This window comes from Aeromicrobium halocynthiae (genome assembly GCF_039531385.1).
Classification (GTDB): domain Bacteria; phylum Actinomycetota; class Actinomycetes; order Propionibacteriales; family Nocardioidaceae; genus Aeromicrobium; species Aeromicrobium halocynthiae.
The window spans coordinates 169958-226770 of record NZ_BAAAPY010000001.1 but is presented as its reverse complement, the minus strand read 5'-3'; the positions used below and the strand labels follow the sequence as shown (position 1 = coordinate 226770).

Genomic DNA, 56813 nt, shown 5'->3' with positions numbered 1-56813 from the left:
GAGCTCCTCCAGTGCCGGCACGCCGAGCGTCCGGTAGGCGACGCCGGTCGCCAGCACCACGGTGCGGGCGCACAGCTGCACGTCCCCGACGTGCACGTGGTGGTGCTCGGGCTGGTCGGCCGGTCCTCGCTCGATCCGCGCGGCCGCCCGCCCGATGAACACCCGGGCGCCGAACCGCGACGCCTGCACGCGGGCGCGCTGCGCGAGCCGCATCCCCGAGACACCGCGCGGGAAGCCGAGGTAGTTGCGGATCATGGAGCTGGTCCCGGCCTGCCCGCCGACGGCGACGGACTCGATGACGACGGTGCTCAGCCCCTCGGACGCCGCGTACATGGCCGCGGCCAGACCCGCGGGTCCGGAGCCGACGACCACGACGTCGGCCACCGTGCCCTCGGGGATCGAGTCCGGGGTGCCGAACATCGCCTCGGTGATCGTGGCCGCGCTCGCACCCGACATGACGCGCCCGTCGGTCGAGCGCACCATCGGGTACCGCTCGTCGTCGCCGGCGAGCGCCCGGACCTGCTGGCCGACGGCGGAGTCGGGGGAGTGGGTCTCGCTCTGCAGCCCCATGCGTGCGCACACGTCGCGAAGCTCGGCCACCTGGCGCGTCTCGGCATCGGTGACGATGGTGACGGCCGCGACGACGGGCGCGGCGACGGAGGCGCCCCACTCCGACAGCAGCTCGGTGACCGCGACGTGGAACTCCTCGTCGCGCTCGCCGCGGGGGATGCCGAGGAAGGTGTCGAAGTCCCGTCGGGCGAGGGCCCGGCGCAGCGCCTCGATCCCGGAGCCGTCGGGCAGGTCGAGCTGGCTGGCGACGAGCGCGACGCCGGCCTCGGTCGAGGCGAGGCGCCGAAGGGTGACGTCCGCCGTCGCGACGTCCTCGACCACGTGGATCGCGTAGTCGCGGTCGTAGCGGCTGCGGAACTCCGCCTCCACCGCGACGCGCTGGTCGCCCGCGACGAGGACGATGGCCGGCTGCCCGCTCATGGACTCATCCTAGGAGGGCCCGGCGCTCCGTGGACCCGTCTCGATCCACCCTGTCAGTCGACGTCCTCGTCGACCCAGTCGAGGGTCTTGGTGACGGCCTTCTTCCAGGAGCGGTAGAACCGTTCACGCTCGTCCTCGCCCATCTGCGCGGTCCAGCGCTTGTCCTCGCCCCAGTTGGTGCGGATGTCGTCCTCGTTCTCCCAGTAGCCGACCGCGAGGCCGGCGGCGTAGGCCGCGCCGAGCGCGGTGGTCTCGGCGACCTTCGGCCGGACGACGTCGACGCCGAGGATGTCGGCCTGGAACTGCATGAGGGTCTCGTTGACGACCATGCCGCCGTCGACGCGCAGCTCGGTGAGCGGGACGCCGGAGTCGGCGTTCATGGCGTCGAGCACCTCCCGGGTCTGGAACGCGGTGGACTCCAGGACGGCCCGGGCGATGTGATGCCGGTTGACGTAGCGGGTCAGGCCGACCAGTGCGCCGCGCGCGTCGGGGCGCCAGTGCGGGGCGAACAGCCCCGAGAACGCCGGGACGAAGTACGCGCCGCCGTTGTCGTCGACCTCCTTGGCGAGGTCCTCGATCTCGGGGGCGCTGGAGATCAGGCCGAGGTTGTCACGGACCCACTGCACGAGAGATCCGGTCACGGCGATCGAGCCCTCGAGCGCGTACACCGTGGGCTCGTCGCCGATCTTGTAGCAGACGGTGGTGAGCAGCCCGTTCTGCGACGGGACCGCCTCGGTCCCGGTGTTGAGCAACATGAAGTTGCCGGTGCCGTAGGTGTTCTTCGCCTCACCCTTGGCCAGGCACGCCTGGCCGAACGTCGCCGCCTGCTGGTCACCGAGGATGCCGGCGACCGGCGTTCCGTTGAGGATCCCTGGCTTGCACTCGCCGTAGACCTCCGAGCTGGACCTGATCTGCGGCAGCATCGACAGCGGGATGCCCATGTCAGCGGCGATGCTCTCGTCCCACTGCAGCGTCTGCAGGTCCATCAGCAGGGTCCGGCTGGCGTTCGTGACGTCGGTGACGTGCACGCCGTCGTTCTCCGCCCCGCCGGTGAGGTTCCACAGGACCCACGTGTCCATGGTCCCGCAGAGCAGCTCGCCGGCCTCGGCCCGCTCCTGGGCTCCGTCGACGTTGTCCAGGATCCAGCGGATCTTCGGACCGGCGAAGTAGGTGGCCAGGGGGAGCCCGACGGTCTCCTTGTACCGGTCCAGACCCTCCTCGCCGGCCAGCGCGTCCACGATCTTCTGCGTCCTGGTGTCCTGCCAGACGATGGCGTGGTGGATCGGCCGGCCGTTCGACCTGTCCCACACCACAGCGGTCTCGCGCTGGTTGGTGATGCCGACGGCAGCGATGTTCCTGCTGTTGAAGTTGGCCTTGGCGAGAGCGCCGCCGACGACGTCACGCGTGTTCGTCCAGATCTCGAGCGCGTTGTGCTCGACCCACCCCGCACGCGGGAAGATCTGCTCGTGCTCGACCTGGTCGACCGCGACGACCGACCCGGAGTGGTCGAAGATCATCGCGCGGGTCGAGGTGGTGCCCTGGTCGATGGAAAGGACGTAGGTGTTCTCGGCCATTGCTTCGTCTCGATTCTGTGGGGGAGCGGTGGTCAGGTGTGGACGGTTCAGACGTAGTTGGCGGCGGCGGCGACCAGGCCACCGAGGATGCCACCGATCGTGGGTCCGACGACGGGGATCCACGAGTACGACCAGTTGCTGTCGCGCTTGCCCGCGATCGGCAGCACGAAGTGCGCGACGCGTGGGCCGAGGTCGCGAGCGGGATTGATGGCGTAGCCGGTCGGCCCGCCGAGGCTCGCGCCGATGCTGACGACCAGCAGGGCGACGGCGAGCGGGCCGAGCCCGCTCGGGGTGCGCCCGAACGCGATGATGACGAACACGAGCACGAAGGTCGCGACGACCTCCGTCAGCAGGTTGGATGACGTGCGGGCGATCTGTGGGCCGGTGGCGAAGACGGCGAGCTTGTCCTCGGCGTCGCTGTCGGGATGGTCGAGCTGGTCACGGTAGACCAGCCAGGCCAGGCAGGCCCCGACGAACGCCCCGAGGAGCTGGGCACTCACGTACACCGGGACCTTGAGCGCGGTGTCGCCACCGAGGTCGTCGCCGGACGCCACGAGACCCACCGTGACCGCCGGGTTGATGTGCGCGCCGGAGCGGTAGGCGACGTAGACGCCGGCGAAGACCGCCAGGCCCCATCCGAGGTTGATCATCAGCGGACCACCGCCCCCGCCGCTGGTCCTGGCGAGCAGGACGTTCGCCACCACCCCGCCGCCGAGCAGGAGGAGCACGGCCGTGCCCATCAGCTCGGGTAGGAAGATCTCGGTGAACACGGGCCCCCGGAAGCCGACCTGGGACTCGTCACCCGCGACGCGGATGTCCCCCGAGAACAGACGTCGGACCTCTTCGCGGAGTCTAACGTGACCCCGGTCACACGTCGCGGCCGGGTCCTCGATCAGGACGTCCTGCGGGGGTCCTCCATGCGCAGACCGTCGGAAGGGGGCGTGCTCTCTTCCCGTCGAGATCCTCAAGTTGACATAATGTGCATTATCGGATCAATGCTCTCGGACGTGGAGAGGGGCTGCTGAGGCCTCATCTGCCGCCGACGCTCACAGTCCGCGCTGCTGGCTCCAGTGGCGCAGCAGCTCCTCGAGGGCGACGCGACGGTCGGCGTCGAGGGCTCGCAGGAGTCGGTGCTCGTTCTCGACGTGTGCGGCGAAGGCGGCGTCGATCCGCTCGCGTCCTGCGTCCGTGAGCGTGATGACACGTCGTCGGCCGTCGTCGCTGCCGCGGCGGCGCTCGACCAGCCCGTCGGCCTCGAGACGATCGATGCGCTTGCTCGCGGCACCGCTCGTGACCATCGTGCACCGAGCGATCTCCCCGGGCGCCAGCTCGAACGGCTCACCCTGACGGCGCAGTGTCGCCAGGACGTCGAACTCACCCTCGCCGAGCCCGAAGTCGGCGTACGTCGCCACGAGCCGCTCGCGCAGGTCGTCGGCGAGGCGGTGCAGGCGAGCGATGGTGCCGAGCGGCGAGACGTCGAGGTCAGGCCGCTCTCGTCGCCACTGCTCCTGGATGCCCGCCACGTGGTCGACCATGGGACCCACCATACATTTTCCGTGGAAGGTAATGTATCTTCCATGGAAGTCACGTGGTGGCTGGTCGCCGCCGTCGCACTGGTCGCCCGGGGTGCGAACTACCTCGTCATCGCCCACCTGGTGCCGTCCGGTTCGCCCCAGTGGGGTGCTGCGCTCCGGACGACACCGGCGGCCGTCCTCCTCCTGCTGTGGTGCCGCTCGCTCCCCCGCGGCCGCTGGTGGTGGCGCTCGGCCGTGCTCGGTGGCCTCAACGTGGGCGCGTTCTTCCTGTGCATCCAGCTCGCCGGCGAGCACCTCCCCTCGTCTCTCGCGGCCTCCGTCATGGCGCTCGGTCCGCTCGTGCTCGGGGTGTTCGCCTGGTGGCTGCTGGCGCAACGTCCCACGCGAACCTGGTTCCTCGCCGTGCTCCTCGGCGTCGGCGGTGTCGTCACGATGCTGGGTCCTGACGTGTCGGACCTCTCCGCCCTCGGTCCTGCGGCCTCGGCGTCGGCCCTGGTGATGTTCGGCCTGGGAGGGGTGTTGTCACGACGCTGGGTGGACGAGCAGCCCCTTCTCGACGTGACGGCGTGGCAGCTGGCGATCGGGAGCCTGGTCCTCCTGCCCGTCGCTGCAGCGCTCGAGGGCGCTCCACCACGACTCGACGCTTCCGGTGTGCTCGGCGTCGGGTTGTCCTCCGTCGTTGCCACCGCGCTGGCCTACCTCTGCTGGTTCGGCGGGCTGCGCAGGCTCCCGGCCGGTGGTGTCGGCGTGGTCGGCCTGCTGAACCCCGGCACCGGGGTCGTCCTGGGCGTCGTGCTGGCCGGAGAGCGTCTCGGGCCGGTCCAGGTGATCGGGGCAGGCGTCGTCCTCGCTGCCGTCGCACTCCCAGCCAGGGGCGAGCGCGTACGCTCCGACGATGCGCACGATCGGACTGCTCGGCGGGATGAGCTGGGAGAGCTCGGCCCTGTACTACCGGCTGGTCAACGAAGGGGTGCGCGAGCGGCTCGGCGGCCTGCACTCGGCGCGGTGCGTCCTCGCGTCCCTCGACTTCGCGGTCATCGAAGGCCTGCAGGCCAGTGGCGACTGGGACCGGGCAGGCGAGCTCCTGGCCACGGAGGCGCGTGGTCTGGCGTCAGCGGGCGCGGACTGCATCGTGCTGTGCACCAACACGATGCACAAGGTCGCGCGGCACATCGAGGACGCCGTCGACATCCCGCTCCTGCACCTCGTGGACGTGACCGGCGACGCCGTCCGTGCAGCCGGTCTCGACCACGTCGCGCTGCTCGGCACGCGGTTCACGATGGAGGAGCCGTTCTACCGCGAGCGCATGGAGCTGCGGGGCGTCACGACCGTGGTGCCCGACGAGGCCGGCCGCGATCTCGTGCACCGGGTCATCTACGACGAGCTGATCCTCGGCAGGGTCCTCGAGGACTCGCGACGAGCGTTCCGGACCGTCATCGAGCGGCTCGCGTCCCGAGGCGCGCAAGGCGTCGTGCTCGGCTGCACCGAGATCGAGATGCTCGTGAGTCCGGAGGACTCCCCCCTGCCGGTCTTCGCCTCCACCCGCCTGCACGCGGCGTCGGCGGTCGCGTACTCCCTGGACGGCTAGCGCCGCGACTCGACGTCGTGCACGAACCGAGCGACGTCGTCGGTCCACCCGCGGACGTCATGGGGCTCGCTGGCGATGCGGGTCCGGACGTCGGGCAGGAGACGGGCGAGCGCGTCAGCGGTGTCCAGCGGATGGGCCGGGTCGTCGACCCAGGCGAGGACCAGGCAGGGCATGGAGAGCGCGGCGAGCCGTTCCGGGTCGGGCAGGTCGGAGGCGGCGGCGCCGCGCAGCACCGACGGCAGGATCGAGGCGAGGACGTCGGGCTCGGTCTCGGGGCGCCCTCGCACGGCGGGAGGTTCGGGGACGTCGCGTCCGGCATCCACCCACGCCTGGACCCCCTCGGTCTCGACCAGGACAGCGGCTGCCTCGTACTCCCCCGCCTTGGTGGCACGGGTGGTCCACGCCGTCGGCGGGAGCATCAGCGTGAGCGAGGCGAACCGCGAGGGCTGCCGGACGGCGGCGTGCAGCGCGGTCGCCGCACCCATCGACGAGCCGACGGCGTGGACCGGCTCGGACGGCGCGACGTCGTCGAGCAGGGACAGCAGGTCCTCGGCCAGCGCAGGCCACCGGTACGCGGCGGGGTCGTCGACGCCGGGGCTCCGGCCGTGACCGCGGGCGTCGTAGGCGACCCGACGCACGCCGGCCAGGCCCTCGGTGACGTCCAGGCGCATCAGGCGCTCCCGGCGCCGGCTCGACGTCAGCCCGTGCAGGGCCACCACCACGGGGCCCGAGTGACCGGTCCGCTCGTGGGCGAGGTCGGTGCCGACGCTCGTCCGCTCGCTCATCACGCCTCCTGTCGCCGCCCTGCTGGGTCTCCAGCCTAGGAGCCGACACGGGCCCGCGGGACCGTCGAGACGGCGATGCGGTGCACGTCACGCCTAGGGTGATCGGCATGCGGCTCACCCACGTGGCTCACCTGCGACTGCCGTTCGGCCGGGTGCTCGGCTACGAGCTCCAGGTCTCCTCGACCGCCGATGAGCTGCCCGTCTCCTTCGACCAGCGCCGTCACGTGGCTGCCGGCGAGCGTCCGGGCTCCTGGATGGCCATCACGCTGCGGTGGGACGTCGACGACCTCGACGCCCTCGCTACCGCGTGGCGTCGCGTCGTCGAGCGCCACGGGACGCTATGCAGCGTCTTCGAGCCCGCCGAGCAGCCGGGAACGGACCCTCGTCTGCGAGCCGTGACGCTCGGGCTCGGGCGATGGGTCGAGCACGAGACGGCGCCCGGGGCCCGGCTCAGCGACGCCGTGCGCTCCATCCTCGACACCCACTGCACCCCGTACTCGCGTCCCGCGCACCGGTTGTGCGTGGTCCAGGGGGCCGACGAGGCGACCGTCGTGATCGCCGCCGACCACTCCCACGTCGACATGTGGTCGCTCCTGGTCGTCGCCCGTGACCTCCGAGCAGCACTGGACGGGCGGCTCGACGAGCGTCCGGTGCCGGCCTTCGCCGACCACACGGTCGCGCTGCGGGAGCGACCCAGGGCACCCGAGGACGTCCGTGCACGCTGGCGGGAGGTCCTGCGCGACGCCGGTGACGTGATGCCGCGGTTCCCACTGCCGCTCGGCGACCTCGAGGACCCCGTGCCCGAACGGGTCGAGCTGCGTGACGTGCTCGACGTCGACGCGAGCGCCGCCCTCTCGCGTCGGGCCCGCGAGCTCGGCGTCTCCACCCTCGCGCTCACCACCTCGGTGATGACGGCCGCGACGGCCGACCTCGCCGGGACCGGGCTGCGGGCCGTCTTCCCGGTGCACAGCCGCTACGACGAGCGGTGGCACGACAGCGTCGGCTGGTTCATCACCAACAGCGTCGTCGACAGCGCCGACGCCTCCCCTGCGGCGTGCGCCGCCGCGATCAAGGAGGCCGTCCGGCTCGGTTCCTACCCGTTGGAGGACGTCCTCGCCCCCTGGGGCGGCATGCCGCAGGCGCCGGGGATGTTCGCGATCTCCTGGCTCGACCTGCGACGCCTGCCCGTCCGGATTGACCACCTCGGCATGCAGGCACAGTACGTCAGCGCCGCGGGTCGGACCGACGGCGTCATGGTGTGGTTCGTCCTCGACGAGGACGGCATGCGCCTGCGCTGCCGCTATCCCGACACCACCACGGCGAGAGCGTCGGTCCGTTCCTGGCTCGACGCCGTCGTGCACGGCCTGCGTCGACAGGCCCGCCGTGCCGGCGCCGAGATCACCGTCGCCGGGGTGGAGATGCTCGTGGACAGGGCGGAGCGGACCGACGTCGCCACGATCGCCCGTCTGCTCGCCGACGACCCGATCGGTGCCACGCGCGAGAGCCTCGACCTGCGTGACTACGAGGAGGCCTTCGACGCGATCAGTCGCGACTCCTCGCAGTTCCTCGCCGTCGTGCGCGATGGCGAGGAGGTCGTGGCGACCGCTCAGCTCAGCATCGTCCCTGGGCTCTCGCGCGGCGGCGCGACCCGGCTGCAGATCGAGGGTGTCCGCGTCGACCGCCACCGGCGGGGACGGGGCCTCGGGTCGGCGCTGCTCGAGTGGGCCCACGAGCACGGACGGGCCCGCGGGGCCCGGCTCGCGCAGCTCACGACCGACGTCGAGCGTCCCGAGGCGCGCCGCTTCTACGCCCGCCACGGGTACGAGGCGACGCACGTCGGGCTGAAGCGGACGCTCTGACCCGTCCCGCTGGTCACCGGCCGACGTACCGCGCGAGGTGCTGGCCGGTCAGCGTCGACGCCGACGCGACCAGGTCGGCCGGTGTGCCCTCGAAGACCACCCGGCCGCCCTCGTGCCCAGCTCCCGGGCCGAGGTCGATGATCCAGTCCGCGTGCGCCATGACGGCCTGGTGGTGCTCGATGACGAGGACCGTCACGCCGGAGTCGACGAGCCGGTCGAGCAGGGCGAGCAGGTTCTCGACGTCGGCGAGGTGCAAGCCGGTGGTGGGCTCGTCGAGGACGTAGACCTCGGCGTTCTCGCCCATCTGCGCGGCGAGCTTGAGCCGTTGGCGCTCCCCACCCGACAGCGACGTCAGCGGCTGACCGAGCGTGATGTAGCCCAGTCCCACGTCGACGAGCCGGTCCAGCACGCGCTGCGCCGCCGGGACGCGCGCCTCGTCGTCGGCGAAGAACGCGGCCGCCTCGGCGACGGACATCTCGAACACCTCGCTGATGTCCTTCCCGCCGAGCGTGTACTCCAGCACCGAGGCCTGGAACCGCCGTCCCTCGCACTCCTCGCAGGGGCTGGAGACGGTGTCCATGAAGCCGAGCTCGGTGAAGACGACGCCGTTGCCGCTGCACGTCGGGCAGGCGCCCTCGGAGTTCGCCGAGAACAGCCCGGGCTTGACGCCGTTGGCCTTGGCGAAAGCCTTGCGGACGGGTTCGAGGACGCCGGAGTAGGTGGCGGGATTGCTGCGGCGCGACCCCTTGATGGGCCCCTGGTCGATGGCGACGGTGTCGTCACGGCCGGCGACGGAGCCGTGGATCAGCGAGCTCTTGCCGGACCCGGCGACCCCGGTGACGACCGTCAGCACGCCCCGCGGGACGTCGACGTCGACGTCGTGCAGGTTGTGGGTGGTCGCTCCCCTGATCTCGATCACCCCGGTCGGCTCGCGGACCTCGTCCTTCAGCCGCGCCCGGTAGTGCAGGTGCCGACCGGTCAGCGTCTCGGCCGAGTGCAGCGCCTCGACGTCACCCTCGAACACCACCTCTCCCCCGGCCCCGCCGGCTCCTGGACCGAGGTCGACGACGTGGTCGGCGATCGCGATCGTCTCCGGCTTGTGCTCGACGACGAGCACGGTGTTGCCCTTGTCGCGCAGCCGCAGCAGCAGGGCGTTCATCCGCTCGATGTCGTGCGGGTGCAGGCCGATGGTCGGCTCGTCGAAGACGTAGGTGACGTCGGTGAGGGCCGAGCCGAGGTGGCGCAGCATCTTGATGCGCTGCGACTCCCCGCCCGAGAGCGTCCCCGACGCTCGGTCCAGGCTGAGGTAGCCCAGACCGAGCGAGACGAACGAGTCGAGCGTGTGCTGCAGCGTCTCGCGCAGCGGACCCACGCCCCTCAGGTCCAGGCCGCGTACCCAGTCGGCGAGGTCGGTGATCTGCAGGGCTGCGACCTCGGCGATGTTCCTGCCGTCGATCCGGCACGACAGTGCCGCCCGGGTCAGTCGCGTCCCGCCGCACTCGGGGCACGGGGTGAACGTGACGGCCCGCTCCACGAAGCGGCGCACGTGCGGCTGCATCGCCTCGAGGTCCTTGCTGAGCATCGACTTCTGGACCTTCGTCAGCACGCCCTCGTACGTCAGGTTGGTGCCGTCGACGTCGATCTTGCGCGGCTCGCCGCGCAGCAGCAGCTCTCTCTGCTCGTCGGTGAACTGCCCGACGGGCGTGGTCATCGGCAGTCCGGCACCGCTGAAGATGCGGCCGTACCAGCCGTCCATGCTGTAGCCGGGGACCAGCAGGGCGCCGTCGGCCAGGGACTTGTCGGCGTCGTAGATCGCCGTGAGGTCGAAGTCCTTGACCGTGCCTGTGCCCTCGCACCGAGGGCACATGCCGCCGAGGTAGACCTCCCCCTTGGCGACGCGCTTCTCGACGCGGCCGCCCTTCTCGGTCGTCATGACCCCACTGGCGCGGCGGGTGGGGACGTTGAAGGAGAACGCGGTCTGCGGGCCGACGTACGGCTCCCCGAGCCGGCTGAACAGGATCCGCAGCATCGCATAGGCGTCGGTGACGGTGCCGACGGTCGATCGTGGGTTGGCGCCGAGGCGTTCCTGGTCGACGACGATCGCCGTCGTCAGCCCCTCGAGCACGTCGACGTCGGGACGCGACGGAGAACCCATGAAGCCCTGCAGGAAGGCGCTGTAGGTCTCGTTGATGAGCCGCTGCGACTCCGCGGCGATCGTGCCGAACACGAGCGAGCTCTTGCCCGATCCCGAGACCCCCGTGAAGACGGTCAGCCGGCGCTTCGGCAGGTCGACGTCGACGTCGCGCAGGTTGTGCTCGCGCGCTCCGCGCACGCGGATCAGGTCGTGGTCGTCGGCATCGTGCGTCATGGGACGTGCCTCTCGCTCGCGACGGCCCGGCGGTCGTCGGGCCCATGCTGGCGGTCAACGGGGAGCGCTGTCCAGCGCCGGCGACCGATCCTCGCGCTCAGCCGTCGGCCGAGAGGAACACGCGCAACGCCGACACGAACGCCTCCGGCTTCTCGGAGTGGACCCAGTGGCCGGCACCCTTCACCGTGAGCAGGCGGGTGCGCGGGAAGAGACGGCGCATGCGGTCCTCGTCGGCCTCGCCCACGTAGTCCGAGTGCTCCCCCGCCATCCACAGCACGGGACGGTCGAAGACCTCGTCGGTCGCCGGCCAGTCACCGATGACGCCGAGGTCCCGGCGCAGGAGGTCGAGGTTGGCCTGCCACCGGTAGCCGTCGTCGCCCTGGCGGAGGTTCTGCAGCAGGAAGCCGCGCGTCGTCGGGTTGGGGATCTTCTCGACGAGCAGCTCGTCGGCCTCGCCACGGCGCGTCACGGCGGCGAGGTCGACGGACGCGAGGGCGCCGAGCAGGTGCTCGAACTCGCCGGTCCCGCGGCCGGTGTCGTCGCCGGAGTCGCGGGTGGGGGACGGCGAGATGTCGACGACGACCAGCCGGTCGACGAGGTCAGGGTGGCGCAAGGCCAGCACCATGGCGGTCTTGCCACCCATGGAGTGCCCGACCAGGTGCACGCGTCCGTCGGTGGCGTACGACGCCCGCACGGTCGCGGCGACCGCGTCGGCCGCCTCGGCGTAGTCGAACCGGTCCGTCCAGCCCGATCGGCCGTGGTTCGGCAGGTCGACCAGCAGGGACTGGAACTGCGGTTGCAGTGCCTTGGCAGCCTGCGTGAAGTTCTTGCCCTGACCGAACAGACCGTGCAGGAAGACCACGCGCTCGCCGTCGTCGCCGACCCGCGTCGTGTGCAGCCGCACGTCCTCCGCCATGGTCGCCAGCGTAGGGGTGCTGTCGACGTCGGGCGCCGCTGGCATGCTCGTGCCATGCACGAGAGAGCTCGCACCGCGGCACGCTGGGTCCTCGCCGCCTTCCTGGTGTTCGCCGGGTCGGCGCACTTCTGGAACCTCGCGGACTTCCAGGCCCAGGTCCCACCGTGGATCCCGGTCGACGTCGACGTCGTCGTCTGGCTCTCCGGCGTGGTCGAGATCGTGCTCGGACTCGCCCTGCTCCTGCTGCCCCGGCACCGCGCCCTCGTCGGTTGGCTGGTGGCGGGTCTGTTCGTCGCCGTCTTCCCCGGCAACGTGGCGCAGTACGTCGAGGGTCGCGACGCCTTCGGGCTCGACACCGACGCCGCACGCCTCACGCGGTTGTTCTTCCAGCCGCTGCTCGTCGCCTGGGCACTGTGGTGCACCGGAGCCTGGCAGGCACTGCGCGCACGTCGATCGGTCGCCTCCTGAACGCCCCGACGCTGGACGACGATCGGGCCCGGGTCGCCGTCGCCGTCGTCTTCACCGCCAACGGCTTCGCCTTCGCGTCCTGGGTCTCGCGCATCCCTGCCGTGCGTGAGCTGCTCGGCCTCCAGTCCGGTGAGCTGGGCCTGCTCCTGCTCGCCCTGTCCGTCGGGTCCCTGCTCGGGCTGCCGACCGCGGGCCGACTCGTGCAGTGGCGGGGCGCCCCGGCCGTGGTCCGCGCCGGAGCGGGTCTGGTCGCGGTCGGTGTCCTCGGCGTGGCGCTCGGGGCCGAGCAGTGGGGTTCCTGGCACGCCGTCGCGGCGTCGCTCGCCGTCACCGGCTTCGGGGTCGGCATCTGGGACGTCGCGATGAACCTCGAGGGCGCCCGGGTCGAGCAGGCACTCGGACGAACGATCATGCCGCGCTTCCACGCCGGGTTCAGCCTGGGCACCGTCCTCGGCGCCCTCGCCGGGGCGGGCGCGGCGTGGGCCGGTCTCGCGGTGATCCTGCACCTCGGAGCCGCCGGACTCCTGGCCGGCGTCGTCGCCGTGCTCGGGGCGCGGGGCTTCACCACGGCTCCCGAGCGGGCCGCCGGCGAGCGGCCCGGGGGCCTGCTCGAGGCGTGGACGGAGCCGCGGACCTTGATGCTCGGTCTCATGGTCCTCGCCCTCGCCCTCACCGAGGGCACGGCGAACGACTGGCTGGCCGTCGCGCTCATCGACGGCTACGCCCTGCCCGAGTGGGCCGGCGTCGCGGGGTTCGCCGTGTTCGTCTCGGCGATGACGGTCGGCCGGCTCGTCGGGCCCGTCCTGCTGGACCGGTTCGGGCGTCCGGCGCTGCTGTGGTCCACGATGGCCGCGGCCGGGGTGGGGGTGCTGCTCGTCGTCCTGGGTGGCTCGCCGTGGATCGCCGTCGGTGGTGCCGCGGTCTGGGGCCTGGGGGCGTCGCTCGGGTTCCCCGTGGGCATGAGCGCTGCGGCCGACGACCCGGAGCGGGCCGCGGCGCGCGTCAGCGTCGTCTCGACGATCGGCTACACCGCGTTCCTCGCGGGGCCTCCGCTGCTCGGGTTCGTGGCGGACCGGGTCGGCACGCTCGACGCCCTGCTCGTCGTGGCGGTCCTGCTCGTCCCGTCCGCCCTCGTCGTGACGGCCGCGCGACCCCTCGCTCAGCGCAGGTGATGGGCGACTGCTGCCGCCATCCGGTCCATCAGGGCACGGTCGTGCCGTGGGTCGCGCCCGTCGAGGAAGTAGTGGTCCCGCCCGGCGACGACCACGTGGTCCACGTCCACGCCCTCCGCGGCCAGCGATGCGGCATAGGCGTCCCCCTCGGCCCGTAGCGCGTCGCGCTCGGCCGTGATGACCATCGCGGGCGGCAGCGAGTCGAGGGAGGGCGCGAGCAGGGGTGAGGCATAGGGCTCGACACGCCGCGCGGCGTCCCTGAAGTACGTCTTGCGCACGAGGGAGATGGTCCCGGGCGTGATCATCGAGCGGCCGACCACCGCCCGCTTGTCCGCGGTCGACACGTCGACCGACGGGACGCCGAGCAGCTGGAATCGTGCCTCGAAGGACCCCTCGTCCCTGGCGCGCAGGCAGGCCGACGCTGCCAGGTTGCCCCCGGCGCTGAATCCCGAGACCGCCCAGCCGGGAGCCGTCGAGCCCGAGGGACGAGCCTTCGGCCTGGGCCCAGGCGACGGCGTCGTGGCTCTGCTCGTGCGCGACGGGGTAACGACGGCGGGGGGCGACCTCGTAGTCGACGTTGAGCACGGCGACGCCGGTCGTGGCGGCGACGAACCGGCACCAGAAGTCGTCCATGCGGGGATGTCGCATGACGAAGGCGCCGCCGTGCAGGTGCACGAGCACGGGCGGGGGATCCTCCGGGGCCGCGGGCCGGTAGAGCTCGGCGGGGATCGTGCCGCGACGTGTCGGGACGTGCACCGCCTGCGGCTCCTCGAGGCCGTCCCCGGCATGGCGCAGTCGCTCGCCGTAGCGGACCGTCAGCGCGGCGCTGCGGCCCATCAACCAGGCGCGGGCGTCGGCGAGGGGATGCACGGTGCTGGTTCGCTCCCGGCGACGGCGAGGATGGGTGTGGGGCCGTCGGCAGACGGGTGCATGATGGAACGATGGAGATCACCCGGTTCGGTCACGCGGCGCTGCTCGTGACCACCGACGAGACCCGCGTCCTCATCGACCCCGGCGCGTTCTGCCGTCCCGAGGTGTTCGACCTCGACGGACTCGACGCGGTCGTCGTGACGCACCAGCACCCCGACCACCTCGATCCCGACCGCGTGGGGACCCTGCTGGACGCGAATCCGGACGCCGTGCTCCTGTGCGACCCCGAGACGGCCGCGCAGCAGCCCTCCGACCGCTGGACGGTCAACCGTGACGGCAGCGAGCACCGCATCGGTGACCTCGTGCTGCGCGGCGTCGGGGTGCACCACGCGGAGATCCTGCCCACCCTGCCTCGCGTCACCAACGTGGGTGTCCTCGTCGACGACGGAGCGACGACCCTGCTGCACCCGGGCGACTCCTACGCGAGCACGCCCGACGGGGTCGACGTCCTCGCGCTGCCGCTGGCGGCACCGTGGGCCAAGATCAGCGAGACCGTGTCCTTCGCACGCGCGGTCGCACCCACCACCGTGCTGCCCATCCACGACGCCACGATCTCCGAGGTCGCCTACGACGTCTACTGGGGTCACGTCGTGCGGGCCGCCGGGGTCGCCGACGCCCGACGGCTGGGTCCCGACGGCCGGCTGACGACGGTGTGAGCGCGCCGACCACCGACCGGCGGCAGGGCCCGCCGGTCTTCTCCCGAGGCCTGCGCATCGTCGCCGTGCCGCTCATGCTGCTCGCCGGCGGCCTGGTGGCCGTCCAGTCCCAGGTCAACGGCCAGCTCGCGGCCGGGATCGGGACCGGGCCCCGCGCCGGCCTCACCGCGGCACTCGTCAGCTTCTCCAGCGGTCTGCTGCTCGTCGCCGTCGTGGTGGCCTCCAGCCCGCGGAACAGAGCCGGCGTCGGACGGCTGGTCGCGGCCGTTCGGCACCGTGAGCTGCGCTGGTACGAGCTCTCCGGCGGGGTGTTCGGCGCCTACCTGGTGGCCACGCAGGGCCTGACCGTCGCCACGATCGGTGTCGCGCTGTTCACCGTGGCGGTCACGGCCGGTCAGTCCTCCTCGGCGCTGCTCGTCGACCACCTCGGGCTCGGTCCGTCCGGACGGCTGCCCCTGAGCGTCCCTCGGGCCGTGGCCGCAGCCTTCGCGGTGCTCGCCGTCGCCCTCGCCGCCGGCGAGCGCGTCGTCACGGCAGTGGACCTGTCGACGGTCGTCCTCGTCGTGCTGCCCCTGCTGGCCGGGGCGGGTGCCGCGCTGCAGCAGGCCCTCAACGGACGCGTCTCCCGCGTCGCCGGGCCCTGGACGACGACGCTCAACAACTTCGTCGTCGGCACCACGACCTTGCTGCTCGCGGTGCCGTTGTCGTTCCTGCGGCCCGGGTCGGTCGACGGGCTGCCGGACGAGTGGTGGCTCTACCTCGGTGGCGCGATGGGCGTGGGCTTCATCGCTCTCGCCGCGTGGCTGGTCAAGGTCCACGGCGTGCTCGTGCTGAGCCTGTGCATGATCGCCGGCCAGGTGGTCAGTGCCGAGCTGATCGAGCTCGCCTCCCCCGACCCCCACGTGGGTATCGTCGGCGTGGTGGCCGGAGCACTGACGGTCGTCGGCGTCGTCGTCGCCCTCCTCGTGCGTCCCCGCAGCCACCCGTGAACGACTCGTTATCTCACATGTGAGATAGGATGGAGATCATGACCGAGCAGCAGGACTACCTCTCCCGCGTGGGCACGCTGATCCGCGACGCCCGCCAGCACCGAGGTCTCACCCAGACCGAGCTCGCCGACGTCCTCGGCACCAGCCAGAGCGCCGTGAACCGCATCGAGAAGGGTCAGCAGAACCTCACGCTGGAGATGCTGGCGCGCATCGGCGAGGCCGTGGACTCCGAGATCGTCGCCGTCGGCGGCAGTGCCGGCCCCAGCCACCTGCGGGTGCAGGGCGAGACCCGTCTCAGCGGTTCCATCGACGTCAAGTCCAGCAAGAACGCCGGCGTCGCGCTGCTGTGCGCCTCCTTGCTGAACGAGGGCACCACGGTCCTGCGCAAGGTCGCCCGCATCGAGGAGGTCAACCGCCTGCTCGAGGTCCTCGGGTCCATCGGGGTGAAGACGCGCTGGTTGAACGACGCCGGCGACCTCGAGCTGGTCGTCCCGGCGAGCCTCGACCTCGCCGCGATGGACGCCGACGCCGCCCGGCGCACCCGCAGCATCATCATGTTCCTCGGCCCGCTGATGCACCGCGTCGACACCTTCGAGCTGCCGTACGCCGGTGGGTGCGACCTCGGCACGCGGACCGTGGAGCCGCACATGACCGCGCTGCGTCCCTTCGGCCTGAAGGTCGTCGCGACGGAGGGCAGCTACCACGCCACCTCCGGTGGCGGTCAGGCGCCGGAGCGACCCATCGTCCTCACCGAGCGCGGCGACACCGTCACCGAGAACGCCCTGCTGGCGGCCGCGCGCTACGACGGCGTGACGGTCATCCGCAACGCGAGCCCCAACTACATGGTCCAGGACCTGTGCTTCTTCCTGGAGAAGCTCGGCGTCCGGATCGAGGGCATCGGCACGACGACCCTGCGCGTCACGGGACGCTCGCGCATCAACACCGACGTCGACTACGCCCCGAGCGAGGACCCCATCGAGGCCATGAGCCTCATCGCGGCGGCCATCGTGACCCGCTCGAGCATCACGGTGCGCCGGGTCCCGATCGAGTTCATGGAGATCGAGCTGGCCCTGCTGGAGGAGATGGGCTTCGTCTACGAGCGCGGCGCCGAGTACCCGGCGGAGAACGGCCAGACGCGGCTGGTGGACATCACGACGCACCCCTCGCAGCTGCGCGCCCCGATCGACAAGATCCACCCGATGCCCTTCCCGGGCCTGAACATCGACAACCTGCCGTTCTTCGCGGTCATCGCCGCCATGGCCGACGGGCAGACCCTGCTGCACGACTGGGTCTACGAGAACCGCGCCATCTACCTCACCGAGCTCAATAAGCTCGGCGCACGCGTCAAGCTGCTCGACCCGCACCGTGTCCTGGTCGAGGGTCCGACGCACTGGAGTGGCACCGAGCTGGTGTGCCCGCCGGCGCTGCGACCGGCCGTCGTGATCCTCATCGCGATGCTCGCGGCCAAGGGCACCTCGGTCCTGCGCAGCGTCTACGTGATCAACCGTGGCTACGAGGACCTCGCCGAGCGGCTCAACGCCCTCGGTGCCCAGATCGAGACGTTCCGCGACATCTGATCCTCCACCCTCGCGATGGCACCGCCGTGCCCTAGCGTGGACCCGTGACCGTTCGGGTGGACCTGTCGAGGTATCGGTACTTCGACCGTCCCACTCCCCTGGCGATGGCGCATCGTGGCGGCGCGCTCCTGCCGGGACTCGAGGGCCTGGAGAACACGATGGCGGCCTTCCGAGCGGCCGTCGAGCTCGGGTACACCTACCTCGAGACCGACGTGCACGCCTCGCGCGACGGCGTCGTCTACGCCTTCCACGACTCCGACCTCAGCCGGCTCGGCGGCACCCCCGACGGCATCTCCGACCTGCCCAGCGAGCGTGTCGACGCTGTCCGGCTCGTGGACCGCGAACCCATCCCCCGGCTCACCACCGTGCTGACCGAGCTGCCGTCGGCTCGCCTCAACATCGACGTCAAGAGCGACCACGCGCTGGAGCCCACGCTGGAGGTCCTGCGGGAGGCCGACGCTCTCGACCGCGTGTGCCTGGCCAGCTTCTCCGGCGCACGCCTGCGAAGGATCCGGGCACTCGAGCCGTCGGTGGCGACGTCAGCGGGTCCGCGGGAGGTGGCCACCGTCGTCCTCGGGCCCACACGAGGCATCCGGGAGTCCGTCGTCCGCGCCGGCGTCACCTGCCTGCAGGTGCCTGCGCGGCGGGGTCCGGTGCCCGTCGTCACGCGGCGGTTCGTCGCCCATGCCCACGACCTCGGCCTGCAGGTCCACGTCTGGACCGTCGACGACCCCGCCGAGATGCGATCCTTGCTCCGCATCGGCGTCGACGGGATCGTCACCGATCGTCCCGACCTGCTGCGGCAGGTCCTCATCGAGTCAGGGAACTGGAGCAGCACATGAGCGATGCCGCGGTGGGCCGCACCCTCGACGTCAGGCGGGTCCTGGCCTGGTCGTCCTGGGACTGGGGTTCGGCGGCCTTCAACGCCGTGATCGTCACCTTCATCTTCTCGGTCTACCTGACCGACGCCGTCGGCTCCGACTTGCCCGGACCGGTCTCGGCGAGCACGTGGCTGGGGATCTCGATCGCCGCCGCCAGTCTCGTCCTGGCGGTGCTCGCACCGGTCATGGGCCAGCGCTCGGACGCCGGTGGTCGCCGCAAGTGGTCCCTCGTGCTGCTCACGTCGAGCGTCATCGCCATCATGGCGGCGCTGTTCTTCGTCAAGGACGACTACTCCTACCTGTGGCTCGGGCTCGTCCTGCTGGCCGTCGGCACCGTCCTCTTCGAGCTCGCCCAGGTCCCGTACTTCGCCATGCTGCGACAGGTCTCGACGCCCGACACGGTCGGCTGGGTCTCCGGCATCGGATGGGGCGCCGGGTACCTCGGTGGTATCGCGCTGCTGCTCATCTGCTTCTTCGGCTTCGTCACCGGCGACGGCGGCCTGCTCGGACTCTCGACCGACGAGGGCTTCAACATCCGCATGGTCGCGGTCCTCGCCGCCGTGTGGTTCGCCGTCTTCGCCCTGCCGGTCTTCCTGACGGTGCCCGAGCTGCCCGCCGAGGCCAGCCCGCTGCAGAAGACCTCCTTCGTCGACTCCTACCGCCAGCTGTTCGTCGAGCTGCGGCACATGTGGCACCACGAGCGACCGACCCTGGTCTTCCTGGGCGCCAGCGCGCTGTTCCGCGACGGCCTGGCCGGCGTCTTCACCTTCGGGGCGGTGATCGCGGTCTCGGTCTACGGCTTCGAGGCCGACACGGTCATCCTCTTCGGCGTGGCCGCCAACGTCGTCGCCGCCGCAGGCGCCATCGTCGCGGGCAGGATCGACGACCGCACCGGCCCTCGGGCCGTGATCGTCTTCTCGCTCGTCGCCATGCTCGGTGCCGGCTTCGCCCTGCTGTTCGTCTCCGGATCGACGATGTTCTGGATCTTCGGGCTCATCCTCTGCGTCTTCGTGGGACCGGCCCAGTCGGCTTCGCGCACCTACCTCATCCGGCTGACGCCGGTGGGCAAGGAGGGCCAGATCTTCGGTCTGTACGCCATGACGGGCCGGGCGGTCTCCTTCCTGTCCCCCGCGCTCTTCGCGCTCGCCGTGTTCGTCGGCGGCGACGACCGGTGGGGCATCATCGGGATCATGCTGGTGCTCGGCGCCGGCCTCGCGGCACTGTTCGCCGTGCCGGCCCACGTCGAGGACCGCGCCCGGTCCCAGTAGCCGATTCCGGGCTGATCCGCCCTCAGGGGAATCTCATGGCGGTGCCCTACGTTATGCGTAGGGAGAGAGAGGAGTCACCATGGCTGAACGAGCACTCCGTGGCGCGAGGTTGGGCGCCCAGAGCTTCGAGGACGAGCGCGGTGTCGAGATGGCTCCCCGCCAGGAGGTCGAGTACGTCCTCCCCGATGGACAGACGTTCACCGTCACGATGGCCGACGAGGCCGACATCCCGGCCGAGTGGGAAGACCCTCGGACGGGTCGCGTCGGGCGGCTCAAGGACGGCGAGGAGCCGGTCAAGAAGGACGAGAAGCCGGCTCGCACGCACTGGGACATGCTGCTCGAGCGGCGTTCGGAGGACGAGCTGGAGGAGATCCTCACCGAGCGTCTCGAGCTGCTGAGGTCCGGCGAGATCGGACCGTCGCACCTGCACCGCCGCAAGCGCAAGAGCGCCTGACGTCCGAACCCGCCGTGGCGGGTCACCGTTCGAGGGACCGTGCCGACCTCCCCCCGAGTCGTCGCTGCACACCCCACACGGTGACCCGCAACAGTGCTTCCCGCACGATCGCTCCCGACATCTTCGATCGACCCTGGACCCGCTCGACGAACGTGACGGGGACCTCCGTGACGCGCAGTCCGGCGTCGACGAAACGGCGGGTCATGTCGATCTGGAAGCAGTACCCCTGCGAGGCGACCCGCTGGTAGCCGATCTGCTCGACGGCCGCGGCGCGCATCGCGCGGAACCCTGCGGTGGTGTCCTTCACCGGCAGGCCGAGGGCCCACCGCGCGTACCCGGTGCCACCTCGGGAGATCCAGCGCCGGAACCACGGCCAGTTGACCACTTCGCCCCCGGGTACCCATCGCGAGCCGATCACCAGGTCGGCGTCGTGGACGGCGGCGAGCAGACGTGGCAGGTCACGGGGCAGGTGCGAGCCGTCGGCGTCCATCTCCACGAGGACGCCGTAGCCACGGTCCAGGGCCCACGCGAAGCCGGCTCGGTAGGCCGCTCCGAGGCCCTGCTTGCCCGAGCGGTGCAGCACGTGCACGCGATGCTGCTCGGCGGCGATCTGCTCGGCGATGCGACCGGTGCCGTCCGGGGAGGCGTCGTCGACCACGAGCACGTCGGCCTCCGGCACCGCACCCAGCAGGTCGCCCAGGAGGACCGGCAGGCTCTGGGCCTCGTCGTAGGTCGGGACGATGACGAGGACGTCGTTCATGCGCGAGCCTTCCGGCCGATCCGCCAGCCGAGGAACCAGCCGAGCACCCCCAGACCGACGAGGGTCCACTGGACCCAGGGTCCCACCACGAGCGCGGGGGTGCGACCCGACGCGAGGGGGACCTCCACCGAGATCGTGGCCGGCTCGTGCAGTGGAGCACGCTCGACGACCTCGCCCCGTGCGTCCGCGACGCCGCTGATGCCGTTGGTCGACGGCACCAGCATCCAGCGGCCCGTCTCGAGTGCCCGCAGGCGCGAGATCTTCCACTGCTGCTCCGGCTGGGCGGTTCCCGTGAAGGCCGCGTTGCTCGTCTGGCCGCCCAGGACATCGGCATCGGCCGAGGCGGCGTCGCGCACGATGTCGTCGTAGGCGAGGTCCCAGCAGATGGAGCCGCCGATCGTCAGGGAACCGATCCTCAGGGGAACGCTCGACTCGCCGGCCAGCATGTCTCGCGGGACGTCGCGGGACGTGCGCGCGACCTGCGGAGCCCGGTCGCCCAACGCCTGGCGGAACGGCACGTACTCGCCGTAGGGCACCAGCCGGCGCTTGACGTAGCGGTCCCCGGGCCCGTCCTCGTCCCAGACGACGCTCTCGTTGTAGGCGGTGTCGGGCGTCGGCCCGTCGAAGATCCCGCCGACGACGAGCGGCGCACCCACGCGCTCGGACATCGCCGACAGCTGGGCGCCGACCGACGGGTTGGCATACGGGTCGACGTCGACGGCCCCCTCCGGCCACATGACCACGTCGGGCCGTGGCACCCGACCGGCGTCGACGTCGTTGGCGAGGCGACGGGTCTCGGCCAGGTGCAGGCTGGTGATCTCCCCTCGCGGCCACGTGAGGAAGACACCGGGCACGTCGCCCTGCACGAGCGCGACCTGGGCGGTCCCGTGCTGACCCACGACGCCGGCCGGCAGGACGGCCCCGACCAGCAGGAGGGTCACGACCGTGCCGGCGGCGAGCGCGCGGTGCAGCAACGAGCCGCCCACGATCACCACCAGCGAGGACACCAGCAGGAACATCACGAAGGACAGCCACGGCATCCCCCCGAGACGCACCCACGCGTCGAACGGGGTGTCGACGCCCGTGTGGCCGAGCCGGCCCCAGGGGAACCCCGAGAACGGGAAGGAGCTGCGGAACCACTCGCCGGCCACCCAGACCGCACCGCCCCACAGCGGCCACCAGCGCAGCCGGAGCGCGGCCCTGAGGGGAACGGCGACGAGCGCGAGCACGACGACCTGGGCGAGGACGAGCGAGACGTAGGCGGCCGGGCTGACGGCGTTCATCCACCAGATGAGCACCGCCATGAAGGCGAGCCCGTAGACCGCGCCCGCGGCCAGCACCCACCGCGCGGGGGCGTCGGCGAGGCCGCGCAGCGCCACGACCAGGACCGCGACGCCCACGACCATGGCGTAGGGCACCGTGAAGGGGTCGAACGCCGCGGCCGACAGCAGGCCGGCGAGCAGCGCGAGGACGAGGGCGAGAGGAGGTCTCACGGGGCGGTCATCACAAGCGCACGAGTCCGCGCGGACGCGTGTTGAGCACCTCGAGCCCGTCCTCGGTGCAGACGGCGATGTCCTCGATCCGTGCCCCCCAGCGTCCTTCGGCGTAGCAGCCCGGCTCGATGGAGAACGCCATGCCGGGCTCGAGCACGAGGTCGTTCCCCTCGACGATGTAGGGCTCCTCGTGCGTCTCCTGGCCGATGCCGTGCCCGGTGCGGTGGATGAAGAGGGCCGCGAGTCCGGCCTCGGCCAGGACGGTGCGACCGACGGCGTCGATCGACTCGGCCGTGACGCCCGGTCCGGCGTGCGCGCGCTGTGCGGCCTGAGCCTGCTCGAGGACTGCGTAGGCCTCGAGGTAGTCCGCGGGGGCGTCGGCCCCGACGACGTAGTTGCGGGTGGAGTCCGAGCAGTAGCCGGCGGCGTTCGTGCCACCGATGTCGACCACGACCGGCTCCCCGGCCTCGATGACCCGGTCGGAGACCTCGTGGTGCGGCGAGGACCCGTTCGGACCGGACCCGACGATGACGAAGTCGACCTGCGTGTGGCCCTCGTCGACGATGGCCCGCGCGATGTCGGCACCCACCTCGCGCTCGGTGCGTCCGACGCGGAGCCACTCCCCCATGCGGGCGTGCACACGGTCGATGGCGGCTCCCGCGTCGCGCAGGGCCTGCACCTCGGCGGGCTCCTTGCGCATCCGCAGCGCGCTCACGGTGGGACCGGCCAGGACGACGCGAGCCGACGTGAGCCGCTCCTGCAGCGCCAGGACGCGCGACGCCCACATCTGGTCGTCGACCGCGACGACGTCGCCCACCGCACGGTCGGCCACGAGCGCGTAGGGATCGTCGGTCTCGTCCCACGTGAGGAGGTCGAGCTCCACCCCCGCGGCGTGCGCGGCGGCCTTCTCCAGGGCCGGGACCACCAGGGCCGCGTCGCCGTCGACCGGCAGCACCAGGCACGTGAGCCGCTCCAGCGGCTTCGCGTGGTACCCCGTCAGGTACCGCAGGTCGGCCCCCGGGGTGATGAGCATCGTGGAGACGCCACGCGCCCTCATCTGCTCGCGGGCTCGGTCCAGTCGGGTCGTCACGCAGCGAGCCTAGGCCATCGGGACAACGACGCGACGCCCCGCCGGGGCCGGGTCGACGACCGTGGTCGACGGTCCTCGGATGTCCTATCGTGTGACGACCACAACGACATGATCGGGGGATCATATGCGCAGGATCATTGCTGCCACCGCAGCGGCTGCACTGTCCGCAAGTCTCGTCGCCGCCACACCGGCCCTGGCCCAGGGCCCCGGCAAGGGCAAGGGGCCCGGCAAGGGCGACGCGCCCGGTGTCGAGCGGCTCACGGACGCCGTCACGGTGAACGGGGTGCTGCGGCACCTGCGTCAGCTCGAGACGATCGCCAACCGCCACGGGGGCAACCGCGCCTCCGGGCTCCCCGGCTACGACGCGTCGGCCGACTACGTCGCCTCGCAGCTGCGGGTAGCCGGCTACACCGTCACCGAGCAGACGTTCACGTTCCCGTTCTTCCAGGAGCTGAGCCCCGCGACGCTCACGCAGACCGCGCCGCAGGAGCGTGAGGTCGAGACGAGCGTCTTCACCTACTCCGGGTCGGGCACGGTCAGTGGCCCGGTCGTCCCGGCCACCAACCTCGTCGTCCCGGCCACCCCGGAGCCGAGCAGCGCCGCCGGCTGCGACGTCGGTGACTTCGAGCCGGCACCCGAGGAGGACGCGATCGCTCTCGTGCAGCGCGGTACGTGCGACTTCGGCCTCAAGGCGCGCAACGCCGTCGAGGCCGGGTACGACGCCGTCATCGTCTTCAACGAGGGCAACCCCGAGCGCACCGAGCTCGTGCTGGGCACCCTGGGCGCCCCGGTCGACGTGCCGGTCGTCGGGGTCTCCTACGACGACGGTGTCGCGCTGGCCGACGGCACCGAGGCCACGGTGAGCACGGACACCGAGACCGACCTCGAGCGCGAGACGTCGAACATCCTGGCCGAGTGGCCGGGTCGCACCAAGAACGACGACGAGGTCGTCGTGGTCGGGGCGCACCTGGACTCCGTCCCCGACGGCCCGGGCATCAACGACAACGGCACGGGCGTCGCGGCGGTGTTGGAGATCGCTCGCCAGTACGCCGGCACGAAGCTCGTGCGCAAGCAGGAGCGTCCCGTCCGCTTCGCGTTCTGGGGTGCCGAGGAGCTGGGCCTGCTGGGCGCCCAGCACTACGTCGACACCCTCACCGACGAGGAGCGCAGCCGGATCTACGCCAACCTGAACTTCGACATGCTCGGGTCGCCCAACTACGTCCGCCTCGTCTACGACGGCGACGGCTCGGACTTCGGCCTTGCCGGGCCCGCCGGGTCGGGTGAGATCGAGAAGGTCTTCACCGACTACTTCGACGCCCAGGGACTGGAGACCGACCCGACGGCGTTCGACGGCCGGTCCGACTACGGACCGTTCATCGAGTACGGCATCCCGGCCGGTGGACTGTTCAGCGGCGCAGACGACGTCAAGACCGAGCGGCAGGCGCAGATCTACGGTGGCACGGCCGGGGAGCTCCTCGACCCGAACTACCACACGCCGGCCGACACGCTGACGAACGTCAACACGACGGTGTTGCGTCAGCTCAGCGACGGCGCCGCCCATGCGACGGGGACCTTGGCCCTGTCCAAGCGGGGGCTCTACGGCGACAACCCCGGGCGCGGCAAGGCGCGCGGGAGGTCCGCCTCGGCTCCCGGTCAGCAGGGTCACCTGTCCCTGCGCTGACGCTCTCCAGCGAGCGGCGCCGGTTCCCTCCCCGGAGGGGCCGGCGTCGACGCACGTCCAGGCACGGCCGTGGTCCCGGCGCAGGAAGACGCCCCGGCGCGGGAGCTGCGCTGGGGCGTCTCGGGTCCGAGGGAGAACCGGACCAGACGGCACGGACGACCGTCCGCGATCCACGGTAACAAGGGGTACCCAACCGGACGGCGATGCCGTCGTAGGGTGTCGTGCGTGCCCGCACCCACGTCCGACCGACTGCTGCTGCTCGACTCGGCGAGCCTGTACTTCCGTGCCTTCTACGGCGTCCCCGACTCCCTGAAGGCGCCCGACGGCACCGTGGTCAACGCGCTGCGCGGTCTGCTCGACTTCGTGGCCACCCTCGTGGACCAGCACTCCCCCGCTGCCGTGGTCGCCTGCTGGGACGACGACTGGCGCCCGCAGTGGCGCGTCGACCTGCTCCCCTCGTACAAGACCCACCGGCTCGCCGACCCCGCGGCCGTGGCGGCCGGAGAGGCGCCGGCCGAGGAGTCCCCGGACCTGCTCACCCCCCAGGTGCCGTTGATCGCCGAGGCGTTGGGCATCGTCGCCATCCCCGTGGTGGGCGCGGAGGGTGCGGAGGCCGACGACGTCATCGGCACCCTGGCACGGGCCTGGGACGGGCCGGTCGACGTCGTGACGGGCGACCGCGACCTGTTCCAGCTGGTGGACGACGACGCCGAGGTCCGGGTGCTGTACACCGCGCGGGGGGTCTCGAGGGCCGACGTCGTCGATGCGGCCTGGATCCGGGCGAAGTACGGCATCGACCCCTCCCAGTACGCCGACTTCGCGACGATGCGAGGGGACACCTCCGACGGCATCCCCGGGGTCAGGGGCATCGGCGAGAAGGGCGCCGCCGCGCTGCTGCAGGCCCACGGTGACCTCGACGCCATCCTCGCCGCGGCCGCCGACGAGTCGAGCGCGCTGAAGCCGCGCCAGCGCGCCACGCTGCTCGAGTCGGCCGACCTGATCGAGGTGATGCGGCAGGTGGTCCGGGTGCGCGAGGACGCCGTGAGCCCGTCCGTCGTCACGCCGAGACGACCCCTCTCCGCGGAGCAGCGCGAGGAGCTGGCGAGGTTCGGCACCCGCTGGGGGCTCGGCGGCGTCGTCGAGCGGTTGGTCGCCGCGCTCGGCTGAGATCGGCCGGACCGGTCGTCGACACCGCTCAGGAGGAGACGGAGCTGTACTCCACGACGCCTCGACGCAGGCCGTCCAGTGCCTTGCGCGCCGTGGTGCGCAGCTCCCCCGGACCGGCGGCGTGCGCGATCTGCGCGGTGACGTCGATCAGCTGCTTCATGGCGCGCACGAAATCCCCGGCGGCGAGCTCGGTCTCGGCGAGGACCTCATCGAGGCTGGCGCCCTCGACCCACGACCACGCGGCGTGGGCGAACCCGAAGTCCGGTGCGCGCAGGAAGCGGACGCGGTGCTCGCGCTCGAGCAGCTGGAGGTCGGCGCACAGGCGGGTCATGTCCTCGGCGACCTGGACGACGCGGGCCGTGGGCAGGATCGGCGCCCCGGCGTCCTCGGGGTTGCGGGTCTCGAAGCTCAGGCCACTGACGACGGCGGCGAGCTCGGCCGGACCGAGCCCGGACCAGACGTCGCGGCGCAGGGACTCACTGATGAGCAGGTCGAGCTCGCTGTAGATGCGTCGCAGACGCAGGCCGTCCTCGGTGACGGTGTCGCCGTCGAGGTAGTCCAGCGACTCCAGCACCTCGCACACCCGGTCGAACTGGCGGGCGACGGTGTTCGTGCGCTGCTCGATGCGCCCGCGCTGGTTGCGCGTGTCCCGCTCGAGCTTGAGGTAGCGCTCGGCCCAGCGGGCGTGCGACTCCCGGTCCGGGCAGGTGTGGCACGGGTGAGCCTTGAGCCGTGCCCGGACCGCGGCGATGCGTGGGTCCTCGTGGGTGGGCCCGTAGCCGCTGTCGCCCTGGCGGTAGGCGGTGTCGCGCTGCCAGGAGCCGTCGGGGACCCGGTTGCGCAGGCTCGAGGCGAGGTCGCGCCGGGAGTGCGGGTTCCGGGCCGAGAACGACTTGGGGATCCGCATGCGGGTGATCGGGGTGACCGGCGTCGGGAAGTCCATGGCGGCGAGACGACGGGCGTGCCGTCCGGCGGTCAGCACGAAGGGCCGCGGGTCGTCGGCCACGGCCGTGCCGGGGTCGAGGACGACGGCGAGGCCGGCCCAGCGTCCGGCGGGGACGACGATGACGTCACCGACGGAGAGCTCGCGCAGCGAGGCGACGGCCTCGTCGCGGGCGGCTGCCCTGCGTGCCTTCTTGCCCGAGGACTCGATGTCGCTGAGCTCGCGTCTCAGCTGCGCGTACTCCATGAAGTCGCCACGGTCGCACTCGGCCGCGGTGCGATAGCCCTCCAGCGCTTCGTCGGCCTTGCTGATCTGCCGTGCGAGCCCGACGACGGCGCGGTCGGCCTGGAACTGGGCGAAGGACTGCTCGAGCAGACCGCGGGCGGTCTCGCGGCCGACCTGGTCGACGAGGTTGACGGCCATGTTGTAGGAGGGGCGGAACGAGGAGTTGAGCGGGTACGTGCGCGTGGAGGCGAGGCCGGCGAGCTGACGCGGGTCGAGTCCGGGTTGCCACAGCACCACACCGTGGCCCTCGACGTCGATCCCGCGCCGACCGGCGCGACCCGTGAGCTGGGTGTACTCCCCCGGCGTCACGTCGACGTGCGCCTCGCCGTTCCACTTGCTCAACCGCTCGATGACCACCGAGCGGGCGGGCATGTTGACACCCAGCGCGAGGGTCTCGGTGGCGAAGACGATGCGCACCAGACCGGCGGCGAACAGCTGCTCCACGACCTCCTTGAAGGTGGGGAGCATGCCGGCGTGGTGCGCGGCGATGCCGCGACCGAGGGCCTCGCGGAAGTCGTGGTAGCCCAGGACGTGCAGGTCCTCCTCGGGCAGGTGGGCGCAGGCGGCGTCGACGGCGGCCTCGATTTCTGCCCGCTCGTCGGCGCTCGTGAGCATGACGCGGGCATCGAGCAGCTGCTGCACGGCCGCGGCGCATCCCGCCCGGCTGAAGATGAAGTCGATCGCCGGGAGCAGCCCCTCGCGCTCGAGCGTCGACACGACCTCGACGCGCCCGGGGGTCCGGTGCGCCGATCGTGGACGCCGCTTGCCCTTGGCGGGTCGCCCTCGTCCGCCCTTGGAGCGGTTGAGCTGCCAGTCCTCCCGGGCGAGCCGCTCGAGCTGGCGGTTCACCACAGGGGCGTCAGGACCGTCGGTCCGCCCGTCGGCCGGAGTGCTGCGGCCGTCCTCGAAGAGCGGGTACATGCGGCGTCCGACCATCACGTGCTGGTGCAGCGGGACCGGACGGCGCTCCTCGACGATGGTGACCGTGGGGTTCGCGTGGTCGTCGCCGTCCTGGGGGGTTCCGCGGACCTCGGTGAGCCAGTCGCCGAACTCCTCGGCGTTGGACACCGTGGCCGACAAGGAGATGACGCTGACGTGGTCCGGCAGCCCGATGATCACCTCCTCCCAGACCGCACCGCGGAAGCGGTCGGCCAGGTAGTGGACCTCGTCCATCACGACGTAGCCGAGCCCGTCGAGCGCGCGCGAGCCCGCGTAGAGCATGTTGCGCAGGACCTCGGTGGTCATGACGACGATGGGGGCGTCGCCGTTGACGGTGTTGTCGCCGGTGAGCAACCCCACCCGCTCGGCGCCGTACCGCTCGACGAGGTCGCCGAACTTCTGGTTCGACAGGGCCTTGATCGGGGTGGTGTAGAAGCACTTGCGGTCGGTCGCGAGCGCCAGGTGCACGGCGAACTCGCCGACGACCGTCTTGCCGGACCCGGTGGGCGCGGCGACGAGGACACCGTGCCCGTCCTCGACCTCCTGGCAGGCCCGCACCTGGAAGTCGTCGAGGGTGAACCCGTGCAGGCCGCGGAACTCCGCGAGGTGCGGGTGGGAGGCCCGGGCCCGGGCTCGGGCGTACTGCTCGGCCGGGCTGGTCATGCCTCCACCCTACGGGCCGGGCGCCACCAGGACCCGCAGCGCGCCGGGTCGCACGCTCACCTCCAGGGGCAGCGGACCGAGCCGTTCGCCGTCGCCGTACGCGACGACGTCCGGCGCGCTGAGTCGGACGTTCCGCACGAGGTGGCGCTCGAACTCCGGCAGGTCGACGTGGGTGCCCCGGTAGAGCCGCGGGAAGACGCGCACGAGCCTCGCCTTGCTCACCGGGTTGATGACGCAGACGTCGAGGAGACCGTCGTCGATCGACGCGCCCTCGGCGATGCGCAGACCGCCACCGAAGGACGGTCCGTTGCCGACGGCGACGAGCATCGCCTCGCGCTGGATCGTCCTGCCGTCAAGCTCGATCTCGAACGGCAGGGGCGAGAACGCGCGGAGCTCGGCGACGATCGCGAGGTTGTAGCGCATGGGACCGCGGGGCCACCGCATCGCGTTCGCACGCTCGTTGACCTTGGAGTCGAAGCCCGACGCGACGACGGTGGCCACGTCACCGAGCGACGTGCGAGCGAGGTCGACCGGGCGGGTGTGCCCCTCGAGGACGACCTGCAGGGCGGCCCCCTCGTCCTGCGGCAGGCCGAGCGCCCGGGCCGTGTCGTTGCCGGTCCCGGCGGGCAGGAGCCCCAGGGCGAGGTCGCTGTCGGCGAGCAGCGGGAGGACGCCGTGCAGCGCCCCGTCACCGCCGACGACCACGACGGTGTCGTAGCTCCCGGCGGCAGCGGTCAGCGCCGCTCGCGTGCTCGGACCGTCGTGGCCGGCCATGCGCACGACGTCGTGGCCGTGCTCTCGCAACGCCCGCTCGGCGTGGGCGGCGATCCGCTCACCCTGCTTTGTCCCGGAGACGGGGTTGACGACGAGCGCGACGTGCATCCGTCGAGCCTAGTCATCGCGACGTCAGTCCAGGGACTCGACGTCGCCGATGCTCGAGGCCTCGTCGTCGGAGAGACCGCGTGCCTCCGCCTTGCCGCGACGCCAGTCGGTGACCTTCGCGATCAGCTCGGAGATCAGGTACAGGACCGTCATCGGTCCGGCGAGGAACAGCATGGTCAGCGGGTCCGTCGTCGGTGTGGCGATCGCCGAGAAGACGAAGATCGCGACGATGATCCACGGCCGCGCGCCGGCGAGCTGCTTGGCCGAGACGATCCCGAGCCGGTTGAGCATGACGACGACGAGCGGGATCTCGGCTGCGACGCCGAAGACCAGCAGCATCTTGATGATGAAGTCGAAGTACTCGGCCCCGGTGACGAGGGAGCCGAAGCCGTCGGGCACGAAGCCGATGAGGATCTCCATGGCCTTCGGCATCACGGTGTAGGCCAAGGCCGCTCCGCCGACGAACAGCGGTGCACCGGTGGCTGCGAGGACCAGCGCCCACTTCTTCTCGTGCCGGTGCATCGCCGGCAGGACGAAGGCCCACAGCTGCCACAGCCAGATGGGGCTGGAGAACAGCAGACCGACGACCAGGCAGATCTTGAGCGCGAACTGGAAGGCGCCGCCGACGCCGGTGATGACGAGCTCGGTCTCGATGCCCCGGGCCTCGAGGACCGGACGCATCCGGTAGTACGGCTGCGTCATGAACTCCAGGATGGGGCCGTAGAAGATCGCCGCGATGATGGCGCCGGCGAGGATCGCCAGGACGGCCTTCACGAGTCGCCCACGGAGCTCGCGCAGGTGCTCCACGAGCGGCATCTGGCCCCCCGGGGCGCCGCCGGCGGCCCGAGGGGTCTGGCTCACGGCCAAGTCAGCGCTCGGTGGCGGACCGGTCGGTGCTCGTGCTCGCCGGGTCGGTCGACTCGTCGGCGTCGGCCGTCAGGGTCTCGTCGCGCTCGTCCTTCTCGTCGCCCTGCAGCTCCTGCACCTCGGACTTGAAGATGCGCAGCGCGCGGCCGGAGCCGCGGGCGAGCTCGGGAAGCTTGCGGCCACCGAAGAGCAGCAGCACGACGCCGAGGATGAGCAGGATCTCGGTGGGACCGATCTGTCGGAACATCGTCACTCCTGGGTGATGGGGTCGTCATCATCGTACGCGGCGAGGGCTGAGCGTGCCCAGAGCGCCACGTCCTCGCGCAACGACGAGGGCTCGACCACGTGGACGGTCCCGGCGTTGCGCAGGACGAGACGTCGGATCCAGTCGAGGTCGCTGGCGAACAGGCGCACCCGTCGACGGCCGTCGCCGGGTTCCGGTGCCGCCAGCTCGTCGACCGGGTAGTACTCGATGAGCCAGTGGGCCGCCGGGTCGAGGTCCAGGACGGCGGACGCGGCGTCGTCACCGACCGTGAACAGTCCGTCGCCGAGCGCCCTGGGCGCCACCGCGCGGTCCTCGACGGACTCGCCCGTGGCCTGGGCCGAGACGACCCGGTCGAAACGGAAGAAGCGCAGGTCGCGCGCCCGCAGGCACCAGGCCTCGAGGTAGCGACGGCCCTGCTCGACGAAGACCCGTCGCGGGTCGACCTCGCGGACGGTCCGCTCGTCGCGCGCGGCGCCGACGTACTCCAGGCGCAGACGCCGACCGGCGGCCGTGGCGTCGACGATCGTGGCGCGGATGCTCTCGTCGTCCTCGTCCAGGTGGACCCCGACGGGAGCCTCGACCTCACCCCCGACGGCGCTCTCCAGCTTGGCGAGCGCGCTGTCGACGATGGCGAGCTGGGCACCGGTCGCCGAGTCGCGCAGGGTGCGCAGCGCGACGATGAGCGCGATGCCCTCGGCCGGGGTGAGGCGCAGCGGGCGCTGCATGAACTCGGCGTCGCGGATGTAGACGACGTCGTCGGCGTCGAGCGCACCGAGGTCGACGTCGATCAGCTCGCCGGCGTACTCCCCCACGCCGGTGAACATCAGCAGCCGGAGGTCGGCCCGGATCTGGGCGGGGGTGACGCCGAACTCCCGCGCCACCTCCGCGACCGGGACGCCCTCGTTGCCCTGGAGGTAGGGCACGAGCGCGAGCATGCGCAGGACCTGCTGCCCGGAGCGGTTCACGATGCGTCCCGCACGGCGGCACGCAGGCGGTCGACGACGGCGGCGCGCAGGTCGGCCGGCTCGAGGACGACGACGTCCGGACCGTAGGAGGCGATCTCGGCGGCGAGGTCCCACCCGGAGGCGTACGGCACGACGACCTCGTCGACCTCGTCGGTGACGACCCGGGAGGACTCCGCGCTGCGGCGCAACCCCTGTCCGCGGTCGCGGCGGATCCGCAGGACGGCCGAGCGGTCGGGGCTCGAGGGCAGGAACGACGCGGCCGCCGCCTGGACGTCGGCATCGTCAGGGACGTCGTAGGAGCCGGGCGCACCGTCGGTGGCGATCTCCCCGACGACCCGGGAGAGACGGAAGACGCGCGGTGCGTCACGGTCGGTGTCGTGCCCGGTCAGGTACCAGCGGCCGCGCCACGACACGATGCCCCACGGCTGCACGTGGCGCCGGGACGGGTCCTGCCCTGGTCGCCGGTAGTCGAAGGCCACGGGGACGCGGCGCGTGCAGGCGTCCCAGGCCGCGTCGAAGGCCGGCTCGTTCGCCGACAGCTTCGGCTCGGCCATGCGCACGACGTCGGTGTCGATCGTGACGCCCGCCGCCTTGAGCTTGACGAGGGCGCTCATGGAGTCTTGCGCCAGACCGGCGTGCTCCCAGACCTGGGCGGCCAGCCCGAGGACGGCCGCCTCCTCGCGGCTGAGGGAGAGGTCGGGCAGCTCGACGGCGTCGCGCCGGATCCGGTAGCCCGGCTCGTCGTCGAAGTACTTGTCGTTGCTGCCGGTCTCGACGGTGATGCCGAGCTCCCTCAGCTCTTCCTTGTCGCGCTCGAACTTGCGCTCGAAGGCCTGCTGGGAGGAGTCGCGGTAGTCGGCGATCGCCTGTCGCAGCTGCTCCTTGGACAGATACTGACGTGTCGAGAGCAGCGTGAAGATGAGGTTCATCAACCTCTCGGTCTTGCGGTCGGCCACCTGCAGAGGATGTCAGGAAGCGTCGAGCAAGTCGATCGCGAAGACCAGCGTGTCGCCGGCGCCGATCGCGCTGCCCTCGGGTGGCTCGTCGCCGTAGGCGGAGTCGGCCGGGCACACGAGCACCACGCGGCTGCCGAGCGTCTGGCCCGGGACGAGGTCGCGCCAGCAGGCGATGACCTGCTCGAGCGAGAAGGTCGAGGGAGCGCCCCGCTGCCAGCTGCCGTCGAAGACCTCCCCGTCCGGGTAGACCTGGCCGACGTAGTGGGCGGTCACCGACGCGCCCTCCTCGACGGGCTCGCCCTCGCCCTTGATGGCGACGTACGCAGCCGGCCCGGACGGATCGGCGGTGACGTCGTCACCGGACTCGAAGCCGGTCGGCTCGCCATCCTCCAGGACGATCTGCGGGACGGAGTCCGGCAGGTCCTCGGCCTCGCCCGACGCCTCGGCGGGGACCTTCGCGACGAGGTCGAAAAGGAAGACCATCGTGTCGTCGCCCTCGATGCCCAGCTGCTCCTGCGCCCCGCCGAAGCCGTCGTCGGGCGGGATCGCGACGAGGACGCGACTGCCGATCGACTGCCCCGTCAGGCCCTTGATGAAGCCCTGGAGGGCGGAGTCGTCCTGCAGGGTGAACGTGACCGGCTGGCTGCCGGCGTAGGAGTTGTCGAACTCCTCGTTGGTGCGGCCGTTGACCGCGAGGTAGTTCACCTTGACCGAGTCGCCCTCCGCCACCTCGTCGCCGTCCCCCTCGGAGACGACGCGCGTCTCGGTCTCGGCGGTGGTGAAGCCCTCGGGCACGTCGAGCGTGGGGTTCGAGCCGCCGCTCACCTCGATGTCGTCGAGGGCGCCGGAGTCACCGCCGCAGGCGGACAGCACCAGGACACTGGTCAGGCAGAGGGCCAGAAGACGTCGCACAGGAGCGGCTTTCGTCGGGGGACACGGACCTCGGTCACCCTAACGACGCGGGCCAAGAGGATCCTGAGCGCCTCACATGCCGTCGATGAGACGTTGCACCCGCTCGTCGTGGGACCGGAAGGGGTCCTTGCACAGGACGGTGCGCTGGGCCTGGTCGTTGAGCTTGAGGTGCACCCAGTCGACGGTGAAGTCGCGGCGTCGTTCCTGGGCGCGCTTGATGAAGTCGCCGCGCAGCCGCGCCCGGGTGGTCTGCGGCGGCACGGACTTGGCCGTGAAGACGTCGAGGTCGCGGGTCACCCGGGCCACCGCCCCACGGCGCTCGAGCAGGTGGAACACGCCGCGGTCGCGCCGGATGTCGTGGTAGGCGAGGTCGAGCTGCGCGATGCGCGGGTCGGCCCAGCTGAGGCCGTTGGAGGAGCGGTAGCGATCGAGCAGGCGGTACTTGATCACCCAGTCGATCTCGCGCTCGACGAGCGAGTGGTCCTCGGACTCCACCGCCTTGAGGCACCGCTCCCACAGGTCCATGGACCGATCGATGGTGGGCGTGTGGAGGCCGTGACGGTCGACGAAGTCGGCGGCCTTCGCGAAGTACTCGGCCTGGATCTCCAGCGCCGACATCTCCCGACCGCTGGCGAGCTGGACCTTGCGGCGGCCGGTCATGTCGTGGGAGATCTCGCGGATCGCGCGGATGGGGTTGTCGAGGGTCAGGTCGCGCATCGTCACGCCCGCCTCGATCATCTGCAGGACGAGATCGGTGGTGGCGACCTTGAGCATGGTGGTCGTCTCGCTCATGTTCGAGTCGCCGACGATCACGTGCAGGCGCCTGAAGCGCTCGGCGTCCGCGTGCGGCTCGTCGCGGGTGTTGATGATCGGTCGCGACCGCGTGGTGGCACTCGAGACCCCCTCCCAGATGTGCTCGGCGCGCTGGCTGACGGAGTAGACCGTCCCCCGCGGCGTCTGCTGCACCTTGCCGGCACCGCAGATGATCTGTCGCGAGACCAGGAACGGGATGAGGACGTCGGCGAGGCGGGCGAACTCCCCACCGCGTCCGACGAGGTAGTTCTCGTGGCAGCCGTAGGAGTTGCCGGCGGAGTCGGTGTTGTTCTTGAACAGGTAGATGTCGCCCTCGATGCCGTCGTCGGCGAGGCGGGCCTGCGCGTCGAGCATCAGTCCCTCGAGGATGCGCTCACCGGCGCGGTCGTGGGTGACGAGCTCGGCGACGTCGTCGCACTCGGGCGTCGCGTACTCCGGGTGGCTGCCGACGTCCAGGTAGAGCCGTGCGCCGTTGCGCAGGAAGACGTTGCTCGAACGCCCCCACGAGACGACTCGACGGAACAGGTAGCGGGCGACCTCGTCGGGCGACAGGCGCCGCTGGCCCTTGAACGAGCACGTCACGCCGTACTCGTTCTCGATGCCCATGATCCGACGGTCCATGACCGCAGCCTAGTCCGGCGGTGGAGGAGTCGTCGGCCGAAGCGCCGAGGCCGCGCGTGACCCGTAGGCTCCAGGCATGGAGCACAGGACCCTTGGAAGGACCGGTCGCGACGTGTCGGTCGTCGGCCTCGGCACGTGGCAGCTCGGCGCGGACTGGGGTGACGTCAGCCGTGACGACGCGATGGCCGTGCTGGAGGCTGCCGTCGAGTCCGGCGTCACCTTCCTGGACACTGCCGACGTCTACGGCGACGGCCGCAGCGAGCAGGTCATCGCCGACTTCCGCCGCGCCCACCCAGGCGTCGACGTCACGGTGGCCACGAAGATGGGCCGTCGCATGGACCAGGTGCCCGAGAACTACGTGATGGAGAACTTCCGCGCCTGGACGGACCGCTCCCGGCGCAACCTCGACGTCGAGACCCTCGACCTCGTGCAGCTGCACTGCCCGCCGACGGCGGTCGTCGAGGACGACGAGGTGTACGACGCGCTCGACACGCTCGTGGCCGAGGGCGTGACGGCTGCCTACGGCGTGAGCGTCGAGACGTGTGACCAGGCGTTGGCGGCGATCGCACGACCCGGCGTCGCGAGCGTGCAGATCATCCTGAACGCGTTCCGCCTCAAGCCTCTCGACGAGGTGCTGCCCGCGGCCCGCGCGGCGGGGGTGGGCATCATCGCCCGCGTGCCGCTGGCCAGTGGCCTGCTCAGCGGCCGCTACACGACGGACACGACGTTCGCCGAGGACGACCACCGCACGTTCAACCGCGCCGGCGAGGCGTTCGACGTCGGCGAGACCTTCTCCGGGGTCGACTTCGAGGTGGGCGTGCGCGCTGCGCAGGAGTTCGCCGCACTGCTGCCCGAGGACCTCCCGCCCGCGCGGGCGGCGCTCGCCTGGGTGGTCGCGCAGGAGGGCGTCAGCACCGTCATCCCTGGTGCGCGTTCGCCCGAGCAGGCACGCGGGAACGCCGCGGCGGCCGGCGTCACCCTCGACGGGTCCGTCCTCGAGGGCGTGCGCCGGGTCTACGACACCCACCTCCGCGAGGCGATCCACCCTCGCTGGTGACCCCGAGGGGCGGACGCCGGCGGGGTCGGCGGTCAGCCGGCGAGCGCCGACTCGACCGCCTCGGGAGCGAGCCGCTTGAACTTGCGCGGCTGCGTGCGCGTCCGGTCGACGACGGCGACCTCCAGGTCGGTCGCCTTGATCTCGCGGGGCTCGGCGGTGTCGCGGCCCAGGGCCGTGGCCGCCAGCTGCAACGCGGCGGGGAGGTCGAGACCGTCGGTGTAGTGCTCGGTCAGGTGGGCGTCGATCTGCTCGCTCTGCCCGCCCATGACGCCGTGGCCGCGGACGTCGGCGACCGACCCGTCGTACATGAGCCGGTAGATGCGGTCGTCCTCGGCCGCCTCGCCCACCTCGGCGACGAAGAGCTCGACCTCCCAGGGCTTCTCGCCACCGGAGGAGAAGATGGTGCCGAGCGTCTGGGCGTAGGCGTTGGCGAGGCCCCGGGCGGTGACGTCGCGGCGGTCGTAGGAGTAGCCGCGAAGGTCCGCCAGGCGCACGCCGGCGATCCTCAGGTTCTCGAACTCGTTGTAGCGCCCGACGGCGGCGAACCCGATCCGGTCGTAGATCTCGCTGATCTTGTGCAGCGCCCGGGAGGGATTCTCCGCGACGAGCAGGATGCCGTCGGCGTACTGGAGCACGACCACGCTGCGGCCGCGGGCGATGCCCTTGCGCGCGAAGTCGGCCCGATCCTTCATGAGCTGCTCGGGTGAGACGTAGAACGGTGCGGTCACGACACGCTCCTCGGGTGCTGGTGGGACGTCGTAGGGGTCGGGCTCACGTGGCCGCTCAGGTGAGGGGGGCCGAGGGCCCGTCGGGACGGCTCATCCGGCCGGCGACGACCCGGTCGGCGACCTCGGCGGTGGCGGCCTCGTCCCACGCGCGGTAGCCGTCGGCGGTGATGACCGAGACCAACGGAAAGATCCGCCGGGCGAGGTCGGGGCCACCGGTGGCGGTGTCGTCGTCGGCGGCGTCGTACAACGACTGCACGACGGCGGTGACCGCGTCGGCCTCGCTCATCGATTCCGAGTACAGCTTCTTGAGCGACCCCCGGGCGAACGTCGACCCGGAGCCGACGGAGTGGAACGTGCGCTCCTCGTTCTTGTTGCCGGTGACGTCGAAGGCGAAGATGCGTCCGCACGCGGCGTCGATGTCGTAGGCGGCGAACAGCGGCACGACGGCGAGGCCCTGCATGGCCAGACCGAGGTTGCCGCGGATGAGCGTGGCGAGCCGGTTGGCCTTGCCGTCGGTGGACAGCGTGGCACCCTCGATCTTCTCGTAGTGCTCGAGCTCGACCTGGAACAGGCGCGTCATCTCCACGGCGATGCCGGCCGTTCCGGCGATGCCGACGCAGGAGTACTCGTCGGTCGGGAAGACCTTCTGGATGTCGCGCTGGGCGATGACGTTGCCCATGGTGGCGCGACGGTCGCCGGCCATGACGACGCCGCCGTCGAAGGTGGCGGCGACGATGGTGGTGCCGTGGGTGACGCCGGCGAGCTCACCGCCGGCGCTCTCGCGCGCCGAGGGCAGCAGTTGAGGTGCCTGGTCGCCGAGGAACTCCGCGAAGGAGGTGCCACCGACCGAGCGGAAGCCCTCCGGCAGCATCACTGCCCGCCCTTCTGCACGAAGCTGCGCACGAACTCCTCGGCGTTCTCCTCGAGCACGTCGTCGATCTCGCCCAGGATGGAGTCGACGTCGTCGTCGAGGCGCTCCTTGCGCTCGGTGTCGACCCCCTCGACCTCGTGGGAGGTCGTCTCCTCGGACTCGGAGGACTTCTTCGGGCTCTTGTGCTGGTGCTCGGCCATGACGCCAGCCTAGCCCGCGTCGGCCACACCGGCGCCGTGATCGACGCGTGACGGTCAGCGGGTGGTGATGGCGCGGAACAGCTGGGTGGCGGTCTCGCTGGACTCGAACAGCCCCCGGACGTGCTCGGCGGTGCCGCGCAGGGGTTCCATGGTAGGGATCCGCTGCAGCGAGTCGTACCCCGGCAGGTCGAGGATCACCGAGTCCCAGGACGCGGCGGCGACCTCCGGGGCGTAGCGGGCGAGACAGGTGCCCCGGAAGTAGGCCCGCGTGTCCAACGGTGGCGAGGTGACCGCGGCCGTGATCTCCTCGTCGGTCACGAGCCGTTCCATGCGGCCGGCCCGCTCGAGCCGGTCGTACACGCCTCGCTCGGGGCGGATGTCGTGGTACTGCAGGTCGACGAGGTGCAGCTTCGCGTGGTCCCAGTCGAGGCGGTCGCGCTCGCGGTACTGCTCGAGCAGTGCCAGCTTGGCCACCCAGTCGAGCTGACGCACGCACTCCATCGGGTCGCGGCCGAGTCGGGTCAGGACCTCCTCCCAGCGAGCGAGGACGTCGTCGGTCTGGTCGTCCGAGCCGTCGCGGGCGACGAACGCCCGTGCCAGCTCGAGGTAGCGCCACTGGACGTCGAGCCCGGTCATGGTGCGACCGTCGTCGAGCTCCACGAGGGCCTGCAGCGTCGGGTCGTGGGAGATGTCGTGCAGGGCGCGCACCGGCTGCGCCAGCGTCAGGTCGTCGGGAAGGAACCCCGCCTCGAGCATGGCGAGCACGATCGACGTCGTCCCGTGCTTGAGGTAGATCGAGATCTCCGAGCGGTTCGCGTCGCCGATGATGACGTGGAGCCGGCGATACTTCTTGGGGTCCGCGTGCGGCTCGTCGCGGGTGTTGATGATGGGCCGCTTCAACGTGGTCTCCAGGCCCACGCCGACCTCCATGTAGTCCGCCCGCTGGGCCAGCTGGTAGGCGTGGACGCTGCCGTCCTGCCCCTGCCCGACGCGACCCGCGCCGCAGACGACCGGACGGGAGACGAAGAACGGCGTCAGGTGCTTCACGACGTCCTCGAACGGCACGTCGCGGCGCATGAGGTAGTTCTCGTGGGAGCCGTAGGAGGCCCCCTTGTTGTCGATGTTGTTCTTGTAGAGCACGATCGGCGCACTGCCGGGCACCTGGGCCGCGAGCTCGGCCCCACGTCGCATCACCTGCTCCCCCGCGCGCTCCCACACCACGACGTCGCGCGGCGAGGTGACCTCGGGGCTCGAGTACTCCGGGTGGGCGTGGTCGACGTACAGCCGCGCACCGTTGGTGAGGATGATGTTCGCGAGCCCGAGGTCCTCGTCGGTCAGCTGGGACGGATCGGCCGACTCGCGACTGAGGTCGAAGCCGCGGGCGTCGCGCAGCGGACTCTCCTCCTCGAAGTCCCAGCGCGCGCGTCGGGTCAGTCCGTGGGCGGCGGCGTAGGCGTTGACGACCTGGCTGGAGGCGACCATGGGGTTCGCCTCGGGCTGGCCCTGCACCGAGATGCCGTACTCGACCTCACTGCCCTGCACGCGTCGGACCGTCATGGCCCGAAGCGTACGCGGACGTCCGGCGACGTCGCCGAGTCGTCGCCCGCTGATCTTCGACACGACACCTTCCGGTGTGCAGCCGGTCGATCGACCTCGTGACGGTGAGAGTCATGAAGGTAGCCATCATCGCCGAGTCCTTCCTCCCCCAGACCAACGGTGTGGTCCACACGGTGCTCCGCGTGGTCGAGCACCTGGAGAGCCGCGGTGACGACGTCCTCGTCGTCACACCGGACGCCCCCGACGTGCCCGAGACCGTGGGCGAGCGGTCCCGGGTCGCCACGGTGCGCGCCTGGTCCTTCCCCGGGTACCGCGACGTCCGCGTCGCCACCGGCCGCGTCGCCCCGGTCACCGAGATCCTGCGCGAGTTCGCACCCGACGTCGTGCACCTGGCCTCGCCCTTCGCGCTCGGCTGGCGCGGTGCCCTGGCGGCGCGCGAGCTCGACCTGCCGGTCGTCGCGGTCTACCAGACCGACGTGCCCGGGTACGCGTCCCGCTACGGGTTGAAGGGCACCGCCGCGCTCCTCTGGCGCCGGGTCCGCGACATCCACGGCCACGCGACGCTGACCCTCGTGCCGTCGGTGGCGACGCAGCGCGAGCTGGAGGCCCACGGTGTCCAGCGCCTGCGGATGTGGCGCCGCGGCGTGGACTCCGAGAGGTTCACGCCGGACAAGCGCTCGCACGCGTGGCGGCGCCGGGTGGCGCCGGACGACGAGAAGCTGGTCGGCCTCGTGGGTCGACTCGCGCCGGAGAAGCAGGTCGAGGACCTGGCTGCCCTGGCAGACCTCGACGGCATCAAGGTCGTGGTCATCGGCGACGGCCCCGAGCGGGCTCGTCTCGAGCGGCTCCTGCCGGACGCCCACTTCACGGGGATGCTGCACGGCGACGCGCTCGCGACGGCGATGGCCAGCCTCGACGTCCTCGTGAACACGAGCGAGACCGAGACCTTCTGCCAGGTCGTGCAGGAGGCCCTGGCCAGCGGACTGCCCGTCGTGGCGGCGGGCGTCGGCGGGCCGGTCGACCTCGTCGACCACAGCCGCACCGGCTGGCTCTACCGACCGGGCCGCCTGGAGGAGATGGTCGCCCACGTCCGCGACCTCACCGGGGACGAGGCCAAGCGTGAGGCGTTCGGGCGTGCGGCCCGTCGCTCGGTGGTGCTCCGCGGCTGGCGTCCGGTCTGCTCCGAGCTGGTCGGGCACTACGCGGCAGCGGTGGAGCGGCACGACCCGTCCGGCCTGGACGTGGTGGGGCTGCGTCACCCCCGCACGCGGCGGCGCGCCGCCCGCTGAGGACCCTCGGTCAGGGCGGCACGCACGGCCGCGTGGAAGGCGGCACGGAACTCCCGCGTGAGCGTGACGCGGTCGCCCTTGGCGGCGTCGGCCCCGTGGTAGAGGCCGTGGGCGACGACGAGCTCGGTGCGCACGCCCGCCGCGACCAGTCGATCGGCGTGACGGACGCACTCGTCGTGGAAGAGGTCGACGTCGCCCACCCCGATCCACGTCGGCGGCAGGGACGAGAGGTCCGCTCGCCGTGCCGGCACCGCAGCCTCCGGCGACCGGTCGCCGCCGGGCTCGAGGCCCAGCAGGCTCTGCCAGCCGAACCAGTTCGAGCGGCTCGACCAGACCGGGCGGGGCACCCGGGCCGCGGATCCGGGCAGCGTGCGGTCGTCGAGCATCGGGTAGACCAGGGCCTGCAGCGCCGGCCGGACGGGGCCGTGGTCGTGCAGGTGGTGCACGAGGGAGGCTGCGAGCCCTCCCCCGGCACTCGCGCCGGCCACGACGAGGCGTCCGGGGTCGACCTGGCCGGGGCCGCCGTCGTGCAGCCACAGGAGCACTGCGGACGCGAGGTCCGGGTCCGGGGACCGAGGCCGGTGCACCTCGAGCCGCGGTCGGTGCCCGTCGGGCGTGGCCGGGCCGAGAGCCTCGTGGTGGACGACCCCGTCGACGACGGGCGTCGACAGCACGAGGACGCGACGCACGACCGGCAGGCTCCAGCGCCGGAACGGCACGGCCACCAGCAGTGCCGGCTGGCGGAGGTCGGGATGCACCGCCCTCAGCCGCATCGCGCGTCGCAGGAGGACGACGGCCGCGGCGACCGCCAGCACGAGGACCGTGTCCACCCAGCGGCGCAGCAGCCTCATGCCAGGCGCTTGCCCAGGTGGACGCTGAGCGGGGAGTCGCGGTAGAAGCCGAACGGCTCGACGTCGACGTAGCCGCTGCTGCGGTAGAGGGCGATGGCCTCCGGCTGGGCCTGTCCGGTCTCCAGCACGAGCCGGACGACCCCGGCGTCGGCAGCGGTCCGCTCGAGCTCGGCGAGCACGAGGCGTGACCACCCACGTCCGCGGTGCTCGGGGCGGACGTACATGCGCTTGATCTCGGCGTCGCCGGGAGCCGGACCGCCGCGGCGCCATCCGCCCATCGCCACGGCCGCGCCGCCCGCCTCGACGACGAGGAACGTCCCGCGCGGCGGCGTGAACTCGCCGTCGTCGATCGGCGACCGGTCGCCCGAGCCGCCGTAGCGGACCGCGTACTCGGCCTGCACGGTCGCCGTCATCTCGACCACGGCCGGCTCGTCGTAGCGGCCCGCGCGGACGGTGACGTCAGGGCGGGCCGAGTCCCCGACAGCGACGATCTCGCTCAGAGGTACTGCCCGGTGTTGGCGACGGTGTCGATGGACCGTCCGGGCTCGTTGCCGCCCTTGCCGGTCACGAGGGTGCGGATGAACACGATGCGCTCGCCCTTCTTGCCGGAGATCCGCGCCCAGTCGTCGGGGTTGGTGGTGTTCGGCAGGTCCTCGTTCTCCTTGAACTCATCGACGCAGGCCTGCAGCAGGTGCTGCACGCGCAGGCCGCGTGAACCGTGATCGAGCAGGTCCTTGATCGCCATCTTCTTGGCCCGGTCGACGATGTTCTGGATCATCGCCCCGGAGTTGAAGTCCTTGAAGTACAGGACCTCCTTGTCGCCACCGGCGTAGGTGACCTCGAGGAACTGGTTGTCCTCGGACTCGGTGTACATCCGCTCCACGGTGCGCTGGATCATCGCGTTGACCGTGGCCTGGGCGTCGCCGCCCCACTCGGCGAGGTCGTCGGCGTGCAGCGGCAGACGCGGGGTCAGGTACTTGGAGAAGATGTCGCGGGCGGACTCGGCGTCGGGGCGTTCGATCTTGATCTTCACGTCCAGGCGCCCCGGGCGCAGGATGGCCGGGTCGATCATGTCCTCGCGGTTGGACGCGCCGATGACCAGCACGTTCTCCAGTCCCTCGACGCCGTCGATCTCGCTCAGCAGCTGCGGGACGATCGTGTTCTCGACGTCGGAGGAGACGCCCGAGCCGCGGGTGCGGAACAGCGAGTCCATCTCGTCGAAGAAGACGATGACCGGCGTGCCCTCACTGGCCTTCTCTCGGGCGCGCTGGAAGACCAGGCGGATGTGCCGCTCGGTCTCGCCCACGTACTTGTTCAGCAGCTCCGGGCCCTTGATGTTCAGGAAGTAGCTGCGCCCTTCCTCGCCCGTGCGCTCGGTGACCTTCTTGGCCAGCGACGACGCGACGGCCTTGGCGATCATCGTCTTGCCGCACCCGGGCGGGCCGTAGAGCAGGACGCCCTTCGGCGGCTTGAGCTCGTGCTCGATGAAGACCTCGGGGTGCAGGTAGGGCAGCTCGACGGCGTCGCGGATCGACTCGATCTGGCCGGCCAGTCCGCCGATCGAGGTGTAGTCGATGTCGGGGACCTCCTCCAGCACGAGCTCCTCGACCTCGCTCTTGGGCACCCGCTCGTAGACGTGGCCCGAGCGCGAGTCCATGAGCAGGGAGTCGCCGGCGCGCAGCTTCAGCCCGGCGAGGGAGTCGGCGAGGCGCACGACGGTCTCCTCGTCGGCGTTGCCGAGCACGAGCGCGCGTTCACCGTCGGCGAGGACCTCCTTGAGCATGACGACCTGCCCAGTCGTCTCGAACGCGAGCGCGTCGACCACGTTCATCGACTCGTTGAGGATGACCTCCTGGCCGCGCTGCAACGCATCCTTGTCGACCGCGGGGCTGACGTGGACACGCAGCTTGCGGCCTCCGGTGAAGACGTCGACGGAGTCGTCCTCGTTGCGCTGCAGGAAGGTGCCGAAGCCGACGGGCGGCTGGGCGAGCCGGTCGACCTCCTCCTTGAGCGTGACGATCTGCTCGCGTGCCTCGCGCAGCGTGGAGGACAGTCGCTCGTTCTGGGCCGACGTCGCCGAGAGCCGGGCCTCGAGCTCGGACAGCCGGGAGTCGACGCCCCCGCTGGTGGTGAGCCGACGTCGAAGGTGCTCGACCTCGGCGCGCAGGGAGGAGAGCTCACGGTCGTCGTCACCGGAACGTGGTCCAGCGGGGCGAGGGCCGTCGTGATCGGTCATGGGAACCACCTTTGCTCGTCGCTCTCGACCTTACCCGCGCGAGCGTCGCGACGCCGTTGCATCCGCGCGTCGGACGGTGACGATCCGGTGACGGGGCGCCTCGGGGGTTGCCGTGCCGGCGACGGACTCAGGCGTCGCCGGGCGGCTCGTCGGCCATGCCGGCGGGGCGGGGGCCGGTGTAGTCCGGACCGTAGGCGCCGGGCGCGGGGCGGCGGGTCTTCTCCAGGGCGCGGTGCCCCGGGGCCATGCGCCGCGCGGTGACCAGGAAGGCCGTGTGTCCCACCATGCGGTGGTCGGGACGGACGGCGAGACCTTCGAGGTGCCACTCGCGCTGCATCGTCTCCCACGCCACCGGTTCGGTGAAGCCGCCCTCCGCGCGCAGGGTCTCGACGAAGCGCGACAGCTGGGTGGTGGTGGCCACGTAGGCGCAGACCACGCCACCGGGGACGAGCCGCTCGGCGGCGAGCGGCACGCACGTCCAGGGATCGACCATGTCGAGGACGAGGCGGTCGACCTCGGTCTCGGTCATGACCTCGCGGACGTCGCCGACGGTGAGGGTCCAGCCCGGGTGGCCGCCGGTCGCCTGCTCGACGTTGGCCCGCGCGGTCTCGGCGAAGTCCTCGCGGAGCTCGTACGAGCCCAGCGCACCCTCCGGACCGATCGCGCGCAGCAGGTAGGTGGTCAGGCTCCCGGACCCGGCGCCGGCCTCGACGACGCGCGCCCCGGGGAAGATGTCGGCCATCGTGACGACGTGCGCGGCGTCCTTGGGGTAGATGATCGCCGCGCCACGCGGCATGGAGACCACGTACTCGTGCAACAGGGGCCGGAAGACCTGGTAGTCGCCGTCGAGGGAGGAGGTGACCACGATGCCCTCGGGTCGGCCGATGATGTCGTCGTGGCGGATCTGACCCTTCTTGGTGGAGAACTCGCGCCCCGCCTCGAGTCGGATGTTGTGCTTGCGTCCCTTCGCGTCGTTGAGCCGGACCCACTCCCCCTCCGTCAGGGGGCCGCTACGGGGTGCTGCGGTCATCGGGGGTCCTCTCGTGCTGCTCGTCGGCTCGTTGGGCGGTGGCGAGGGCGTCGGCGCGGCCCGCCCCGGTCCACAGGAAGGCGGCGACCAGGGCGCCGAGCACGACCTCGGGGAGGGCGCCGGGCTCCCCGAACCTGAACCCTACGACGAGCGCGAGCACGCCGAGTGCGGTGCCTCGTCCGATCCAGGCCGTGGCCGAGGTGCCGCTGGAGCGACGGCCCGTCAGCGCCCACCCGAGCGCCGCGACGACGTGTCCCCCGTCGAGGGGGAGACCGGGCAGGAGGTTGAACACCGCGAGCAGCAGGTTGACCCAGGCGAGCGACCAGAGGATCTGGGCGGTGGTGGCGTCCTCGACCGTCGCGACGACCGCGAAGACCGCGGCGGCGATGCCCGCCGACGCCAGGGGACCGACGAGGGCGGTGACCGCGGCCTGGGCCGGACCGCGGGTGCCGACGATCTCGGTGTGGCCGCCGAGCAGGTGCAGGACCACGCGGGGCACGGCGAGCCCCCAGGCACGAGCGGCTGCCACGTGGGCGAGCTCGTGGAGCAGGATCGACAGGTAGAGGGCGACGACGAAGACCAGCCCGGCCACGTAGGGGTCGAGCGGTCCCTGGTCGAAGCGCGGCGCGAACAGCACGACGAGGACGACCGCGGCGAGCAGCAGGGACGGGTGCGCCGTCACGCGGGTGGAACCCCACCGGACGAGGTCGAAGGAGCGCCCGGCGATCATCGCTCCAATCTACGGGGCGCCTCCCGGGCGCGCCGTTCGCCGAGGCTGTCGTCGCCCGCGGATACGGTGAGCGGCATGTCGTCGTCCACCGTGCTCCCTACGCCTGTGCCGGTGCGCGAGAGACTCTCGCCGAGCCGGGCGGCGGACTTCCTCGGGTGTCCGCTGCGCTACCGGTACCGGACCGTGGACCGCCTGCACGAGCCCGCCGACCCGGTCGCCGTGCGCGGCACCCTGGTGCACGCGGTGCTGGAGGACCTCTTCGACCTTCCCGCCGGCGACCGCACCCTCGAGCGAGCGATCGCCTCGGTGCCTGCGTCGTGGGACGGTCTGCGCGAGGAGGACGACCGCCTCTCGACGCTGTTCGCGGCCGAGGACGACGAGCGCGCCTGGCTGGACTCCGCGCACCGGCTGCTCGCGTCCTACTTCGCCCTCGAGGACCCGCGCTGGCTCGAGCCCGAGGGTCGGGAGGTGCGGGTCGACCACCGGCTGGAGTCCGGTCTCGGCCTCGGCGGGATCGTCGATCGGATCGACGTCGCCGAGGACGGTCGGATCCGGATCGTCGACTACAAGACGGGACGCTCGCCGGGCGAGCGGCACGAGGACAAGGCGCTGTTCCAGATGCGCTTCTACGCCCTCGTCGTCTGGCGCTCGCGCGGCGTGCTCCCCACGCTGCTGCAGCTGCTGTACCTCGGCGATCGCACCGTCCTGTCGTACGAGCCCACGGTCGCCGACCTCGAGGCCACCGAGCGCAAGCTCGGGGCGCTCTGGCAGGCGATCGACCGTGCGCTGAGCACCGGCGAGTTCCCAGCGCGGCCCGGTCCCCTGTGCCGGTGGTGCTCCTTCACCGACGTGTGCCCCGAGCGCGGTGGCACCGCACTGCCGTGGTCGAGCATCCGTCGGGTCCCGGCGGACGCCTCGCTCGAGACGTGAGGTCGATCGCCGCGCTCCGTCACCGCAGTCGGTCGGCGGACCGGCTGGCCCAGAGGTCGAACAGCTCGGTCGCGTCGAGGACCTCCAACCCCTTCCGCACGACGCGACGTGGCGTCAGCGGTACCGCCACCAGGTGGGGCACCACCAGCACGACACAGCCGGCCGCGTTCGCCGACGCGGCGCCGGTCGGCGAGTCCTCCACCGCCAGGCAGTCCCGAGGGTCGACGCCGAGTCGTCGGGCGGCCTCGAGGTAGGGCTCCGGGTCGGGCTTGCCGCGCGCGACCACGTCGCCCGTGACCACGGCGTCGAAGGGCAGCACCTCTGCCACCGGCGCGGCGATCTGCGCGTACGACATCGTGACCAGCGCCTGCGGGATCCCGGCGGTGGCGACCTCCTCCACGAGGGCCGGCAGCCCGGGCCGCCAGGGGATGTCCCCCCGCAGGGAGTCGGCGAGCCGGACGACGAGACGGTCCACGATCTCCTCGGGGGTGAGCGGCGAGGAGAGCTTGCGCTGCAGGATCCGCCCGGAGTCCAGGAGGGCGTTGCCGACGAGCTCGAGGCCGTCCTGCTCGGTCCACTCCACCCCGTGCTCGGCGGCGACGGCGGCCTCCTCGGCCATCCACAGCGGCTCGGTGTCGACGAGGGTGCCGTCGAGGTCCCACAGGACGGCGGCAGGAGTGCTCACGTGGGACCACGTTATGCCCTGGTCGGGAGCGTTCCGCGGGGTGTCACGACCGGGTGGGGTCCTTGCCGAGGTGCGCTGGAGCCGCGGGCCGTTGTGACCCTTCCGGCAGCGCCAGCACCGCTGGTTGGCCTCCGCCAGTGCGTTCGAGCTCGCCGGTGACGGCGTCTGGGTCATCGCCGTGGCCGGCTCGGCCCTGGCCGGTGTCGTCACCCTCGGTCAGCTCGCCGTGGTGAGCCTGGTCATCGGCGCCACGGTCGGCTTCTAGGGCTTCCTCCGCCCGGTCCTGCAGCATGCCGGCGGACCGGCAGCCGGCTCCCTCGTAGTGACCTCGTCGTCCCCGGCCGGTGCCTTCGCACTCGGCGCCGCGCGCTCTCCGGGCGCTGGTCGGCGACCTGGACACGCCCTCGTGCTCGCCGCCTACGGGGTCGGCAGCGCGGTGGCCTCGCTGGTCACCGGCGCGTTGCCGATGCCCCGGCGCTACCTGACGATCATGAACGCGATGTGGGGCCTGGCGTGTCTGCCGCTGCTCGTCGTCGCCGTCACGTCGTCGGTCCCGGCGATCGCTGTGGCGATGTTCGCCGTCGGCGTGCTGATGTCGGCTCCCATGGTGCCCTGGGGCACGCTGCTGCAACGTCGGGTCCCGCCGGAGCTGCTCGGTCGTGCCTCCAGCGGGAGGCCGTGGGGGTCCGGAGCGTCTTCCTGGTGGCTGCGGTCATCCCGCTCGTCGTGGCTGCCGTCGCGATCGTCGCGCGCATGCCGGCCGACGAGGCGGCCCACCCCATGACGTGACGTGGGCCGGACATGACGTCCGGTCGGCGGAAAGGTCGCGCCTCGTGCTGGTGGGGTGTGGAAGACTGGTGGAGAACTTCCGAGAAGGTCCACGCGAGCCCGCCGACGGCTGGAGGTTCCCCACACAGACCAGATCTCGTCTCGTCACCCGTGGAGGAATGCGTGTCCCGAGAGACCTCGTGGCGTCCGGACGCCACCGCCGAGCTCACTGCGGCGCTGCAGCAGCGCATCATGGTGCTCGACGGCGCCATGGGCACGGCGATCCAGCGGGACCGGCCCGACGAGGCCGGCTACCGCGGCGAGCGCTTCAAGGACTGGCCGAGCGACGTCGCGGGCAACAACGACCTGCTCACCCTGACCCAGCCGCACCTCATCGCCGCGATCCACCGCGAGTACCTCGAGGCCGGCGCCGACATCATCGAGACCAACACCTTCAACGCCAACGCGATCTCGTTGCGCGACTACGACATGGTCGAGCTCGCCTACGAGCTCAACCTGGAGGCGGCCCGGCTCGCGCGCCGGGAGGCCGACGCCGTGGCCGAGGAGAGCGGTCGTCCCCGGTACGTGGCCGGTGCGCTCGGGCCGACGACGCGCACGGCGTCCATCTCACCGGACGTCAACGACCCCGGCGCCCGCAACATCGGCTACGACGAGCTCGTCGACGCCTACGCCGAGGCCACGCGTGCGCTCCTCGACGGTGGCGCGGACCTGGTGTTCATCGAGACGATCTTCGACACGCTGAACGCGCGGGCAGCCATCTTCGCCGTCGAGACGGTCTTCGAGGAGTACGGGCGCCGCTGGCCGATCGTCCTGTCCGGCACCATCACCGACGCCTCCGGGCGGACTCTCTCGGGGCAGACGACGGAGGCCTTCTGGTACTCCGTCCGCCACGCCAAGCCGCTGCTGGTGGGTCTGAACTGCGCCCTCGGCGCCGAGGAGATGCGTCCCTACGTCGCCGAGCTCTCGCGCCTCGCCGACTGCTTCGTCTCCTGCTACCCCAACGCGGGCCTGCCGAACGCCTTCGGCGAGTACGACGAGGAGCCCGACCAGACCGCAGCCGTGCTGCGCGAGTTCGCCGAGGCCGGGCTCTACAACCTCGTCGGCGGGTGCTGCGGCACCACCCCCGACCACATCGCCCACATCGCCCGGACGGTCGAGGGGCTCGCCCCGCGGCGGGTCGCCGACGTCTCCCCCGCACTGCGCCTGTCCGGCCTCGAGCCGCTCGTCGTCGACGAGGACTCGTTGTTCCTCAACGTCGGCGAGCGCACGAACATCACCGGCTCGGCCCGCTTCCGCAACCTGATCCGCGACGGCGACTACGACACCGCGCTCGCCGTCGCCCTCCAGCAGGTCGAGAACGGCGCGCAGGTCATCGACGTCAACATGGACGAGGGGATGATCGACGGCGTCGCCGCGATGGACCGCTTCCTGAAGCTGGTGGCGGCCGAGCCGGACATCTGTCGGGTGCCGGTGATGGTCGACTCCTCCAAGTGGGAGGTGATCGAGGCCGGGCTGAAGTGCCTGCAGGGCAAGTCGATCGTCAACTCCATCTCCCTGAAGGAGGGCGAGGAGCCGTTCGTCCGGCACGCCCGCCTGTGCCGCAAGTACGGTGCCGCCGTCGTCGTCATGGCCTTCGACGAGGACGGACAGGCCGACACCCTGGAGCGTCGCAAGGAGATCTGCGCCCGCGCCTACCGCATCCTCACCGAGGAGGTCGGCTTCCCGGCCGAGGACATCATCTTCGACCCCAACGTCTTCGCGGTGGCCACGGGCATCGAGGAGCACGCCGAGTACGGCATCGACTTCATCGAGGGGACCCGCTGGATCAAGCAGAACCTGCCGCACGCCCTGGTCTCCGGCGGCGTCTCGAACGTCTCCTTCTCCTTCCGCGGCAACAACCCGGTCCGCGAGGCGATCCACGCGGTGTTCCTGTTCCACGCCATCGAGGCGGGCATGGACATGGGCATCGTCAACGCCGGCGCCCTCGTCGTCTACGACCAGGTCGACCCGCGCCTGCGCGAGCGCATCGAGGACGTGATCCTCAACCGCCGCGACGACGCGACCGAGCGGCTCCTCGAGATCGCCGGGGAGTTCGCCTCCGGTGGGGAGAAGGGCGAGGCGGCCACCGCCGAGTGGCGCGACCTCCCCCTCGGCGAGCGCATCACCCACGCCCTGGTCAAGGGCATCGACGCCCACGTCGAGTCCGACACCGAGCTGCTCCGCGCCGAGATCGCCGAACGCGGTGGTCGACCCATCGAGGTCATCGAGGGCCCGCTCATGGACGGCATGAACGTCGTCGGCGACCTGTTCGGCGCCGGCAAGATGTTCCTGCCGCAGGTGGTCAAGTCCGCGCGCGTCATGAAGAAGGCCGTGGCCTACCTGATCCCGTTCATCGAGGAGGAGAAGGACCCCTCCGACGCGAGCCGCAGCAACGGCACGGTGATCATGGCGACCGTCAAGGGCGACGTCCACGACATCGGCAAGAACATCGTCGGCGTCGTGCTGCAGTGCAACAACTACGACGTCATCGACCTTGGGGTCATGGTGCCCGTGCAGAAGATCCTCGACGCCGCGAAGGAGCACGACGCCGACATCATCGGCCTGTCCGGTCTCATCACGCCGTCCCTCGATGAGATGGTGAACGTCGCTGCCGAGATGGAGCGCCAGGGCTTCGACGTCCCCCTGCTGATCGGTGGCGCCACCACCTCCCGGGCGCACACCGCGGTCAAGGTCGACGAGAAGTACCGCGGCCCCGTCGTGTGGGTCAAGGACGCCTCGCGCTCGGTCCCGGTCGTCTCCTCGTTGCTGTCCGACGACCTGCGGCCCGCCCTGCTGAAGGATCTCGCCGCCGACTACGACTCGCTGCGCGAGCGTCATGCAGCGCGCCAGGACACCCGCAAGATCCTGTCGCTGGAGCAGGCGCGCGACGACGCCACGCCGATCGACTGGACCGACTACGCCCCGCCTCAGCCGGCGTGGGAGGTCGGGGTGCCGCACGTCTTCGATGACTACGACCTCACCGAGCTGCGTGAGTACATCGACTGGCAGCCCTTCTTCAACGCCTGGGAGATGAAGGGGCGCTTCCCCGACATCCTCAACAATCCGGCCACCGCCGAGACGGCCCGACGGTTGTACGACGACGCCCAGGAGATGCTGGACACGCTCATCGAGGGTCGGTGGTTGCGAGCGTGCGGCGTCGCCGGCATCTTCCCCGCCGCCCGCGTGCACCACGACGATATCGAGGTCTACACCGACGACACCCGGTCCGAGGTCCGCACGACCCTGCACCACCTGCGGCAGCAGACCGAGCACCGCGAGGGCATCGCCCACAAGAGCCTGGCCGACTTCGTCGCGCCCAAGGAGACCGGCCTCCCCGACCACGTGGGCGCCTTCGCGGTGACCGCGGGTCTCGGCAGCCAGGACAAGGTGGCGGAGTTCAAGGAGCAGAACGACGACTACAACGCCATCTTGCTGGAGTCCCTCGCCGACCGCCTCGCCGAGGCCTTCGCCGAGCGCCTGCACGAGCGCGTCCGCAAGGAGATCTGGGCCTACGAGCCGGCCGAGCAGCTGGACAACACCGAGCTCATCGCCGAGAAGTACCGCGGCATCCGCCCGGCTCCCGGATACCCGGCGTGCCCCGAGCACACCGAGAAGCAGCTGCTGTGGGACCTGCTGGACGTGCAGAAGCACACCGGCATCGAGCTCACCGAGTCGATGGCGATGTGGCCGGGAGCGTCGGTCAGCGGCTGGTACTTCTCCCACCCGCAGTCGCAGTACATGGTGATCGGTCGCCTCGGCCGCGACCAGGTCGCCGACTACGCGGCACGCAAGGGCATCAGCGTGGCCGAGGCGGAGCGTTGGCTGGCCCCGAACCTCGGGTACCGCACCGACGACGAGTGAGTGCGCGAGTCCGACCGTCCTGACCTCGTGGGGGTCCGTAGGCTGGGGGTGTGGACGACCTCTCGATCCCTCCCCTCAACGACCCGTGGATGGTCGCGGCCTTCCAGGGCTGGAACGACGCCGGCGACGCTGCGTCCTCCGTCGTGGACCACCTCGTCGACGAGTGGGACGCCGAGGTGCTTGCCGAGCTCGACCCGGACGACTACTACGACTTCCAGCTGACCCGCCCGGTCCTGGAGCGTGACGACGAGGGCACCGCGGAGATCGTCTGGCCGGTCCCGACGCTGTACCTCGCCCGGCCGTCCGGGTTCGAGCGCGACGTCCTGCTGCTGCGGGCGCCGGAGCCGAACATGCGCTGGCGCTCGTTCTGCTCGACCGTGCTCGGACTCGCGACGTTGGCCGGCGTCACCGAGCTGGTCACGCTCGGCGCCCTGCTGACCGACGCCCCGCACACCCGTCCCGTCCCGGTCTCCGGGAGCTCGACCGACCCCAGTCTGGTCGCGAGGCTCTCGCTGCGTCCGTCGAGCTACGCCGGCCCCGTGGGCATCAACGCGGTCCTGAACGAGACCGCGTCGGCGCAGGGCATCGCGGCCGTCTCCCTGTGGGCGGCCGTGCCGCACTACCTCGCCGAACCCCCGTGCCCGAAGGCGACCCTCGCGCTCCTCGGACACCTCGAGGACGCCGTCGGGTGCCCGCTCCCCCAGGGGGTGCTCGCCGAGCTCGCGGAGGCGTGGCAGCGCGGTGCCGAGGAGGCCACGGCCGAGGACCCCGAGATCGCGGAGTACGTCGAGGAACTCGAGCAGGCCCAGGACGCCGACGCGCTGCCCGAGGCCACCGGTGAGTCGATCGCGCGGGAGTTCGAGCGGTACCTGCGACGCCGTCCCGGCGGCAGCTGACCCCTCGTCGCTCGCCGCGTGCACTTGTCGTGCGGGATCGAACGGTCCACGCCACGATGGGGTCACCAGCGTCACAGGAGGAACCATGAGCACCGAGTCCGCCGGGCGACCCACGGAGCCGACCGAGCACTCGCTCACCGGCAAGGCCGAGGGACCGCGCCCCGTCACCGACTGGACCGACGTGGGACGCGAGGTCTGGGAGTACCTCACCGGACGAGGAGCGGAGGTGCGCTACCACCTCGACGACCTCGAGGTCGAGGTCCCGCGCGACACCGGACCGGACTCCCCGCGCGCCACGTGGCGCTTCAACGGGACCGTCCGTGTCACCACCTCCGACGACCCCAGCTGAGGTCGTGCCGTGACCCGCCTGCTGGTCGACCTCGACGTCCAGATCGAGACGCCCGAGGACGAGCACCTGACGGTGCGCGTCGAGGGGGACGGACACGAGTTCTCCGTCATCTCCTCCGACCTCGCCCGACTCGCGGCCGGCCGGTCCACCGGTGAGATGAACCAGTGGGCCGAGGTCCTGGCCGACCACGGTGCGTGCGTGACGCTGTGCGACGACGGCGGACCCGTCCTGCGGATCGGCGACGTCAAGGTGCCCTGGTGGCAGCGCGTGGTGACCAGGTCCCGTCACGTGAAGGTGTGCCGCTGGCGGGCGGCGACGTCGCTGAAGGCGTCGGCGCTGTCCTCCTCGGACGGGACCCTCATGCCGCCACCGGTCGAGTGGCCCAAGCTGCCGCCCCTGCCCTGGTGGAACCGCAAGATCACCACGACTCACGATCCGTACGGTGGCGGTCACCCCCGCCTCTACCTCAGCGACACCCGTGTCCCGGCGACCGGACGGGGCGTCCGCGTGCTGTACCTGCTGCCCGGCGAGACCGTGCTCGGCAGCGGACCGGACGTCGACCTTCAGCTCGACGGCATGGACGTCGTGCAGGCCGTCGTGAACCGCACCCCCGACGACGAGTACGTGCTGACCGCCCGCAGTGAGACGGTGCCGACCGTCGTGCATGGCCAGCACCGTGCCGAGCAGCAGCTGCGGACCGGTACCAGGATCGAGATCGGGCCCTGGCGGCTCACGTACGTCCGTGACGAGTACGCCGACCACGGGCGCCCCTTCGGTGGTCGCATCGGTGGCGAGCTGGGCGTCCAGAAGCCCCAGGACCAACCGCGGTACCAGCGCTGAGGAGCGCGAGGCCCACGGGCCTGCACACCACCCGATCTGGACGGGTCTGATCTGCCGGGGGGCGGGTCGGGCCCGTCCTTCACACGTCCAGGGCGATGCCGAGCAGCGCATCGACCGCGGCCGCCACCTGCGCGCCCGCGTCGGCGTCCTCGCCGTCCTCGGCCATCCACGCATCCACGGCGAGCAGGGCGCTCGGTGCGTCGAGGTCGTCGGCCATCGCCTCACGCAGGCCGGCGAGGACCGGTCCGGCCGGTGGTGCCGACGGACGAGAGACGGCGTCGCGCCAGCGCGCGAGCCGCGTCGCGGCCTCGTCGATCTCCGCGTCGCGCCACTCCCAGTCGCTGCGGTAGTGGTGCGCCAGGAGCGCGAGCCGGATCGCCATCGGGTCGTGGCCGGCCTCGCGCAGGGCCGAGACGAGGACCAGGTTGCCCTTCGACTTGCTCATCTTCTCGCCGTCGTAGCCGACCATCCCGGCGTGGACGAACGCCTGCGCGAACTCCTCGCCCGTGGCGACGCGGGCCTCCGCGGCCGACATCTCGTGGTGCGGGAAGACGAGGTCCGACCCGCCGCCCTGCACGTCGAAGGCGGTGCCGAGGTGCTCGAGCGCGATCGCGGCGCACTCGATGTGCCAGCCAGGTCGTCCGGGACCGAGCCGCGAGGGCCAGGACGGCTCCCCGGACCTTGGCGCCTGCCAGACGAGGCAGTCGAGGGGGTGCCTCTTGCCCGTCCGGTCCGGGTCGCCCCCCCGCTCGCCGAAGACCGTACGCATGGTGGCGTCGTCGAAGCCGCTCACGTCACCGAACGCCGGGTCGGCGTGGACGTCGAAGTACAGGTCGTCGTCGACGCGGTACACGGCGTCGCCGAGCTTCTCCACGAGGTCGACGACGAGGTCGATGGACTCCACCGCGCCCACGTAGTGGTCGGGGGCCAGGACCCGCAGGGCCGCCATGTCCTCACGGAACAGCTGCGTCTCTCGCTCGGCGAGCTCGGCCCAGTCGACCCCGGTCGCCACGGCGCGCTCGAGCAGCGGGTCGTCGACGTCCGTCACGTTCTGCGTGTACACGACGTCGAGACCGCGATCGAGCCACTGGCGCTGCAGGAGGTCGAAGGCGAGGTAGGTGGCCGCGTGGCCGAGATGGGTCGCGTCGTAGGGGGTGATGCCGCAGACGTAGAGGCGGGCCGATCCGTCCGGCTCGCTCGGCACGGACCGTCCCGACCGGGTGTCGTGCACCTGCAGCGTCGGTGGCGTCCCGTCGAGGGCAGGGACTCCGGGACTCGACCAGGCACGCATGGGGCGAGCGTATCGGCGCCGGACGTGCGGCATGTCGGCGGCCGGGCGCGGTCGCCGGGAGCAGAACGGGCGCGCGATCATCGACAGTGCGCTTTACCGACGTGGACGCCGCGAGGACTCCCCCGCGTCCGGAGCCGAGCTGCGGACGGTGTTGGAAGGGTCATCGCCGTGCTGTGCGTCGGGATCTTCCGTCGGTTCCGGCGGGCCGGCTGGCTCTGACCCGGCGTCGCCGCTCTCAGCTCGCTCAGCCCTTGGGCGACAGGCTGGGTCGGATCGACATCATCTCGAACTGGGCCTCGGGGGGTGCGTCGACGGCCGCGCGGACACCGGCGGCGATCGTCTCGGGCTGGAGCATCCGCTCGGGGTGCCCACCGTCGGAGATCGCGCCGTGGCCCATCTCGGTGTCCACGATGCCCGGGTGGACCGACACGACGCGCACGCCGTTCTCGCGCTCTTCCTCGCGCAGGGTGTCGGCGAACGTCCGCAGGGCGAACTTCGACGCGGAGTAGACCGCACCACCAGGGGTGGAGAACAGGCCCGCGCCGGAGTTGATGAGCACGATCGTTCCGCCCGCCGCACGAACGGCGGGGAGCAGTCGAGCGGTGAGGTGGGCGACGCCGAAGACGTTGACCTCGAATGTCGTCCGCCAGTGGGCACGGTCCTCCTCGGCGACGGTCGTCCCACCGCTGACGCCTGCGCTGTGCACGAGGACGTCGACCTCTTCGGGCAGGTCGGCCGCGTCGACGGATGCCTCGTCGGCGACGTCGAGCACCAGGACGGAGGCGTCGGGGAGCTCGCCCTGTGTGCTCTCGAGCGACGCGCGGTCCCGTCCGACCAGCACGACGTGGTGGGTGCGGCCGAGGTCGAGCGCGATGGCGCGACCGATGCCTCGGGAGGCCCCCGTGACGAGGGCGACGGGTCGTGACGACGGGTACGAGGGGGTCATCCCCCCAGTCAATCAGCCGATCGCGACCGATGCAGTGATGACGCCGGTGCCCACCAGGATCAGCGTCAGGCTGCCGAGCGCCACCCGGTAGATGACGAACGGCGTGTAGGAGTGCTTGCTGACGTACTGCAGCAGCCAGTGGATGACGGCGAGCCCGACGACGAAGGAGACGACCGTACCGATGATGGTCGGACCCCACCCGTAGGCGTTCTCCCCGCCGGGGATGTCCTTGAGCTTGTAGATGCCGGCCCCGAGGACCGCGGGGATCGCCAGCAGGAAGGCGTACCGCGTGGCGGCGGCTCGCTCGTAGCCGAGGGCGAGGCCCA

51 protein-coding genes and 3 pseudogenes (2 of these 54 running past the window's edge) are annotated in these 56813 nt (G+C 71.5%); 21 read left to right on the top strand and 33 right to left on the bottom strand.

All coding sequences use genetic code 11. The features are described 5' to 3' along the window. The 4 genes from ABD213_RS01020 to ABD213_RS01005 form a co-directional block, all read right to left on the bottom strand. On the bottom strand, positions 1-990 hold the 5' portion of the coding sequence (locus tag ABD213_RS01020) for an NAD(P)/FAD-dependent oxidoreductase (protein WP_344323238.1). It extends 621 nt beyond the left edge of the window; the window shows 990 of its 1611 coding nt (coding positions 1-990); its start codon is at positions 988-990; its stop codon lies beyond the left edge, outside the window. A gap of 53 nt (positions 991-1043) precedes the next feature. Beyond that, positions 1044-2564 (bottom strand): glycerol kinase GlpK, encoded by a 1521-nt coding sequence (glpK, locus tag ABD213_RS01015; RefSeq protein WP_344323235.1) that lies wholly within the window; start codon positions 2562-2564, stop codon positions 1044-1046. Positions 2565-2611: 47 nt separating this feature from the next. Then, entirely contained in the window at positions 2612-3334 is a 723-nt protein-coding gene (locus ABD213_RS01010) for an MIP/aquaporin family protein (protein ID WP_344323233.1), read from the bottom strand. A gap of 276 nt (positions 3335-3610) precedes the next feature. After that, positions 3611-4099 (bottom strand): MarR family winged helix-turn-helix transcriptional regulator, encoded by a 489-nt coding sequence (locus ABD213_RS01005; RefSeq protein ID WP_344323230.1) that lies wholly within the window; start codon positions 4097-4099, stop codon positions 3611-3613. Between the two features lie 42 nt (positions 4100-4141). On the opposite strand from ABD213_RS01005, the pseudogene ABD213_RS15060 reads away from it, so the two are divergent. Then, a pseudogene (locus ABD213_RS15060) lies at positions 4142-4903 on the top strand (EamA family transporter); the annotation flags it as partial. A 91-nt stretch (positions 4904-4994) separates the two neighbouring features. Beyond that, on the top strand, positions 4995-5687 hold the full coding sequence (locus ABD213_RS00995) for an aspartate/glutamate racemase family protein (protein ID WP_344323226.1): 693 nt from the start codon (positions 4995-4997) through the stop codon (positions 5685-5687). On the opposite strand, the gene ABD213_RS00990 is transcribed toward ABD213_RS00995, so the two are convergent. After that, positions 5684-6472, bottom strand: a complete 789-nt coding sequence (locus ABD213_RS00990; protein WP_344323224.1) for an alpha/beta fold hydrolase — start codon at positions 6470-6472, stop codon at positions 5684-5686. The two genes, ABD213_RS00995 and ABD213_RS00990, sit on opposite strands and share 4 nt — an antisense overlap. Before the next feature lie 107 nt (positions 6473-6579). On the opposite strand from ABD213_RS00990, the gene ABD213_RS00985 reads away from it, so the two are divergent. After that, complete coding sequence (locus tag ABD213_RS00985; RefSeq protein ID WP_344323222.1) at positions 6580-8331, top strand: GNAT family N-acetyltransferase; 1752 nt, start codon at positions 6580-6582, stop codon at positions 8329-8331. A 13-nt stretch (positions 8332-8344) separates the two neighbouring features. Here ABD213_RS00985 and ABD213_RS00980 read toward each other — a convergent pair whose 3' ends face one another. Continuing rightward, the gene (locus tag ABD213_RS00980) at positions 8345-10699 is read right to left on the bottom strand and encodes an ATP-binding cassette domain-containing protein (RefSeq protein WP_344323220.1); all 2355 of its coding nucleotides are present in this window, start codon (positions 10697-10699) and stop codon (positions 8345-8347) included. 97 nt (positions 10700-10796) lie between these two features. Beyond that, entirely contained in the window at positions 10797-11615 is an 819-nt protein-coding gene (locus tag ABD213_RS00975) for an alpha/beta fold hydrolase (RefSeq protein WP_344323218.1), read from the bottom strand. 54 nt (positions 11616-11669) lie between these two features. On the opposite strand from ABD213_RS00975, the gene ABD213_RS00970 reads away from it, so the two are divergent. Together ABD213_RS00970 and ABD213_RS00965 are read left to right on the top strand one after the other, a co-directional pair. Next, positions 11670-12083 (top strand): DoxX family protein, encoded by a 414-nt coding sequence (locus tag ABD213_RS00970; protein ID WP_344323216.1) that lies wholly within the window; start codon positions 11670-11672, stop codon positions 12081-12083. Next, complete coding sequence (locus ABD213_RS00965; RefSeq protein WP_344323214.1) at positions 12029-13255, top strand: MFS transporter; 1227 nt, start codon at positions 12029-12031, stop codon at positions 13253-13255. Before ABD213_RS00970 ends, ABD213_RS00965 begins: the two co-directional genes overlap by 55 nt. Here ABD213_RS00965 and ABD213_RS15055 read toward each other — a convergent pair. Beyond that, positions 13243-13701 (bottom strand): annotated as a pseudogene (locus ABD213_RS15055) (alpha/beta hydrolase fold domain-containing protein); the annotation flags it as partial. The gene ABD213_RS00965 and the pseudogene ABD213_RS15055 sit on opposite strands and share 13 nt — an antisense overlap. Before the next feature lie 13 nt (positions 13702-13714). Next, positions 13715-14092 (bottom strand): annotated as a pseudogene (locus ABD213_RS15050) (alpha/beta hydrolase); the annotation flags it as partial. A gap of 104 nt (positions 14093-14196) precedes the next feature. On the opposite strand from ABD213_RS15050, the gene ABD213_RS00955 reads away from it, so the two are divergent. The 6 genes from ABD213_RS00955 to ABD213_RS00930 all read left to right on the top strand — a co-directional run bounded on the left by ABD213_RS00955 (position 14197) and on the right by ABD213_RS00930 (position 20010). After that, complete coding sequence (locus ABD213_RS00955; RefSeq protein ID WP_344323210.1) at positions 14197-14841, top strand: MBL fold metallo-hydrolase; 645 nt, start codon at positions 14197-14199, stop codon at positions 14839-14841. Further along, complete coding sequence (locus ABD213_RS00950; protein WP_344323208.1) at positions 14838-15830, top strand: DMT family transporter; 993 nt, start codon at positions 14838-14840, stop codon at positions 15828-15830. Before ABD213_RS00955 ends, ABD213_RS00950 begins: the two co-directional genes overlap by 4 nt. A gap of 38 nt (positions 15831-15868) precedes the next feature. Beyond that, positions 15869-17407: a helix-turn-helix domain-containing protein gene (locus ABD213_RS00945; RefSeq protein WP_344323206.1), complete on the top strand. Its 1539-nt coding sequence runs from the start codon at positions 15869-15871 to the stop codon at positions 17405-17407. A 44-nt stretch (positions 17408-17451) separates the two neighbouring features. Then, the gene (locus tag ABD213_RS00940) at positions 17452-18249 is read left to right on the top strand and encodes a glycerophosphodiester phosphodiesterase family protein (RefSeq protein ID WP_344323204.1); all 798 of its coding nucleotides are present in this window, start codon (positions 17452-17454) and stop codon (positions 18247-18249) included. Beyond that, entirely contained in the window at positions 18246-19556 is a 1311-nt protein-coding gene (locus tag ABD213_RS00935) for an MFS transporter (protein ID WP_344323201.1), read from the top strand. Before ABD213_RS00940 ends, ABD213_RS00935 begins: the two co-directional genes overlap by 4 nt. 79 nt (positions 19557-19635) lie before the next feature. Further along, positions 19636-20010, top strand: coding sequence for an RNA polymerase-binding protein RbpA (locus tag ABD213_RS00930; protein ID WP_344323199.1), 375 nt, complete (start codon positions 19636-19638; stop codon positions 20008-20010). Between the two features lie 22 nt (positions 20011-20032). On the opposite strand, the gene ABD213_RS00925 is transcribed toward ABD213_RS00930, so the two are convergent. The 3 genes from ABD213_RS00925 to ABD213_RS00915 are packed head-to-tail and all read right to left on the bottom strand — an operon-like array spanning position 20033 to position 23353. Then, positions 20033-20770: a polyprenol monophosphomannose synthase gene (locus ABD213_RS00925; RefSeq protein WP_344323197.1), complete on the bottom strand. Its 738-nt coding sequence runs from the start codon at positions 20768-20770 to the stop codon at positions 20033-20035. Then, positions 20767-22263 (bottom strand): apolipoprotein N-acyltransferase, encoded by a 1497-nt coding sequence (lnt, locus tag ABD213_RS00920; RefSeq protein WP_344323195.1) that lies wholly within the window; start codon positions 22261-22263, stop codon positions 20767-20769. The genes ABD213_RS00925 and lnt overlap by 4 nt, the downstream gene beginning before the upstream one ends. Before the next feature lie 10 nt (positions 22264-22273). Continuing rightward, positions 22274-23353 carry a M24 family metallopeptidase gene (locus ABD213_RS00915; protein WP_344323193.1) on the bottom strand — a complete coding sequence of 360 codons (1080 nt, stop codon included), beginning with the start codon at positions 23351-23353 and terminating at the stop codon, positions 22274-22276. Positions 23354-23477: 124 nt separating this feature from the next. Here ABD213_RS00915 and ABD213_RS00910 point away from each other — a divergent pair, with 124 nt between their 5' ends. Together ABD213_RS00910 and ABD213_RS00905 are read left to right on the top strand one after the other, a co-directional pair. Further along, the gene (locus tag ABD213_RS00910) at positions 23478-25034 is read left to right on the top strand and encodes a M20/M25/M40 family metallo-hydrolase (protein WP_344323190.1); all 1557 of its coding nucleotides are present in this window, start codon (positions 23478-23480) and stop codon (positions 25032-25034) included. A 225-nt stretch (positions 25035-25259) separates the two neighbouring features. Next, positions 25260-26201 (top strand): 5'-3' exonuclease, encoded by a 942-nt coding sequence (locus tag ABD213_RS00905; protein WP_344323188.1) that lies wholly within the window; start codon positions 25260-25262, stop codon positions 26199-26201. Positions 26202-26229: 28 nt separating this feature from the next. On the opposite strand, the gene ABD213_RS00900 is transcribed toward ABD213_RS00905, so the two are convergent. From ABD213_RS00900 to pafA, 8 genes are all read right to left on the bottom strand, one after another. Next, positions 26230-29031: a DEAD/DEAH box helicase gene (locus ABD213_RS00900; RefSeq protein ID WP_344323186.1), complete on the bottom strand. Its 2802-nt coding sequence runs from the start codon at positions 29029-29031 to the stop codon at positions 26230-26232. A 9-nt stretch (positions 29032-29040) separates the two neighbouring features. Next, entirely contained in the window at positions 29041-29913 is an 873-nt protein-coding gene (locus ABD213_RS00895) for a diacylglycerol/lipid kinase family protein (RefSeq protein WP_344323183.1), read from the bottom strand. Positions 29914-29937: 24 nt separating this feature from the next. Next, entirely contained in the window at positions 29938-30774 is an 837-nt protein-coding gene (gene tatC, locus ABD213_RS00890) for a twin-arginine translocase subunit TatC (RefSeq protein WP_344323181.1), read from the bottom strand. Positions 30775-30781: 7 nt separating this feature from the next. Further along, a complete protein-coding gene (tatA, locus tag ABD213_RS00885) occupies positions 30782-31027 on the bottom strand; it encodes a twin-arginine translocase TatA/TatE family subunit (RefSeq protein WP_344323178.1) in 246 nt (81 codons plus the stop codon). Between the two features lie 2 nt (positions 31028-31029). Further along, positions 31030-32010 carry a helix-turn-helix transcriptional regulator gene (locus ABD213_RS00880; RefSeq protein WP_344323176.1) on the bottom strand — a complete coding sequence of 327 codons (981 nt, stop codon included), beginning with the start codon at positions 32008-32010 and terminating at the stop codon, positions 31030-31032. Beyond that, entirely contained in the window at positions 32007-32966 is a 960-nt protein-coding gene (locus ABD213_RS00875) for a helix-turn-helix transcriptional regulator (RefSeq protein ID WP_344323174.1), read from the bottom strand. The genes ABD213_RS00880 and ABD213_RS00875 overlap by 4 nt, the downstream gene beginning before the upstream one ends. A 12-nt stretch (positions 32967-32978) precedes the next feature. Continuing rightward, positions 32979-33878 (bottom strand): FKBP-type peptidyl-prolyl cis-trans isomerase, encoded by a 900-nt coding sequence (locus tag ABD213_RS00870; RefSeq protein ID WP_344323172.1) that lies wholly within the window; start codon positions 33876-33878, stop codon positions 32979-32981. 72 nt (positions 33879-33950) lie between these two features. Beyond that, positions 33951-35312: a Pup--protein ligase gene (pafA, locus tag ABD213_RS00865; RefSeq protein WP_344323170.1), complete on the bottom strand. Its 1362-nt coding sequence runs from the start codon at positions 35310-35312 to the stop codon at positions 33951-33953. 76 nt (positions 35313-35388) lie between these two features. Between pafA and ABD213_RS00860 the strand changes: the two genes are divergently transcribed. After that, complete coding sequence (locus ABD213_RS00860) at positions 35389-36369, top strand: aldo/keto reductase (protein ID WP_344323167.1); 981 nt, start codon at positions 35389-35391, stop codon at positions 36367-36369. A 32-nt stretch (positions 36370-36401) separates the two neighbouring features. Here ABD213_RS00860 and prcA read toward each other — a convergent pair whose 3' ends face one another. From prcA to dop, 4 genes are read right to left on the bottom strand one after another with little or no spacing between them, the layout of a single operon-like run. Continuing rightward, entirely contained in the window at positions 36402-37097 is a 696-nt protein-coding gene (gene prcA / locus ABD213_RS00855; RefSeq protein WP_344323164.1) for a proteasome subunit alpha, read from the bottom strand. A 55-nt stretch (positions 37098-37152) separates the two neighbouring features. Continuing rightward, entirely contained in the window at positions 37153-37968 is an 816-nt protein-coding gene (gene prcB / locus ABD213_RS00850; protein WP_344324665.1) for a proteasome subunit beta, read from the bottom strand. Further along, complete coding sequence (locus ABD213_RS00845; RefSeq protein WP_344323162.1) at positions 37968-38168, bottom strand: ubiquitin-like protein Pup; 201 nt, start codon at positions 38166-38168, stop codon at positions 37968-37970. Before ABD213_RS00845 ends, prcB begins: the two co-directional genes overlap by 1 nt. A gap of 54 nt (positions 38169-38222) precedes the next feature. After that, a complete protein-coding gene (gene dop / locus ABD213_RS00840) occupies positions 38223-39725 on the bottom strand; it encodes a depupylase/deamidase Dop (protein WP_344323160.1) in 1503 nt (500 codons plus the stop codon). Positions 39726-39838: 113 nt separating this feature from the next. Between dop and ABD213_RS00835 the strand changes: the two genes are divergently transcribed. Then, positions 39839-41014 carry a glycosyltransferase family 4 protein gene (locus tag ABD213_RS00835; RefSeq protein WP_344323158.1) on the top strand — a complete coding sequence of 392 codons (1176 nt, stop codon included), beginning with the start codon at positions 39839-39841 and terminating at the stop codon, positions 41012-41014. Here the strand turns inward: ABD213_RS00835 and ABD213_RS00830 are convergent. The 5 genes from ABD213_RS00830 to ABD213_RS00810 all read right to left on the bottom strand — a co-directional run bounded on the left by ABD213_RS00830 (position 40981) and on the right by ABD213_RS00810 (position 45861). Next, positions 40981-41865 (bottom strand): alpha/beta hydrolase fold domain-containing protein, encoded by an 885-nt coding sequence (locus tag ABD213_RS00830; RefSeq protein WP_344323155.1) that lies wholly within the window; start codon positions 41863-41865, stop codon positions 40981-40983. The two genes, ABD213_RS00835 and ABD213_RS00830, sit on opposite strands and share 34 nt — an antisense overlap. Beyond that, positions 41862-42278, bottom strand: coding sequence for a GNAT family N-acetyltransferase (locus ABD213_RS00825; protein WP_344324662.1), 417 nt, complete (start codon positions 42276-42278; stop codon positions 41862-41864). The genes ABD213_RS00830 and ABD213_RS00825 overlap by 4 nt, the downstream gene beginning before the upstream one ends. 83 nt (positions 42279-42361) lie before the next feature. Then, positions 42362-44101: a proteasome ATPase gene (gene arc, locus ABD213_RS00820; RefSeq protein ID WP_344323153.1), complete on the bottom strand. Its 1740-nt coding sequence runs from the start codon at positions 44099-44101 to the stop codon at positions 42362-42364. Positions 44102-44228: 127 nt separating this feature from the next. Beyond that, on the bottom strand, positions 44229-45131 hold the full coding sequence (locus ABD213_RS00815) for a tRNA (adenine-N1)-methyltransferase (protein WP_344323151.1): 903 nt from the start codon (positions 45129-45131) through the stop codon (positions 44229-44231). Further along, a complete protein-coding gene (locus tag ABD213_RS00810) occupies positions 45112-45861 on the bottom strand; it encodes a site-2 protease family protein (protein ID WP_344323149.1) in 750 nt (249 codons plus the stop codon). Before ABD213_RS00810 ends, ABD213_RS00815 begins: the two co-directional genes overlap by 20 nt. A 111-nt stretch (positions 45862-45972) precedes the next feature. Here ABD213_RS00810 and ABD213_RS00805 point away from each other — a divergent pair, with 111 nt between their 5' ends. Continuing rightward, a complete protein-coding gene (locus tag ABD213_RS00805; protein WP_344323147.1) occupies positions 45973-46791 on the top strand; it encodes a RecB family exonuclease in 819 nt (272 codons plus the stop codon). A 19-nt stretch (positions 46792-46810) separates the two neighbouring features. Here the strand turns inward: ABD213_RS00805 and ABD213_RS00800 are convergent, their stop codons facing one another. Beyond that, complete coding sequence (locus ABD213_RS00800) at positions 46811-47476, bottom strand: HAD family hydrolase (RefSeq protein WP_344323145.1); 666 nt, start codon at positions 47474-47476, stop codon at positions 46811-46813. Between the two features lie 124 nt (positions 47477-47600). On the opposite strand from ABD213_RS00800, the gene ABD213_RS00795 reads away from it, so the two are divergent. The 5 genes from ABD213_RS00795 (at position 47601) to ABD213_RS00775 (ending at position 54250) form a co-directional block, all read left to right on the top strand. After that, entirely contained in the window at positions 47601-47741 is a 141-nt protein-coding gene (locus ABD213_RS00795; RefSeq protein ID WP_344323143.1) for a hypothetical protein, read from the top strand. 686 nt (positions 47742-48427) lie between these two features. Beyond that, entirely contained in the window at positions 48428-52165 is a 3738-nt protein-coding gene (gene metH, locus ABD213_RS00790) for a methionine synthase (RefSeq protein ID WP_344323141.1), read from the top strand. A gap of 50 nt (positions 52166-52215) precedes the next feature. Continuing rightward, positions 52216-53061, top strand: a complete 846-nt coding sequence (locus ABD213_RS00785; protein WP_344323139.1) for a PAC2 family protein — start codon at positions 52216-52218, stop codon at positions 53059-53061. A gap of 85 nt (positions 53062-53146) precedes the next feature. After that, positions 53147-53410, top strand: coding sequence for a hypothetical protein (locus ABD213_RS00780; RefSeq protein WP_344323137.1), 264 nt, complete (start codon positions 53147-53149; stop codon positions 53408-53410). Between the two features lie 9 nt (positions 53411-53419). After that, a complete protein-coding gene (locus ABD213_RS00775; protein WP_344323135.1) occupies positions 53420-54250 on the top strand; it encodes an FHA domain-containing protein in 831 nt (276 codons plus the stop codon). Positions 54251-54329: 79 nt separating this feature from the next. Here ABD213_RS00775 and mshC read toward each other — a convergent pair whose 3' ends face one another. The 3 genes from mshC to ABD213_RS00760 all read right to left on the bottom strand — a co-directional run. Beyond that, positions 54330-55541, bottom strand: coding sequence for a cysteine--1-D-myo-inosityl 2-amino-2-deoxy-alpha-D-glucopyranoside ligase (gene mshC, locus ABD213_RS00770; RefSeq protein ID WP_344323133.1), 1212 nt, complete (start codon positions 55539-55541; stop codon positions 54330-54332). A 244-nt stretch (positions 55542-55785) separates the two neighbouring features. Beyond that, positions 55786-56487: an SDR family oxidoreductase gene (locus ABD213_RS00765; RefSeq protein WP_344323131.1), complete on the bottom strand. Its 702-nt coding sequence runs from the start codon at positions 56485-56487 to the stop codon at positions 55786-55788. A 12-nt stretch (positions 56488-56499) separates the two neighbouring features. Further along, on the bottom strand, positions 56500-56813 hold the 3' end of the coding sequence (locus ABD213_RS00760) for an undecaprenyl-diphosphate phosphatase (protein WP_344323129.1). It continues 526 nt past the right edge of the window; 314 of the gene's 840 nt are visible here — the last part of the coding sequence; its start codon lies beyond the right edge, outside the window; its stop codon occupies positions 56500-56502.

Excerpts from the sequence above, each read along its gene's own strand:
- glpK (WP_344323235.1), bottom strand. The coding sequence starts at position 2,564 with ATGGCCGAGAACACCTACGTCCTTTCCATCGACCAGGGCACCACCTCG.
- ABD213_RS01005 (WP_344323230.1), bottom strand. The coding sequence starts at position 4,099 with ATGGTCGACCACGTGGCGGGCATCCAGGAGCAGTGGCGACGAGAGCGG.
- ABD213_RS00995 (WP_344323226.1), top strand. The coding sequence starts at position 4,995 with ATGCGCACGATCGGACTGCTCGGCGGGATGAGCTGGGAGAGCTCGGCC.
- ABD213_RS00990 (WP_344323224.1), bottom strand. The coding sequence starts at position 6,472 with ATGAGCGAGCGGACGAGCGTCGGCACCGACCTCGCCCACGAGCGGACC.
- ABD213_RS00985 (WP_344323222.1), top strand. The coding sequence starts at position 6,580 with ATGCGGCTCACCCACGTGGCTCACCTGCGACTGCCGTTCGGCCGGGTG.
- ABD213_RS00980 (WP_344323220.1), bottom strand. The coding sequence starts at position 10,699 with ATGACGCACGATGCCGACGACCACGACCTGATCCGCGTGCGCGGAGCG.
- ABD213_RS00975 (WP_344323218.1), bottom strand. The coding sequence starts at position 11,615 with ATGGCGGAGGACGTGCGGCTGCACACGACGCGGGTCGGCGACGACGGC.
- ABD213_RS00970 (WP_344323216.1), top strand. The coding sequence starts at position 11,670 with ATGCACGAGAGAGCTCGCACCGCGGCACGCTGGGTCCTCGCCGCCTTC.
- ABD213_RS00955 (WP_344323210.1), top strand. The coding sequence starts at position 14,197 with ATGGAGATCACCCGGTTCGGTCACGCGGCGCTGCTCGTGACCACCGAC.
- ABD213_RS00945 (WP_344323206.1), top strand. The coding sequence starts at position 15,869 with ATGACCGAGCAGCAGGACTACCTCTCCCGCGTGGGCACGCTGATCCGC.
- ABD213_RS00935 (WP_344323201.1), top strand. The coding sequence starts at position 18,246 with ATGAGCGATGCCGCGGTGGGCCGCACCCTCGACGTCAGGCGGGTCCTG.
- ABD213_RS00930 (WP_344323199.1), top strand. The coding sequence starts at position 19,636 with ATGGCTGAACGAGCACTCCGTGGCGCGAGGTTGGGCGCCCAGAGCTTC.
- ABD213_RS00925 (WP_344323197.1), bottom strand. The coding sequence starts at position 20,770 with ATGAACGACGTCCTCGTCATCGTCCCGACCTACGACGAGGCCCAGAGC.
- ABD213_RS00910 (WP_344323190.1), top strand. The coding sequence starts at position 23,478 with ATGCGCAGGATCATTGCTGCCACCGCAGCGGCTGCACTGTCCGCAAGT.
- ABD213_RS00900 (WP_344323186.1), bottom strand. The coding sequence starts at position 29,031 with ATGACCAGCCCGGCCGAGCAGTACGCCCGAGCCCGGGCCCGGGCCTCC.
- ABD213_RS00895 (WP_344323183.1), bottom strand. The coding sequence starts at position 29,913 with ATGCACGTCGCGCTCGTCGTCAACCCCGTCTCCGGGACAAAGCAGGGT.
- tatA (WP_344323178.1), bottom strand. The coding sequence starts at position 31,027 with ATGTTCCGACAGATCGGTCCCACCGAGATCCTGCTCATCCTCGGCGTC.
- pafA (WP_344323170.1), bottom strand. The coding sequence starts at position 35,312 with ATGGACCGTCGGATCATGGGCATCGAGAACGAGTACGGCGTGACGTGC.
- ABD213_RS00860 (WP_344323167.1), top strand. The coding sequence starts at position 35,389 with ATGGAGCACAGGACCCTTGGAAGGACCGGTCGCGACGTGTCGGTCGTC.
- prcB (WP_344324665.1), bottom strand. The coding sequence starts at position 37,968 with ATGCTGCCGGAGGGCTTCCGCTCGGTCGGTGGCACCTCCTTCGCGGAG.
- ABD213_RS00845 (WP_344323162.1), bottom strand. The coding sequence starts at position 38,168 with ATGGCCGAGCACCAGCACAAGAGCCCGAAGAAGTCCTCCGAGTCCGAG.
- dop (WP_344323160.1), bottom strand. The coding sequence starts at position 39,725 with ATGACGGTCCGACGCGTGCAGGGCAGTGAGGTCGAGTACGGCATCTCG.
- ABD213_RS00835 (WP_344323158.1), top strand. The coding sequence starts at position 39,839 with ATGAAGGTAGCCATCATCGCCGAGTCCTTCCTCCCCCAGACCAACGGT.
- ABD213_RS00830 (WP_344323155.1), bottom strand. The coding sequence starts at position 41,865 with ATGAGGCTGCTGCGCCGCTGGGTGGACACGGTCCTCGTGCTGGCGGTC.
- ABD213_RS00825 (WP_344324662.1), bottom strand. The coding sequence starts at position 42,278 with ATGACGGCGACCGTGCAGGCCGAGTACGCGGTCCGCTACGGCGGCTCG.
- arc (WP_344323153.1), bottom strand. The coding sequence starts at position 44,101 with ATGACCGATCACGACGGCCCTCGCCCCGCTGGACCACGTTCCGGTGAC.
- ABD213_RS00815 (WP_344323151.1), bottom strand. The coding sequence starts at position 45,131 with ATGACCGCAGCACCCCGTAGCGGCCCCCTGACGGAGGGGGAGTGGGTC.
- ABD213_RS00810 (WP_344323149.1), bottom strand. The coding sequence starts at position 45,861 with ATGATCGCCGGGCGCTCCTTCGACCTCGTCCGGTGGGGTTCCACCCGC.
- ABD213_RS00780 (WP_344323137.1), top strand. The coding sequence starts at position 53,147 with ATGAGCACCGAGTCCGCCGGGCGACCCACGGAGCCGACCGAGCACTCG.
- mshC (WP_344323133.1), bottom strand. The coding sequence starts at position 55,541 with ATGCGTGCCTGGTCGAGTCCCGGAGTCCCTGCCCTCGACGGGACGCCA.
- ABD213_RS00765 (WP_344323131.1), bottom strand. The coding sequence starts at position 56,487 with ATGACCCCCTCGTACCCGTCGTCACGACCCGTCGCCCTCGTCACGGGG.